We start from the raw sequence: 55,739 nt of genomic DNA on the forward strand, positions 1-55,739 counted from the left end.
GCCGTACTAAGGTAAGGGTACAACATTTTGGGCGAGGCATTGAGGGAATACTCTCGGACAAACTTTATTTTACTCATAGACAGGAAAGCAAAAGTACTGATAAGGGTATAGGTAAGATGGGGGCGGCTTATGTTTCTCAAGTAAAGGAAAATATTTTATAGAAAAAAACTTGTGTGGTTATAATTCTTTCTCCTACATTTGCACCCGTAAAAGGCGGGGTAGCTCAGTTGGTTAGAGCACAGGATTCATAACCCTGAGGTCAGGGGTTCAACTCCCCTCCCCGCTACAAAGCTCCACCTGGCGGTGGAGCTTTTTTTATTTATATCCTGACCCCTAAGCGGTTAGCCTTTTTCTGAAGAATTATCTACCTCGTTAAGACCTTGCCTAGCCCCTGGTTTGGGGCAGTTTTTGGAAAAACGGCTTTAAAACGGAATCCTGTTTCCTTCGGGAGGTTTCCCTCCTTCCGCTTGCCTTTGTTCTCTCTCTAAAAAGGCCACGGGAAATAAAATAACTGAAATTCGAACTGGTTAAACGGGATGAAAAGCCCACAAAGCAAAACAGCACTTGCTTATTAAAAGCGAAAGTGCTGTCTTCATTTGATGTAATTGACGGGAAACTAGTCCGGTGACTCATAGGAAATCCCGGTTACCTGCACCTCTTCCTCAGTGGGTCCAAATTTCAAAGAAAGGTTTTGTCCCAGCGTGGCTCCCTGCAAGGCTTTGGCAATGGGGGCAACAAACGCGATCCGGCCTTCGGGCAGAGAGGCTTCATCTACCCCTACCAGCGTAAAGGTTCTGATAAGGCCAGGTTTGGGGCCTTTGATCGTTTTGATGGTAACCGTGGCCCCAAACCGTACCTGGTCCTGGGGTTGGTTGGCGGGGTCAATAAGTTTGGCGCTGTTCAACCGTTCCAATAAGGCACTTATTTGAGCTTTGAGGATAGTCAGTTGGCGGGTGCGGTTGGCAGCGTCTTCCCGGTCCAACTCGGCTTTGGACCGTTCTGTTTCCATAGCCGCCAGTTCATTCCTGAGTTGCTCCAGCCCACGGGGAGTGACATAGTTGGGCGTGCTCGCAGGCAAGGCGGCCCTGGGCGGAATAATGGGCGCTTCGCCCGCGTCATCTTCTTTCACAAAGGCACGACTCATGCCGCTATTAACGTACTGCTTAATGGCTGGGTTATGGCAATGTTCTGTTGACTTTTAATCACTCCGATAAAGAATTGAAATAGAGCCAAAAGCATCAGGTGTGTTTTAAGCCTACTTTTACTAAAACAGGCTCAAAACACGCTGTTCCCTAAGAATTTTGGGCCGATACTTTGCCAGTGAAATGGCGCTACAAAGCAGGGTAAGATTCTGCTTTCCGTTTTAGTTTTCTTTCTTTTTCGGGGTCCATTTCATCAACCTGGGTAAGGGCACTGACCAAGACACCCACAGCTCCCATGGCCAAAAAAGTGTTCCTGGCTTTAGCATTATCTGCAAACCCGAAAACCCAGGGAGCGGCAAGGGAAAAGAGGCCTATTCCCAAATCAAGGGCAACGTGCGCCTTGAAGGGCATGACCGGGACTGCCCCCCATTCGGCTTTCGTGATGAGCCCCGAAATTAGGGTGCCGGCACTAATAATCCGGCAGAGGGTGGTAGCGGTCTGTTCCTGTTCAAATCCTATAGTTTCTGGCGCAGTGGCCACTGCCGGTACAAAAGAAGCATCAGCTATACCGTGGTAAAGCCTGGGAATTGGTTGCCACATATGATTATCTGGTATGGTGGTACATGAGAATATCCGCCTGGGCGGTAAGCCTTAAGAACTTACGGTCTGGCAATTGGTTAGTTTTGGAATTTCCCTTTAACAGATTGCGCCGCCTTTTTCATTTCTTGACAAGAATGACATCTTTTATTTAAAGGCTTTCTATTATAGGACTTCTATCTTTTAGGTATCTCTTGCGCACAATTGGGCTCTTGAAAATCTTTAATTACATTATTTAAACAATCTATATTCCTCTGATAGGAAACTTGTCTTTTACTGGGAACTCTTTCTTGTTCTAATCTCTTGGGCAATCACTTAGAACCCTCATCTTTGGCTTGCTTATCACTATATGAAGAAACTATTACCTGTTTTATCCCCCCTGTTCTTATTTTTTGTTTTTTTCCAGGTTAGCCCGGGGTATGGCCAAACCGGAAGCTGGGGCCCGGGAAATGCTGATCTCACATTTCCCCGCACCTTACTGAAAGCGTCCCAGGTACCGGCGGTGCAGCAGGCTGTTTCAGTTGGGGAAAAGTTTCAGCTTTATGCCGGCTTATATAGCGGTGTAGTTGCTACGGAACCCACAGATAACACCACTTCCAATGGCCGAAGATCCCGGGCCACTTTTGCCAAAAACGCTGCTTTTGTTGTGTTGCTAAACCGCAAACCGCAGGATGGCACCATTGGGCTTTTAACGGAAGCCGAACGCACTGCCCTGTTCACCAAAACCAAGGGCCTTCTGGAAAACATCAACACCGCCGTCGAACCTTTTTCCAGCTATACGGAATGGCAATGGCGGTCAAAAGAGTTGATAGATTATATGGTGGCCTATGACCTGTTAAAGGGCGCAGGCTATTCAAATGAGGCCTTGGCCCTAACTAGAATCAAGCTGCAGGAGTTTGCCGGGAACCTCCACAAACAAACCATAACTCCTTATTTTGGGTTTGTTTTTTTCAACCAGATCAAGAATAACCATACCCTCATGACAACGGCGGCCCTGGGCTTGTCGGCGGTGGTGTTAAATGATGTGGGCAGCACAGATGCTAACCTGCAGCCTACCAAATGGATTAACACCGGCCTCTTCCACCTGGACAATGTGTTGTGGCGAGATGCCAACCGGCAATCAGATACCCTGGCCGTGGCCGGCTACGCCGAAGGTCCCTACTATTTCAAATACGCTTTCCTGAACTGCCTGCCTTTTATCAGGGCCATGGGCAATTTCCTACCCGACGGGCGGTTACCTTATACCTATAACACTACTACCAGAAGTATTCGGAATCCCTTTTATGATCCGGCCTATGACAAGCTGTATGACTGGATAACCGCCATACAGATGCCAGACGGCCGCATGCCTGCCCTGGAGGACTCCTATATAGACATGGCCATGCCGGAGTTGGCCCTTACGGGAAAAAGTAAATACCTCAACCCCATGGCGTTTACTAATCTCGGCCCCACCCAGTTAAACTCTCTCCATAAGCAGCTGACAGATATTACTGTAGATATGCGGGCGGCTTACCTGGCGGCCAACCTACCCTACGCCTCTCCTACTAACCCAAAATTGCTCGCCTCACCTGCCAGTGGGAACCTGGTTTTCCGGTCTGGGAATGACACGCTGGCCAGTTATCTGCACCTGTACGGCAAGAATGGCCAGGTGCAACGGGTTTCCGGGGGCCATAACCATGGTGATGCCAGTTCGTTTATCTTACATGCCCAAGGGCAATTACTGGCTTTGGACCCTGGATACCTAAGCAACACCAACCGGGGCAGCGTGGGCGAAGGCCCGCACCATAACCTTATTCTGGTAGATGGCGCGGGGCCGGCCATGGGAACCTCCGGTGCCACGAATGACGCCGAAGGCTTTATCCAAAACTCCGTTTCTACCGGGCGTCTGAGCTACGGAGAGGTCCGGACGGCCTATCATGGCGCCACTATCACCCGCAAAACCCTTTTTGTGCGAGACACTTACTTTTTGATGGCAGATGCCATCAGCTCTTCCAGCCCCCATACCTACACCTGGCAACTGCACGGCTACGGCCAGGAAGGCGGCAACGCGACTACCGGTACCTTCCAGGACAGCCTAGCCTGGCATTCTGCTACCTGGCAGAAAAACGGCGTAAACTTAAAGGCGCACGTAACCGCCACCAATGGGGCTACCGGCTATGCCAAAGCCAATAACGGGCATGAAGTCACCTATAATACCCTGGAGAACCATACCACCCTGCAGGTACAGAAGGCTGGCGAACCAAAGGCACAGTTCCTTTCTCTGCTTCATCCCTACCGCACTTCGGCCGCTAAAGTAAAAACCATCAGTACCGCCCAAACGGCCGCGTTGACGACGGCAGGTCATACGTACCAGGACCTGGCATTCGCTCTAGGAGATACGGTGGCAACCACCTTAAGTAGCCTGCCACAGGTTCTCACCTCAGATGCCCTGTTCACCTTTTATTCCCTGGACCTAACAGGGGAAATGGCGCAAGCGTTTCTGGAAACCGGGAAGACCCTTACCTATGGCGATTCCTTTCAGCTAACTTCCAGCCAACGCGCAACCCTGGCCTGGCAAAAATTGAATGACCTGGAAGTAGAAGGTTATGCCAGTAAAAGCACCATAATCAACGCATCCTTAAACCAGGCGCCCCTTTCGGTGACCGGAGAAAAGGTGGAAGGATTCACATATAACCCATTGACGAAGAAGGTTCAAATAACCCTTCTCGGAGCCTCTTCTTTCAAGGTGAATTTTGGGCCAGATGTTTTGCCGGTAGAGCTTATGCAATTCACAGGAAAGCGCCAGCAGCACACCATTTTGTTAAGCTGGTCAACTGCCTCAGAAAAAGATAACAAAGGCTTTGAGGTACAGCGTAAAACCGAAGAAATGCAAGGGTTTGAGCCGATTGGATTCGTAGCGGGGAAAGGCACTTCCCAGGTGGTGAATGCCTATTCATTTAAAGATGCTACCGCTTCCTCCTCTACCGTGTATTACCGCCTGAAGCAGCTAGACGAAAACCACGCCTTTGTTTATTCCAAAGTTATTGCGGTAGCAGGCACTAAAGTGGCAGCCCCTGAATTTAGGGTATTTCCGGTACCCGCTGATGAGGAGGTGCACCTTTTCTATAGCCCTAATGCCAAAGAGGCAAAGGTAAAAATAGCGCGGGCAGATGGAAAGGTTCTCCAAGAGTTTTCCTTCCAGCGGGAAATCAAGATTTCCACGGCTCACCTTATCCCTGGATTATATTTCCTGCATCTCCAGGATAAAGAAGGCAAGCCTCTAACCTCCCCCCGGAAATTGATTATCAGACACTAAGGTCCATTTGTTCAAAAATCTTAATTCAACAAAAAAGCCTTATTCTATTTTGGGCCTGTTTTATAAAAAACGGGCTTAAAACAGAATAAGGCTTTTTGGCTCCTTAGAAAGGAAACAGTCTTTATTTCTGCTTGAAGCCCTGGATGAAGTTGCGGGTAAAGTCAGACAACACTAGCGTGCCGCTGATGCCGGCGCGTTGCACCAGGAGCGTCTCCCAGTGCCCGGTGCCCTGCCAGAAGACCTGCTTTAAAGCGGTAAGCGCTTCGGGGCTGTAAGAGGCCAGTTTGGCGGCGAAGGCCAGTACCGCCGCATCCATTTCTTGGGTACTCTCATAGAGGTGCGCATATAACCCTTTCTCTTTCGCCCAGGCCGCCGACCGGAACTCACCGGCGTCCAGGGCCAGCTCTGAAAACGCGGCAAGCCCAATCTTGCGCTCCACTGCCGGCCCAACCACAAAGGGCCCGATGCCCACGGCAATCTCGCTAAGTTTTACCGAGGCCTGCTGCGTGGCGAAGCAATAGTCAGTGGCCGCGGCCACGCCTACCCCGCCGCCAATGGCCTTGCCCTGCACCCGGCCAATAATGATCTTGGGACTGGTGCGGCAGGCGTTGATCACCTTGGCAAAACCAGAGAAAAACTCCAGGCCCTGCTCCTTGTTTTGGATAGCGATCAATTCATCAAAAGAAGCACCGGCGCAGAAGGTCCTTTCCCCCTCGCTCCTGAGGATAATTACTTTGACGTTTTCGTCTTGCCCGGCTTGCGTAATGGTTTGGGCCAGCTTATTTAACAACGCGCTGGGCAAGGAGTTATGTGAGGGGTGGAAGAAAGAAATAACGCCTATGCCGGCGTCTTGGATAGTTAATTCTACAGTACCTTTTTCAGTCATTTGGGAACGGTGCTTTTGGCTTTGAAGATGGAGCGAAAAGAAAGCGCTAGCAGGTTTCCCACCAGCCCTTTCAATCGCTTGTTTTCATAAGTTGAGGTAGATGAAGGCAGAAACTGTTTTAAGACCGTTTTTCAGAAAACAGGCTCAAAACGGCTTCTGCCTTCCTTCCTATTTTTAGGCCTGGTCCAGCTTTTTGACCATGGTCATAATGGTGGCAATGGCCACCGTCTCGCCGGTTTCATCGGTGACGTCCACCAGCCATTTCACAATCCCTTTGGCCACGTCTTCGGCGCTGCGTTTTTCCTGGCCTACTTTCTCCTTCACGGTGAGTTTCACGCCAATGGTCATACCGGGGTACACGGGTTTGGTGAAGCGGCAGTTCTCCAGGCCGTAGTTCAAGAGCACCGGCCCTTTCTTGGGGTCCACGAACATACCGGCCGCCTTGGACAGTATGTAGTAACCATGGGCTACCCTCCCGGTAAATAAAGTCCCTTCCAACGAGGTGGCGTCTACGTGGGCGTAGAAATGGTCCCCAGACACGTTAGCAAAGTTGGTGATGTCTGCCTCCGTGACGGTGTGGCGGTGCGTGACCCAGGTTTCGGAGATCTCCAGCTCCTCAAAATGCTTCCGGAAAGGATGCACGTCTTTTTCAATTTGCTTGGCTCCCTGCTGGTACACGCCCGTGATGGCTGTGATCATGGTAGGCGATCCCTGGATGGCGGTGCGCTGCATAAAGTGCTTCACGCCCCGCACGCCACCCATCTCCTCGCCGCCGCCGGCCCTTCCGGGTCCGCCGTGGGTCAGCATGGGCATGGGCGAGCCGTGGCCGGTACTTTCTTTGGCGCAGGCGTTGTCCAGTACTAGTATGCGGCCGTGGTGGGTGGCGGCGCCTATGGCAAACTCCTGGGCAATAGCCGGGTCTGCCGTAGCAATAGAAGCCACCAAAGAGCCTTTGCCCAGCTTGGTGAGTTCAATGGCCTCGCCTAGGTCCTTGTAGGGCATCAAAGTAGCCACCGGCCCGAAGGCCTCTACCTCATGGGTGTGGGTGAATTTAAACGGCTGGGCGTTCAGCATGACAATGGGCGAGATAAAGGCGCCCTTGTTCTGGTCTGCGCCAATGAGGTTCACCTTGTCCAGGTCGCCGTACACAATGGGCGTCTCGCGGGCCAGGTCGCGTACCTGGTCCTGCAGCTTTTTGAGTTGCTCCCTTCCTACCAAAGCGCCCATGCGCACGCCCTCGGCCTGCGGGTCCCCGATGGCGGTTTTAGACAGCTCTTTGCCCAAGGCAATCTGCACGTCCTCCACAAGTTTCTCCGGTACAATGGCCCGCCGGATGGCGGTACATTTCTGCCCGGCCTTGGCGGTGATCTCTTTCCTGATTTCTTTAATGAACAAGTCAAACTCCGGAGTACCCGGCACAGCGTCCTCGCCCAGCACCGAGCTGTTCAGAGAGTCTGCCTCCATGGTGAAAGGAACAGCTTCCTGGATAATGCGAGGATGCGCTTTGAGCAAGCGGCCGGTATAGGCAGACCCGGTAAAGGTGACCACGTCCTGGTAGGTGAGATGGTCCAGAATGCCTTCGCCGGAGCCGGTCACCAGTTGCAAGGCGCCTTCCGGCAAGAGCTTGGAGGCGATGATTTCCCGCACCACGGCCTCGGTGAGGAACGCGGTGATGGGCGCGGGTTTCACGATGGCCGGCATTCCGGCCAGCAGGTTCACGGCAATCTTTTCCAGCATGCCCCATACCGGGAAGTTGTAGGCATTGATGTGCACGGCCACTCCTTCTTTGGGCACCAGAATATGATGCCCCATAAACGTGCCGCCCCTAGACAAACCTACCGGCTCATCTTCCACAAAATACGGCTTGTCCGGAAATTGCTTCCGCAGGGAGGCATAGGCGAACAGGTTACCTATACCGCCCTCAATGTCTACCCAGCTGTCGGCGCGGGTAGCGCCGGTGCGGTAGCTGAGTTTGTAGAAATCCTCTTTTCGCTCGGTGAGGTGCAGGGCCAGGGCCTTTAACATGCGTCCCCGCTCCTGGAAGGTCATCTTGCGCAGGGCCTTATTGCCTTTAGCGCGGCCGTATTCCAGCATGGCCGCAAAGTCCAGGCCGCCGCTGTATGCCGTATAGATTTGCTCGCCGGTGACGGCATCTAAAATCTCGCTTTCTTTTCCAAAACCGGGGGTCCATTGGCCCATGGCGTAATTCTGCAATACTGCGGTCATATTTTTGGTTGTTATTTGCTGGTGGTTAATTGTTTTAACGCTGCAAAGAAGGGAAACACTTGAATTCGTTTTGGGCCTGTTTTTTGAAAAACAGGCCCAAAACGGAAATTAGCTTTCCACCCTTTTTCGTTCGTTCCAGGTTTGGTAGCCTGCCTCTTGCTTTTTGCGGTTTTCGGGTATTTCCCGCAAGGGTTCGCAGGGCTTTAAAATGGTGTGGCAGTCGGCAGGGAGTTGCATGTAGATCTGGGTGCCTTCGGTTTTCCAGGCTAGCATCTCATCACTCACCTGTTTCACGATTTTGTGCGGATTGCCCACCACCACGCTGCGGGGCGGGATTTTTTCATCTGCTTTCAGAAAACAGAGCGCCCCTACCACGCTTTCGTCACCAACCTCCACCCGGTCCATGACCACGGCGTTCATGCCTACCATCACGTTACGGCCAATGGTGGCACCATGGATAATGGCACCGTGGCCGATGTGCGCCATTTCCTTCAGGTGCACCGTGGTACCGGGGAACATATGGATGGTGCAGTTTTCCTGCACGTTGCAGTTGTCTTCAATGACAATCTCGCCCCAGTCGCCCCTGATAGCGGCGCCGGGACCTACATACACGTTTTTGCCGATGATCACGTTGCCCGTGACCGTGGCTTGCGGATGCACGAAAGAGCTCTCATGCACCACCGGAATATAACCGTTGAATTCGTAGATCATGCCCGCTCAATTATGGCCGCGTAGCCTTGCCCCACGCCCACGCACATGGTCACCAGCGCATACCGCTTTTTTTGGCGGTGCAGCTCCAGGGCCGCCGCGTTCAGGATTCTGGCGCCGCTCATGCCCAGGGGGTGACCCAGGGCAATGGCGCCGCCGTTCGGGTTCACGCGCGGATCCTGGTCGTCCACTTTAAGGCCGCGCAGGCAGGCCAGCACCTGGGAGGCGAAAGCTTCGTTGATCTCAATCAAATCCATGTCGTTCATGGTGAGCCCGGCGCCCTTTAGAGCCATCTCCGTGGCGGGAACCGGCCCGAAACCCATGAACTTGGGCTCTACCCCAGCCGCGCCCATGGACACGAAGCGGGCCTTGGGGGTAAGGTTGTATGTCTTCAAAGCTTCTTCAGAAGCGAATAGCAGGGCGGCGGCCCCGTCATTCAGGCCCGAGGCATTGCCCGCCGTCACGGTACCTTCTTTGTGGAAAGCTGGTTTCAGTTTGGCCAGCACCTCCAGGGTGGTAGTAGGCTTCATGAATTCATCCTGGGCAAACACCTTGGGATCGCCTTTTTTCTGCGGAATAGAGACCGGCACGATTTCCTCAGCGAAGAGGCCGGCCTCCTGGGCCTTGGCCGCCTTTTGCTGGGACCAAACCGCAAACGCATCCTGGTCCTCGCGGGTGATGCCTTCTCGGCGGGCCAGGTTCTCGGCGGTCTCGCCCATGCCGTCTACCCCAAACGCCTCCTTGATGCGGGGGTTCACAAAACGCCAGCCGAAGCTGGAGTCATACATCTGCGCGTCGCGGCCGAAGGGCGTGCTGGTTTTGGAGATCACCCAGGGCCCGCGAGTCATGTTCTCCAGTCCGCCGGCCACAAACAGCTCTCCGTGGCCGCACTGGATGGCGCGGGCCGCGGCTACCGCCGCCGATAAGCCGGAGGCGCAGAGCCGGTTCACCGTCTCGCCGGGAATGGCAAACGGCAAGCCTGCCAGCAGCAAAGACATACGGGCCACGTTGCGGTTATCCTCGCCGGCCTGGTTGGCGCAACCCATGATCACATCGGCAATGGCCATGGGGTCAGCGCTGGGGTTGCGTTTCATCAGTTCCTGGATGACCAAAGCGCCCAGGTCATCGGGCCTCACCGGAGCCAGGGAACCCCCGAAATTCCCGATGGGGGTCCGGATGCCGTCTACTAAATATGCTTCCTTCATGGTGGTGTTTTTCTTTTGGTTGATGCGTTTTGAGACTGTTTTCTGAAAAACGGGCCCAAAACGCAAATGGTACTTATTGGAAGAACTGCCGCTTTTCCCGCACCATGCGGCGCAAGAAAGGGCTGGCGCGGTAACGGTCTTCGTGGTACTCGTGGTATAGGTAGTCTAAGGTAGCCAGCACGTTTTCCAGACCCAGTTCATCGGCCCAGGCCAGCAGGCCTTTGGGGTAATTCACGCCATTGGTCATGGCGAGCTCCAGGTCTTCTTTGGAGGCAACGTTTAAATAGAGGGAGTCTATGGCCTCATTGATGAGCAGGGCCAGGATGCGGTGCAGCACCTGGTTTCCCAGGGCCTCATCCTTGGTTGGTTTCGGCTGCGGGGCACCCTCGCGGTAATCATAGAACCCCCGTCCCGATTTCTTGCCGAAATACCCGGCCTCAAACAGGCGTTTCTGGGTGAAGGAAGGTTTGTAGCGCGGGTCAAAGAAGAAGGCAGCGAAGACGGACTCCGTGACGCGGTAGTTCACGTCATGGCCAATAAAGTCCATGAGCGTGAAAGGCCCCATCTTAAAGCCGCCCAAAGTAGTCATTGCCCAGTCAATGGTGGCCACGTCCGCTATCCCTTCTTCCAATACGCGCAGGGCCTCACCGTAAAACGGACGGGCCACGCGGTTCACGATAAAGCCGGGCGTGTCTTTGGCGATCACCGGCTTTTTGCCCCAGGATTCTACCAGTTGCTTCACCTCCTGGGCCAGCCCTGGGCGGGTCTGTACCGCCGGGATGATCTCCACCAGCGGCATGAGCGGGGCCGGGTTGAAGAAGTGGATGCCAATAAAGCGCTCAGGCTTTTCACAGGCGGCCGCAATGGAGGCAATGGATAGCGAAGACGTGTTGGAGGCCAGGATACAATCCTCAGGCACAATCATTTCCACCTCCCTGAACAAGTTTTGCTTTACCTCCAGGTCTTCCACCACGGCTTCCAAGACCAGGTCACAGCTGCCAAAGTCCTGGTAGGCCTCGGTGAAATTAATGCGGGCCTGGATCTCGGCGGCGTCTACCTCAGAGAGCTTCCCTTTTTTGGAGAGCTTGGCCAGGGTGTCTTTGATCTGCTGGGTGGCGCGCTCCAGGGCCTTGGCGTTTTTGTCCAGCAGGTGCACCTTGTGGCCCGCCGTGGCAATGACCTGGGCAATACCCGTGCCCATGGCCCCGCTTCCTATAATCCCTACTATCATTGGCCGGTAAAATTAGGTTGCCGTTTCTGGATAAATGCCTCTACCCCTTCTTTGAAATCCAGGGTCTGGCCCGCCTGCTGCTGGTACGCCGCCTCGTGCTTGAGCTGTTCCTCTAAGGTGTGCTGAAAGGTCTTGTTCAAAAGCTGTTTGGTAAAGGCCAGGCCTTTGGTGGGCATCTGCGCCAGTTTCTGCACCAGGGCCTGCGCCTCGGCGGCAAAGGTTTCCTCGGGGAAGGCTTTGTAGATCATGCCCATCACTACAGCCTCGCGGGCGCTTACCTTGTCACCGGTCATCATCAGCGCCGAGGCGCGTTGCAGGCCTACCAGACGCGGCAGGAAAAAGGTGCCGGCGCTGTCCGGGATCAACCCGATCTTGCTGAAAGCCTGAATAAACGAGGCCGATTCCTTGGCGACCACCAGGTCACAGGCCAGAGCCAGGTTGGCGCCGGCCCCGGCAGCTACCCCGTTCACGGCGGCTACCACCGGCTTATTAAGTTGCCTGAGCAGCAGGATGATGGGGTTATAGTGCTCTACCACAATCTCAGAAATCTCCAGGCTCCCGGGGCCCGAGGCTTCGGCCAGGTCCTGTCCGGCGCAGAAGGCCTTGCCCTCTCCCGTCAGGAGCACCGCCCGCACGGCTTCGTTGTTGGCGCATTCGCGCAGGTGGTACTGCAAGGCCAGGGCCATCTCCCGGTTGAAGCTGTTATAGACGCTGGGACGGTTCAGGGTGAGGGTGGCCACTCCGTTCTCCAGGGAATAGTTGAGGTAAGGGCTTTCGTTCATAGCTTTATTTAAGGCACTTGAAATAGTCAAAGGGTTCCAGGCAGTCCTGGCACTGGTAATGGGCCTTGCAGGCGGTAGAACCGAACTGGCTGATCAATTTGGTGTTCTCAGATTTACAGAGTGGGCACCGCACCTGGGTGTCCCGGCCAAAGAGCGCATGGATGTCGCCGTTGGGCTCCACGGGCGGCGCTATGCCGTAGGCCTCCAGCTTCTGTTTTCCTTCGGGGGTGAGCCAGTCGGTGGTCCAGGCGGGGCTGAGCTGCAGGTCTACCGTAACGTCTTTATACCCTTCAGAAAGAAGCTTGAGTTTAATGTCGGCGGCAATGGTATTCATGGCCGGGCACCCCGAATACGTAGGAGTGATGGTGACCACCACTTTGCCATTTTCCTGCACCTGCACCTTGCGCAACACCCCCAGGTCCAGAATGCTGAGCACCGGTATCTCGGGGTCCGTGACCTCTTCCAGCAGGCTCCATATTTTCTCTTCAGGGGTCACAATAACAGACACAAGATGTATGACACAAGATATTAGACTTTCTCAGGAAAGGTTTGTCTGTTTTGGGCCAGTTTTCTTAAAAACGGGCCTAAAACGGCTAGGCCCTTACCATTCCAAACCGGGGTAGGCCCGTTGCAGGTATTGCAGCTCGGTCAAGATGTAGCCCAGGTGCTCAGAGTGCCTTCCGGCTTTGCCGCCTTGCTGCATGAACACGTTTTGGGGTACCTCCAGGGTAGCTTCCGCAAAGACTTTGGCCACGTGGGCGTCCCACTGCTCCTTTAAGGGAGCATAGTCCGGGATAATGCCTTGTTGGGCCAGTTGCTTTTCGGTCTCGGTCATGGTGAAGAGCTCTCCCGCGTACCGCCAGAGGTTGTCCATGGCTTTCTGGATGCGGCTTTTGCTTTCAGAAGTGCCGTCGCCGAGGCGGATGACCCACTCAGAGCTCCATTTGAGGTGGTAGCTGGCTTCTTTGAACGACTTGGCGGCAATACCGGCCAGGCCTTTGTCTGAACTGTCTTGCAGCTGCTGCAGCAACTGGAAATGGAAGCCGTCAAAAAGGAACTGGCGCAGCACGGTATGGGCGAAATCGCCGTTGGGTTGCTCCACTAGCAGTGGGTTCCGGTACTCCACAGCCTCGCGCAGGTAAGCCATGTCATCCTCGGTGCGGCCCTTGCCTTCCAGCTCGGCGGCGTACTGGAAGAGGCTGCGGGTCTCTCCAATGAGGTCCAGGGCGATGTTGGCCATGGCCAGGTCCTGCTCCAGGATGGGGCCGTGGCCGCACCACTCAGAAAGGCGGTGGCCCAGGATCAGGCTGGTGTCTGCCAGCTGCAGCGTGTATTCAAAAAGCAGCGCCCGCTGTTCCGGAGAATACTCCTGTAGGCCCGGGGTGGGTTTATTCTGTAAATCCATGGGCGTTACATGTTTTTGATTTCGGGGGGCACTTCATAGAACGTGGGGTGCCGGTAGACTTTGTCATTGGCCGGGTCAAAGAACGCGGCGGACTCGTCTGGGTTGGAGGCGTGCACGTTCTTGGATTCCACTACCCAGATGCTCACCCCTTCCATGCGGCGGGTGTACACGTCGCGGGCATTCTGGATCGCCATTTCGGCATCGGCGGCGTGCAGGCTACCCACGTGTTTATGGTCAAGGCCTTGCTTGCTTCTGATAAAGACTTCCCAGAGCGGCCATTCTTTTTGCTGACTCATTGAATGATTGATAGATAGATTGAGTGGTTGAATGAATGAGAAAATGGGTGGGGTTACGACACTTGCTTTTCGGCTTCGCGGCGGGCGCGTTTCTCGGCATGGACCAGGGCGGCTTCACGCACCCAGGCGCCTTCCTCGTGGGCCTTTACGCGGGCGCTCAGGCGGTCTTTGTTGCAGGGACCGTTGCCTTTCACCACGTTCCAGAACTCTTCCCAGTCCACGTCGCCGAAATCGTAGCCGTTCTTGGCCTCGTTCCATTTCAGGTCCTTGTCGGGCACGGAGAGTCCCAGGAACTCGGCCTGCGGCACCATCATGTCCACGAAGCGCTGGCGCAGCTCATCATTGGTGAACCGCTTGATCTTCCAGCGCATGGACTGCTCAGTGTTAGGGGATTCCTCGTCTTTGGGCCCGAACATCATGAGCGTGGGCCACCACCACCGGTTAAAGGCTTCCTGGGCCATTTGCTTCTGGGCCGGCGCGCCGTTGCAGAGCGTCATCATGATCTCAAAGCCCTGGCGCTGGTGGAAGCTTTCTTCCTTGCACACCCGTACCATGGCCCGCGCATACGGCCCGTAGGAGGTCCTGATAAGCGGCACCTGGTTCATGATGGCCGCGCCGTCCACCAGCCAGCCAATGGCCCCGATATCGGCCCAGGACAAGGTGGGATAGTTGAAGATGCTGGAATATTTAGCCTTGCCAGAGTGCAGGTCATTGATCATCTGGTCGCGCGAGGTGCCCAGGGTTTCGGCGGCACTATACAAATACAGGCCGTGCCCGGCCTCATCCTGCACCTTGGAGAGCAGGATGGCCTTGCGCTTGAGCGAGGGGGCTCGGGTGATCCAGTTGCCTTCGGGCAGCATGCCTACAATCTCTGAGTGGGCGTGCTGCGAGATCTGGCGCACCAGCGTCTTGCGGTACTGGTCGGGCATCCAGTCTTTGGGCTCAATGCGTATTTCGTTTGCGATCTTCTCCTCAAACAGTTCTTCCAGTGATTTATCTATGATCGTTTCCATACCTTCTTAACAGTTGAATACTCTCTTACGTTTAAAATTGCCATCCTGGCATGCGCTTCCGTTTTAAGCCTGTTTTCGGGAAAACAGGCTTAAAACGGAATTTGAATCTGGTTACTGGTCAAAGTCCACCACTACGCGCTCGGTCAATGGGCGGGCCTGGCAGGTGAGAATGTAGCCGGCGGCCACCTCTTCGGGTTCCAGGGAATAATTAACGTCCATCTCCACCTGGCCTTCCAGCACCTTGGCGCGGCAGGTACTGCACACGCCGCCTTTGCAGGAATAGGGCACGTCGGCGCCGGTCTCGGCGGCGGCATCCAGGATGGTGTTGCCGTAGTAAGACATCTCCAGGTTGAGGTAATTACCGTCCAGGCGCACCTGCACCTTGCTGATCTTGTCCTCGGCCCCGGCCGGGCGCTCCCTGCGCTCCGCAGCTTTCTGGCCTGCCTCCCCGGTGGTGAAAAGCTCAAAGTGGATTTTCTCTTTGGCCACCCCGGCTTCCTCCAGGGCTTCCTTCGCCCCGAAGATCATTTCCTCGGGCCCGCAGATAAAGCACTCGTCTATTTCCTGGGCTTTGATAATTTTCTGCAGGAACAGCTCGGTTTTCTGCTTGTCAATGCGGCCAAACAAAAGGTCGGTGTCACCGTGCTCGCGGCTCAAGATATGGTAGAGGCTGAAACGGTCAAGGTATTTGTTCTTAAGGCCTTCCAGCTCTTCCTTGAACATGATGGAGTTGCGCCCACGGTTTCCGTAGAGCAGCAGCACTTGGCTTTTGGGCTCAGACAGCAGGATGGTTTTGATGATGGAGAGAATGGGGGTGATGCCGCTGCCGGCTGCCACCATCACGTAGCTTTTCTGCTGCTCTGGGTTCAGTTGGGTAAAGAAGCTGCCCATGGGCGGCATCACCTCCAGTTCCTCGCCGGGTTGCAGCGCCTCATTGGCAAAAGAGGAGAAACGGCCTTCGGGCACTTTCTTGATGGCCACTTTCCAAGTGTTCTCCAGCGGGCTGGAGCAGATGGAATACGAGCGCCTGAGCTCTTCGCCGTTGTGGTAGCGCCGGAACGTGAGGTACTGGCCCTGGGTATACCGGAAGGTGTCTTTGAGCGCCTCGGGCACATCCAGGGTCACGGTCACGCTGTCATGCGTCTCGCGGTCAATGTTCTTGATTCTGACTTTATGAAATCTGCTCATGGTTTTACTTCCTCTTCTCAAAACGGAGGCGTTTGCCTTCTGTCTTATTTTAGCTGCCTTGTTGCCCGGTGCCCTCCCTATTTTCCAGGCCCTGGAACAGGATAGTCAGGATAGAGCTTTCCAGTTCTTCTATGGAGATGCCCCGGTCCTGCCGCCACCAGAGTTCCACCCAGCGCACCGCCGAGAGGAGCGTGAACAGGGCCACGGAGGTATTCACCTCCCGCAGTTCGCCGGCCTGTTTCCCGACTTCAATAAAGGCGGCCAGCTTGTTTTCGTATTGCTTTCTTAGGCCTTTGAACTCCTGCAGCGCCTCCGGCGAGAGGTACTTCCAGTCATTGTTGGCCACTGATACCTCGGCGCCTTTGGTGGTCATGAGATGGATATGCAGCTTCACCAAAGCCTTCAGCTTTTGGGTGAAGGTGAGCGGGGCATTCTCAATCTCGGCTAATTGGGTCACGTACGTGTGGGCAATGTCAAAACAGATGGTTTTCAGGATCTCGTCTTTGGAACTGATATAGTGGTACATGGTGGCCGCGTCCATGCCCACCTGCTCGGCCAGGTCTCGCATGGAGGTGCCACCCACGCCCTTCTGCTTGAAAAGCAGGGCCGCTTCCTTTATTATTTCGGCGCGCCGTAGGTCCTTTTTCTTCTTCATTCCGTTTTAACCTTTTCACCCTCCCCCGCCTAGAGCAGCAGAAAATCGGCGTTTTCGGTTACCAGGCAATAGAAAATACTTCGCCTGATACACCAAGTTTACTGGATTATAACTTAAAAGTCAAATGTTTGTTTGATTTATTTTAGCCCTTGGTTAAATCTCCCTCCCGCAACGGAAGGACTCTGGCCCAGGTTCGTATGGTTTAATCCCTCTGGGGAAACCTGGCTAGCACGGCCTCTCCTTTCCTGTGGCTAGCCAGGGGCCGTAGAAACTTATCCCTGCAAAAGGCTTACCTTTACGGAAGGCCGACCTTCGGCCTGTTTTTATTTGTTAAAGCTTATAGTACCATGGACGCATTGCCCAAGATCCTCAAGAACCTGAACATCCCCCAGTTAAACGAAGTGCAGGAAGCCGCGCTCAAAGCCGCCGGGCAGAATGACTTTGTGCTGCTGGCCCCTACCGGATCTGGCAAGACCCTGGGCTTTCTGCTGCCGCTGCTCCAGCGGCTTTCGGCCGGCGAGGCGGGGGTGCAGGCTCTGGTTTTGGTGCCTACCCGCGAACTAGCGCTCCAGATTGAGCAGGTATTACGGCAAATGGGCACGGGCTTTAAGGTGAACTGCTGCTACGGCGGCCACTCCACCTACCAGGAGAAAAAGAACCTGGCGCACGCCCCCGCGGTCTTGATTGGTACGCCGGGGAGGGTGCTCTACCACCTGGAAAATGAGAACCTGGATCCCAGTTCTATTAAAACGCTGGTGCTGGATGAGTTTGACAAATCATTGGAGATGGGCTTTCAGGAAGAGATGGCCGCTATTCTAAAGCAATTCCCCCGGGTGGAGCGTCGCTTTCTCACCTCGGCCACCAACCTAAAGGAAATTCCCGCCTTCACGGGCCTCCAGAAGCCTACCGTGCTGGATTTCCTGCAGGAGGAAAGCATGGTGCCTGACCTGCAATTGAAAGTGGTGCAGATAGAAGCCGGCGATAAACTCAACACCTTGTTTAAGCTGCTTTGCGCCATTGGGCCTAAAACCACCCTGGTTTTCTGTAACCAGCGGGAGGCGGTGGAGAAGGTAAGCGAGTACTTAAAGGAGAAAGGGATGGCTTCCAGTATTTTTCATGGCGGCCTGGAGCAGCCGGACCGGGAACGGGCCATTATGAAATTCAGGAACGGCACCAATTACCTGCTCATCAGCACCGATCTGGCCGCGCGGGGCCTGGACATTCCGGAAATTGAGGCCGTGGTGCATTTTCAGTTGCCAGACGCCGCCACCTTTACCCATCGCAACGGCCGTACCGCCCGCATGAAAGCCCAGGGCTCCAGCTATCTTCTCCTACACCCCGACGAGAAACCCGCCTACCTGCCCTCTTTGCCTAGACCGGAGAAACTGCCGGCGAAGGCGCAGCTTCCCGCGCCTTCGCCCTGGGAAACACTTTACCTGAGCGCGGGCAAGAAAGACAAAGTAAGCAAAGGCGACATTGCCGGCTTATTGATGCAAAAAGGCGGGTTAGAGAAAACGGAGGTGGGATTGATTGAGATTCAGGACTCTGCCTCGTTTGCAGCCGTGCACCGCACCAAGATAAAGAAGGCGGTGGAGCTATTGAAGCAGGAAAAGCTGAAAGGCAAGAAAGTGAAGGTAGAGCAGGCGAACTAACTGACCTTTACAACCAAAGCGAAGCTGGAGGTGGATTTCCTTTTGGCTAATTTGATTCTACTATTTCAGGTGAAACAGCAGTGCTATGAAAGGAAATGATTTTGGCCTGGTTTTGAAAAAACAGGCTTAAAACGGTTTTGGCTCAAAAGCACGCCTTTTAGATTGGGCTTTTTGACGGTACTTGGTAGAGGAAAACACAAGAATAGAAGGGGGTAAAAAGAAAGCGGGCGCCTCCTTTTCCCCATCAATATAACTTAAAAAGACGCTCTGGGTTACTCCGTCGCTTCCTTGTTCTCTCCTCTGCTGGCTGGTGGCCTTCTGCGGCTTTCTGGCGTACCAACCTTGTTTTCTTCTTCAGGCGGGGTGGAAGAGATATTCCCAAATTTGTCTACATAAGCCATCATGTTTTCTAGTCCGCCCCCGGTGGAGTTCTCATGACGTTCCTGCTTACGCTCTTCTTTGTCTTTTTTCTTTTTAAGTCTCTTTTGCTCTAGTTGCTTCTTCATGAAGCTGTTCTGTGATCTTGCCATTGCGTTAGGTAAAGTGAAACATAAAGCTGCCATCAGGTAATTCCTGCATTAGGAAGTAATGGTGGGCAGTTTTTGATACCGGGATAAGGACCCAAGTATCTTACTAAATACGGATATTCTAAAATGATAGCCAGAAACAACCGGTAATTAGGTTTAGAATGCAGGGTGCCCAGCAGGGTGCCACGCAGGAACTAAGGAGATCTTGAAAGAAAAGGAAATGAAGCGTTGTAGGTAACTACTTATAAACGCTCTTGATTTCTAAGGTGATTTTCAAGAATTATCAGGAATCTTACATCCAGCTGAAAAAGCAGAAAGAAGAAGAGAAGAGATAATGGTTGCTTCCATTACAAAGGTAGGAAATTACCGGCCCTTTTCCTAACTGTGCTGCCGCATTGGCGCATTCTTTAGGCATCACCTTTTGTTCATAGCTCCCTCCTTCTACCCTTATTTAGACTAATGTGCGTTGGCATTTTAAAAGACGTTTAAGGATAGTAGCTTTTAGGTTTCTTAAGAAGAGGAAGGCTCCTACTAATCAATTTCTAGACAATGAAATCATGCTGTCCCATAAACCAGAAGTAACTTATTTGGAGACGGCATGTTAAGGGAACTGCCAGCCTTATATGTGCCTAATTTGGTTTTTTTGTCAAAAATGAGGTGTTTTTTAAAAGATTATTTTCAAAGAATCTGTTACCTCCTCCTACCTTTTCCTGAGAATTTTCATAAAAACAAGGGACAAGTTCTAGCTATTCCTGCTTCGGGAAAACGATTTAAAACTTCGAGTTCTTCTAGGATATTCTTTGCTGACCTCGCTTTTTTCCTATTTAAGAAAGCCTTTGTACAAGTTACTTAACATATTAATTCTTCCTTAACCTCTCCTTCAGGATTGCGGTATACGCCAAAAGTCCCCCTCTCTCTTTACCACAGTACCGCTTTCATTGCTTCTGCTTCCAAGGTTTAGTTCTAACATAGCTAGATGAAACCAAGGAATAGTTTCTAGGAAGAACCCGGCGCTGCTTGGGTCCCTCCTTTTCATTACCCGTCCTATTTCCAACCTAACAAACACGTATGTTAAACATCTATTCCAACAACCTGAAGAAAGTACTTAGTATTTTCGCCTTTTTAGTGGCATTTGCCGGCCAGGCATTGGCGCAGGCCACCGTTGACACCCAATTGTTGCAGGTTTTAAAATCTGCAACCGTCCCCACTGAAGTGGTGGTTACCTTTTATGGCAATGGAGCCCCCAGCTCTACGAACCTACAACTTCTGCAAAGCCTGGGGCTTACCAAGGGCCTTACTTTTAAAAACCTGCCCATTGCAGGGGTTCTGGCTACTTCAGCGCAGGTAGAGGCCCTGGCCAAAAGCCCCTATGTACGGTCAGTGTACCTTAACAAAAAGCTTAGCTTCTATAATAACAATGAAACGCACCTAACAGGAGTAAAACGCCTGAGAACCGACAAAAACATAACCTCCCGTAATAACGGCATGCCGGTTTCCGGTAAAGGCGTTGGGGTTATGATCAATGACAGCGGCGTGGACGGTACCCATGAAGACATAAAATTGGGTGTGCATTTGGTGCAAAACGTACTGGGCAGCACTAACCTGAACGCGCAGTCTTCGCTCCTACCTACCACTTACTTGGAGAACGTACCCAACACCGATACTAATTCTGGTCACGGAACGCATTGTGCCGGAACGGTGGGCGGCAATGGGGCTCGGTCGAACGGTCTTTATGCTGGGGCAGCTCCGGGGGCTACCTTAATTGGGTACGGCTCGGGTGGTGCCCTTTTCGTGCTGGATGCCCTTGGCGGTTATGATTATGCCCTAACCCACCAGTTTACCTATGGTATTAGAGTGATTAGCAATTCCTGGGGTACCAGTGGTGATTTTGACCCGGCTAACCCGGTAAACGTGGCATCCAAAAAAGCCTATGACCATGGTATTGTGTCTGTGTTTGCGGCCGGTAATGACGGGCCAAGCTCAGATACCCATAACCCTTACGCCATTGCGCCATGGGTAATCTCTGTGGGCGCAGGTGACAAATACGGAAAACTGGCTGATTTCTCCTCCAGAGGTGTGAAGGGAGAAGGCGGCACGTTTACGCTGGGAGACGAAACCTGGACTTTTGAAAACCGCCCTACTTTGGTAGCCCCCGGCGTGGATGTTATTTCTACCAGAGCTATTGCCCCCGTTTCCTCTTTATCTGCGGAGATGGACGCCGCCGAACTGGACCCCGCCCACGTGCCTTTCTATACCCACATGAGCGGAACCTCTATGGCTACGCCGCACATGTCTGGGGTAGTGGCCTTGATGCTGGAAGCCAATCCTTCTCTTAGCCCTGCCCAGGTAAAAGCCATCCTCCAGAAAACAGCCACCAACATGCCTGGCCGTGAATCCTGGGAAGTAGGGGCTGGTTATGTGAATGCCTATGCCGCCATTGATCATATATACCGCAACACTTCTTTTGGCGCATTCCTAAACTACACCAGAAGATTTAACAGCAGCGTGAACACCGCCACTGAGCAAAGCGCGTTCACCATCAACTTTAATCCCTTAACCACTGCCACCAACCAGATCACGTTCCAGGTGGCCTCCGGAACCAATAGCCTGGAAGCAAAATTCAACGCTGCAGGTTTGCTGGGCCAGACCGGAAACCCGGTGAATTTGATTCTGCTTTCGCCTTCTGGAGCAGAGTATCGCTCCGGAATTCCGGTAGCCTTTGCTCTGTATTACGACAGGGGATTGGCGGTAGCCAACCCAGAGCCTGGAACCTGGACCTTAAAAGCCGAAGGCCTGAACGGCATCGCGCTTCCTGAAACCATTGCCGGCACTTTTGTGCAGTCACACGTAACCGGAACCACGGGCCTGGGTGACATTGCCGGGCATCCCGCTGAAGCTTCTATTAAAATGGCGGTAGCTGCCCGATTGGTAGATGCGTTGCCTACCGGATTTAAACCAAATGATGCCCTGAAAAGAATACAACTGGCAGATTACTTCATGATGGGCCAGGGAATCAGGCAGTTGATGCCAACCTCCGGCATTGCTACCGTGACAGACCTATTCGGTGACCAATTACTGTTAGCGGAATCGGTTTTAGCCAAAGGAGCTGCCCTAAGGGACCGGGAACACACCTTCAAGGGCGTGATGATGCCCAGCACTACCGGTAAATTCAACCCCAACGGAAATGTGAACAGAGCTAACCTTGCGTATTCTTTGGTACAGGCCTTGGGCTTACAGAAATTTGCCGAAGAACGGACTGGTAAGCCCGTTAATGTGACGGCAGACGGGAAAAACTATGCCATTGAGGATGCTTCTTCTATTCCGGCCGGTTTGGAAGGCTATGTGAGCGTGGCCCTGGAACTCAACCTGATCAATGCCTATTTTTCCCTGAGCCAAGGCACTTTTGACCTGTTCCCCACCCTGCACGCCACCTTTAAACCGCTGCAGGATGTGACGCGGGCTGAGTTTGCCGTGATCATTACAAGAACGCACACCAGCTGGAATGCTGCCACCCAACCGGTAACCGCCAGCGCCGCGGCGATAGGCTTACCGGTAGCTGCCAAGAACTTCACCTACCCTAACCCTTTCTCTGGGACCACCACCATATCGTACACCCTGGAAAGCGCTGGGTTTGTAACTGTGGAAGTGTTTACCTTGAAAGGTGGTAAAGTGTCTACCCTGGTAGCGGAGCAAAAGGAAGCCGGCACCTATTCGGTTCTTTTTAAGGCCAGCAACCTACCAACCGGTACTTACATCTATAAAATTAGCACTGCCGGAAAAGAAATCACCCAGAAAATGGTGTTGACCCGGTAAGCTTTCTTTTTTCCTTTCCCCCAAAGGCCCCTCCCACCAGAGGGGCCTTTTTTATGCCCTGCCTTCCCCTTTTCCCTACCCAAAAAAGTCTAATTCCAGCGATTCTTCCAAGGCAGATATTGCAGCGAAAAGCCTCTAAAATGAGAGATAGACGACCTAACTAAGTACGCATTATGGGATTTCATTCATTGCTCAAACAACCAGAAAAGGCCCGCCTGGAGCTTTAAACGGCCATTTTCATCCGTCTGAAAAATAATTTTAGTATTTGCAGGTGGAATTGAACGAAAAATTTCTTTTCTTGGTAGTATCTGTATAATTAAAAACAATATGAACAACGGTAAAGTAAAATTCTTTAACTCCGAAAAAGGCTTCGGATTTATCAAAGATGACAATTCAAACCAAGAGTACTTTGTACACGTTTCTGGTCTGGTTGACGAAATCAGAGAGAACGACGAAGTGACCTTTGAGCTGAAAGAAGGCAAAAAAGGACTAAACGCTGTGAACGTGAAACTCGCTTAGTCTTTCGCTATAAAAGACATTGAGAACAGGAAAAGCCTTACCAATCGGTAAGGCTTTTTTTATTTCCCATTCTGGTTACATACCCTTGGCAGGACCTTTGCCTCTTCATAAAAAAACCTTCCTTTAACTAAGCCACATACCTTAGAATTTTTCCTATTGAGAGCAGCTTGACCTTCCCTTCTGTTTAGAGGCCGTTTTTCAAAATAAAGCCTCTAAACAGCGGAAAGGAAAATACCAGAAACATTTCTAACATAAGGTAAGGTGGTTGGTTTCCTTTAAACAAAGAGACCCAGGGTTTGCGTTAGAGGAAGGTAAAACTTGTATTCACCTTAAATTAAAATACTGTGGCTCAACCGCGCGACAAAGAAGGCTTACTTCACTTGTATAATAAAGTATTACCCCCGCTTGCTGAAAAGATTTTCCAGCATCTGCAGGAGGTTGTTCCTTTGTTTGATGACTTTAAACTAGAAAAGGTTATAGACACCTGGACAAAAGACAAGCACGCCTCTACAGACAAGGAGATAAGCCTTGAGAATGGCAATGTGCAGCAGATGGGTTTAAAGGTACAGCTAACGGGTTTCCAGAAGGCCGGGGCCCAAACCTTTGATGTCAACAAAGACCTGGTCTTCTTTTTGGAGTACTCCTCTTATATAGTAGGCCCAGACAAAAATACTGCCTGGCTGGAAAGGTTCTACCTGCAACCCTGGACCCCACAAGAAATGGAGGACCTAGCCGAAAAATGGACAGATGAAGTAATAGAGGACATTACTAAAAAGCTTCAGGAAATAAGCTGATACCTTCAATCTGTGACCGGCGACAGATCACTAAGCATTCTCTAACTTTCAACTAAAGTAAAAAGCAGGGCAAAATTAAAAGTGCCTTTAACCTCTTTAAAGCCACTTAAGCCAGATATTTTGGGTTTAAAAATTGTTTTATTGAACGATTCCTGTACCTTGTTGGTAGTAATGTTATAATGAACAACAATATGAATCAAGGAACAGTAAAATTCTTCAATGATGACAAAGGCTTCGGCTTCATCAAAGACAGCAACACCAATCAAGAGTACTTCGTGCACGTATCTGGCTTGGTAGACGAAATCAGAGAGAACGACGAGGTGGTCTATGAACTTCAGGAAGGAAGAAAAGGACTAAACGCCATCAACGTAAAGCTGGCCTAGTCCTTCGCCATAAACGTCATCACCAAAAAGTCCCTCCCCGCAAAGGAGGGGCTTTTTTTATGCCCTACCACCAACCCCTGTTTTAGGGCCGTTTTTAGGAAAACAGGCCCAAAACAGAGATCAAGAGGTTATCCTTCTTAAATCTAAGAAAGTGGATGCAGTACTACATGAAAAGGGAAGTAGAGTGCCAGAGGTGTTATTCAGGCAGTTCCAGTATAAATTCCTTCCCGGGGGCTACTGTTAGTGAGTAGTTCTTAATCCAGGGATTATACAGCCGCAAGGTCTTGTAGTTAGTGCCTTGCTCCAGGGCGAAGGTAGCCAGGTTAGGAATAGTGGTACGCACGGTAAAGGTGCGGGACGCCAGGTCTTTATACCCGTGTCCGTCTGGCAGGTCAAACCCGTATTTACTGGGGTTTCCAAGTACTTCTTTCAAGGCCAGAATCCGGAAGATATAGCGGGAGGTCTCGTCGTTGAGGTACAGGTCATAGAAGGAACTGACGCCCTGTTTCTCCAGGGCCCGGTCCAGACCGTTCACGCCCCGGTTATACGAAGCAGCGGCCGTGGTCCAGGACCCGAAGCGCTTGCGGGCGTTTTTCAGGTAGCGGCATGCTGCCTTGGTGGATTTCTCTACGTGGAAACGCTCGTCTACTTCGCTATTGACCAATAAACCATAGCCCCTGGCGGTATCTGGCATCAACTGCCAAAACCCAGAGGCTCCCGCAGAAGAGGTTACCTGGCTGAAAAGGCTCTCGGCCAAGGCCAGATAGACAAAATCTGCGGGAACATCATTTTCGCGCAGTAACTGCTCAATCTGGGGTAAGTACCGGTGCATACGTTTAAGTCCCAATAAGGTACTGGTATGCAGATAGGCGTTGGTGATAAGTTCGCGGTCCAGGCGTTCTGCTACGTCTGGCACCTCCAGAGGAACAGGCTCGCCGGCAAACGTCATAGAGGCAGGTAAGTCTGGGGCACGGTAGATACGCGCACCCGTAAAGGAAGCCTCGCCCTCTTCTGCGGCACCTTGCTGTACTGCCCGCTGACTGCAAAGGTGCAGCGTAAGGGCCAGCATAACACCTAATCCTACGGTTTTCCAAACTTGCTGTGACACGGTGTTCCCTTTGTTTCTTGTATTCCTACTTATACTTATTCCTGCCCGTCCAATGTTTCTTCAGAGACAAAAATCAACCTCCTTCTTGCAAAAAAGATAACGGCCTTGCTGGGCTAACGAGTTAAAACAAGGTTTGTGTATAAACAGTGCCTTTAAAATGAGGGGAGTATAGTAGACTAGATGTAAATGGGCATAATGAGGAAAAAGAAAAGAGAGCGTTTTCCCATCCCATAAGGCTAAAAACTGTTTTGGGCCTGTTTTATGAAAAACAGGCCCAAAACAGTTTTTAGCTCTCTTAAAGTAACTTCTATTTCCTGTAAGATAAACGGTTGGCAAAGGCCTAAACTTAAAAAGCATAGGCACCCTACAGCCAGAAGATTAAACGGCCACTCTTTGTAAAATCGCCTTACAGGGCGCTTTGGAGGTAACTTTGAGCATGTGCTGGGTATGCAGCGGTACGGCAAAAAAATCGCCGGGCTGTAGTTGATACAGGTTTTCGCCGGCAATCATGTCACAGGTGCCTTCCACAATCAGGAAACGCTCTAATTCATCATGGTGCACCTCATAGTCAGACATGTCTTTGATCCAGGCAATGGCGGTGGTGATCTGGGGGGTGTGCCCAATCAACTTTACAAAGATATTATCTTCCTCCTCTTCGGGCAGGACAAGGTCTGGGCGCGTAAGCCAGGTGGCGTATTCGTCTATGGTGGAGTTCTCCGTTAACAAAGGAGGCTCAACGGCGGGCTCTCCCTTGGCCAGGCGTTGCAGGTAATCAATAGTGGCTAGCACCAGGGGTTTAACGGTATCACGGGGCGGAATGGCATGTTCCTGGGCATAGGCCTCTACTGCCCTACTGATGAGGTCAATCTCGGCTTTTATTTCGGGGTGAGCCGCAGCCATCTGTTCTACCTCTTTGGTTTCCTGGGGGTTGGTGATGCCCATGACGTACAGTTCCAGAATCCCAGACTCTATGAAATGATGGATTGAATTCATGCTGCTCTTTCTGCTCCTATGTGTTTAAATGCCATTTTAAGTGTCGCCTTCAAGTCTGTTTCTGATATCTCCAGCAGCGCCGCGGCCTCTGCGCAGCTTTTCCCCTTGAGGTAGATCAAATCCAGGATGGCTTTTTCCTGAGGTTCCAGGTGGCAGAAAACCTGCTTGACCCGTTTCTCATCCTGCAGCGTACGCTTCATGGCTTCTTCTGCGTTGGCGTATTTTATCTTCTCTGACCCTTCTGCCAGATGCTGGTATTTTCCGGTCTTTATGGCTTCAATTGAAATTCCACGGGCTATGGCTAAGGCCCAGGTCAAAAACCTGGAGGCCGAAGGATCATACACGGTAATGCGGGAGCAAATAGCGGTAAAGGTTTCCTTCAACACTTCTTCGGCTATCTCTGGGTGATGGACAATTCTGGTGATGACCCCTAGCAGAATAGCCGCGTATTGGTCATACACGGCAGATAAAGCCGTGAGATTCCCGGTTTTCAACCCCCTTACCAGCAGGTCCTCGCTGTCGCCCCCAAATTTGTTTTCAAACATAGTAGTTCCATTTTCAGGCTCTCAGTCCCAGCAAAAAGGTACCTGATGGCCATTATTACCTAAATATATGGTTTTTATAGGAAATTCCCGCGGCAGGCCCCTTTCAGGATGTCTCAAAGGGAAATGGATACACGGAGGAAGCATTCCAGAAGTTTTTGGAGTTCACGGCGGCAGAGAATATTCCTTCCTATTTTTAAGAATGCTATTACGTAATAAAGCCGATACACCTTTTCAATCTGCCTGCTATGTTGCCACCCAATGATGATGATTTAGAGTTCAGCTTGCCAGACCATCTACCTATTTACCACAAAGGCCGGGAGATTTTTTCTTTGACTGCACAGATTGTGGCCCTGGTAGAGGAAGACGAGGACATACATGGCCCCCTAAAGGAATTGATGCTGGAAGACGCCGCCCTGCTAACCGTAAAAGTGGCCGGGGCCGAAGCCGCTGACCTGTATGACCTCAGGATGGAGAACGCGGCCATTATCCGGAAGGCTGCCCGGAATCTGCTGCTCCATTGCACCAGCCTGGAAGTCTTCGGGTTTAAGGAAGTCCATTACTTTAAACTGTTGCGGCAGGCCATTGAGGAGTTCAGGTTGCTGTTTATTGAATGGGTTCAAAGCTTTGACCCCTGGAATTATGTAGTGGACCAATGGGGGCTTTTCAACCCGCCGGGTATCTTTCCGAGCCATGAACCGGAGGAATAAAGCCCTGGCCTGATGCTTACCAAAATTGATTTTCCGTTTCACGCCTATTTTTATGAAAACAGGCTTAAAACAGGATAACTACCTAATAGTAAGAGTTATTACGATCCGCTTTTTCACCTATCAATTGAGGAGTAAAAGCCTTGAAAATTCCTCGGGGATAGGTAAGATACGCCTCCTTAAAATAGTGGACAGAAACAGGTAACCAAGATGGATCCCTATTTATTTGGCGGACGGCTAATTGTAAGGTAGCTTTAACCTTCAGGTAAAATCTATTACCTATATGGGAAGGAAATCACTTACTCAATAACAGAATGGAAATCCTGCTTTTTGGAATCACGCGGGACATTGTAGGACGGCAGTCCCTACGGGTAGAAGATAATCCTGCCCTAAAGACCGTCGCCGATTTGAAACGGCACCTATTTGCGCAGTACCCTGGGTTGGAAGGCTTAAAATCTTTGGCCATTGCCGTTGACAGCGAATACGCCCAAGACGACCAACTCCTGGCTGCCTGTCACGAAGTAGCCCTTATACCCCCGGTAAGCGGCGGTTAATTGCCAAAGCCTATGTTACTGAAATTGGAAGAAACCGTTGATTTGGCTGAAGCCTACCATTACTTGCAGGACCCTGAGGCAGGCGGACTGGATTTGTTTGTGGGCACCGTCCGGAACCAGACCCAGGGCAAGGAGGTGGTAAAACTAGTGTTTGAAGCCTATAAACCCATGGCCTTGAAAGAGATGCAGAAAATCGCCGATGCTGCCCAACAACAATGGCCTATCACCCGGCTGGTGATGCTGCACGCCCTAGGCGAAAAAGCAGTGGGAGAACCGGTGGTGATCATGGGGGTAGCCTCGGCGCACCGGGAGGCCGCCTTTGCCGCCTGCCGGTTCCTGATAGATGAACTGAAGAAAACCGTACCCATCTGGAAGAAAGAATATTACCAAGACAACAGCGTGTGGGTCAATGCCCATCCCTAAGCCCAGCCATGGAAACACCTATTCTACTTGATTCCCATGGCCGGCAGCTAACCTATCTGCGCCTTTCGGTGACCGATAGGTGCAATTTTAGGTGTTATTATTGTATGCCACAGGAAGGAATGGATTTTGCCGCGCGCCAGGACCTGCTTTCCTGGGAAGAACTCTTCCAAATGGCCCAACTCTTCTGCAGTCTGGGCATCAATAAAATACGCATCACCGGGGGCGAGCCTTTTGTGCGGGCGGGCATCATGCCCTTTCTCCGGAAATTGAGTTCCCTACCCGGCCTGGAAGAAATCACGGTTACCAGCAACGGCACTTTGTCTTTTCCCCAAATAGCAGAGCTACAGCAGATAGGCATCAACAAAATAAACCTCAGCCTTGACTCCCTGGACGCTTCCCGCTTTCACCAAATCACCCGCCGCAACAGTTTTGACGCTGTCTATGCCTGTATCTTTCAATTGTTGGACGCAGGGTTTACGGTGAAACTGAATTGCGTGGTGGCCGAAGGCGAAAACATACAGGACCTCATTCCTTTTGTGGAATTCACCAAAGAAAACGCACTGGCCGTCCGTTTCCTGGAAGAAATGCCTTTTAACGGGGGTACGTCCGCACCGGTTCCGCTTTGGTCCCACCACAAAATCTATCAGCACCTGGCAGAGCACTACCCTGTTATAGAAAAACTGGAAAGTGACCCCTCCTCCACCTCGGTGAATTACCAGGTACCAGGATTTAAGGGCTGCTTCGGGATTATCCCCTCCTTCAGCAGAACGTTTTGCGGTACCTGTAACCGCATCCGGTTGGGGGCAACCGGCGAATTGCGGACCTGCTTATACGGCCCACCTGCCACTAATTTGCGGGATTTAATGCGTTTGGGTCACTCCCCATTGCAACTTCAGCAGGAAATACTGGACGTGGTCCGGCACCGTAAAAAAGACGGGTTTGCCGCCCAAGCCAGCTTACTACAAACCGGGGTTCACGCCTCTATGTCGGTTTTAGGGGGATAACGGCTAAAAACAATCACCCCCTTTTTGAGCCTGTTTTTAGGAAAAGGTGCTCAAAACAGAATTGACAAAACGCTTTTTAATAATAGATTAGCTACCCCTTTTTCGTTTTGGAGCTGTTTTTCAAAAACCAAGCTTAAAACGGAATTATACTCTACTTTCAAACAATGAGAATTTTATCCCATGTAGATGACCAGGGATTACCCGGCATGGTAGATGTTTCGGGCAAGGAAGCTACTACCAGAACAGCTGTGGCAGAGGCAACCGTGGTATTCCCCGAAGACGTTTTTAAAACCCTTCTGACGCAGGATTTCCTGACGAAGAAAGGATCAGTATTGCAGACTGCCATTATTGCCGGGGTGATGGCCGCCAAGAAAACCGCCGATATCATTCCTTTGTGCCATCCCCTGGCCCTTACCTCTTGCAAAGTTACCATTGAACCCGCTGGAGAATCTTCCTTACAAGTGGTTTGCCAGGTGCGCTGCGAAGGAAAAACCGGGGTAGAGATGGAAGCGTTGACGGGCGCCTCGGCGGCGGCGCTTTGCATTTATGACATGTGCAAAGCCCTAAACCACGACCTTAAAATTACCAACATTCATTTGCGGGAGAAAACCGGCGGAAAATCTGACTTCCATGCAAAGCAGTGCTAACTTGTTTGGTTTGGTCCTGAGCGGTGGCCAAAGCACCCGCATGGGGCAAGACAAAGGATTGTTGCATTACTACGGCCAAACCCAACGCTTGCATGCCTACCGCTTGTTGCAAAAGGTATGTTCCCGCGTCTTCCTGAGCCTTAGGCCTGGCCAGGAATCAGCCTTGGAAGCAAATATAGAATTCCTTCTTGACAACCAACCTTTCCGGGGACCTATCAACGGGATTTTAAGCGCCTTGCAGCAGCACCCCAATACCGCTTTCCTGGTAATGGCCTGTGATTTACCCTTAGTGATTGAAAGTACCGTTTTAAAGCTGGTTAGGGAACGAGACACCTCTTATCTAGCCACCGCTTATGCAGCGGAATGCTCCTCTTTGCCTGAACCCTTGTTGGCCATCTGGGAGCCAACCGCCTACTTGCCGGCCCTTGCGTTTGCCCAGGAGGGGAAATTCTGCCCCCGTAAATTCCTGCTGCAAAATCCCACCACATTGATCTACCCGGCCCAGCCTGACGAACTGTTTAACGCCAATCACCCAGGGGAATTCAGGTACGCCAAAAACCAACTTCGCCATGGAAACCAGGTATAGCCGTCAAATCCAGTTGCCCGGGTTTGGCCCGGAGGCGCAAAAGAAACTGCAGGAGAGCCGCGTGCTGGTGGTGGGCGCTGGAGGCCTGGGCGTTCCGGTGCTGCAGTATCTGGCCGGAATGGGCGTTGGCGTGCTAGGGCTGGTGGACGGGGATACTATCAGCCTGAGTAATTTACACCGGCAGGTTTTGTACGCTGAGTCTGAGGTAGGACACTTAAAAGTAGAGGTCGCGGCCCGAAAGCTTCGTCAACTCAATTCTTCAATCCAGATCTTACCTTACCCCGAGGCCCTTTCCCCGGCTAATGCCCTAGACATTATTCAGTCCTATGACTTGGTCATTGATGCCACAGACTCCTTTGAGGCCCGTTACCTGATCAATGATGCCTGCGTGATCCTGCACAAGCCTTTTGTGTATGGTGCCCTCCACCAGTTTGAAGGTCAGGTAAGCGTATTCAACTTGAACGGAGGCCCTACCTACCGTTGCCTTTACCCTACGCCGCCGTCCGGGCAAGAAATACCAGATTGCAATACCGGTGGCGTGCTTGGGGTGGTACCTGGCTTGATAGGCGCTCAGCAGGCTCTGGAGGCGGTCAAAGTAATCACGAGTACCGGGTCTTCACTTTCGGGGTATCTTTTGTTACTTGATTTCCTTAACCAAAGCCAGTATAGAGTTAAGCTTAAGGCCACCCCAGCAAATCTACATATCACTTCATTGCAACCCTCCTATTCCCTTGTTTCCAGCCCTCATTTTTCTGAGGTGCTTCCCCAGGAGCTATGGGCCTGGTTTGAAAACGGGCAGGATTTTCACTTAATAGATGTCCGGGAACACGAAGCCTTTAAGGCGGGCCACCTATCAGGTGCGCGACAGATGGCCCCTTCTGCATTAGAAAGTTTTTCTAGGTCCTTCAATCCTGATAAGCCCATTCTATTTTATTGCCAGAAAGGTATCCGCAGCCAAAAAGCAGCGGCGGCTCTTCTGGCCAGCCACCAAAGCTTAAAGGTCTACAGCCTGGCCGGTGGATTGGACTTGTGGCAACAAGTGCTCGGACAGAAAGGAATAACAACATGTTAGCGACATCGTACCCCACCCTTTTACTGGTCGTTAGCTTTTTTTTAGTGGCTACCCTGTATTCTTCGGTGGGTTTTGGTGGGGGCTCCAGTTACCTGGCTCTTTTGGCTTTGTTTCTCCCCAACTTCCTTGAAATTAAATCAATGGCCTTGCTGTGCAACCTGATGGTGGTTTCTGGGGGTAGCTACCTGTTCTACAAAGAAGGCCTCCTTAATTTTAAAAAGTTCTTTCCCATAGTCGTTTTAAGCATTCCGGCGGCTTTCTGGGGTGCTACCCTTACCCTCTCGCAGGCCTTATTTTTTATCAGTTTGGGCCTGGTGCTTTGCCTTTCAGGGGCTCTGTTGCTTTTCCAGTATTTTAAACCACCCGTGAATTCTACCCAGCCCCGAAAAACCTCAACAATCGTAGATATGGGATTGGGTGCCGCCACTGGTTTTGTTTCGGGATTGGTGGGAATTGGGGGCGGAATCTTGTTATCTCCTACCCTGCATCTGCTTAAGTGGGCCCAGCCCCGAACCATTGCCGCGCTGGCCTCTTTTTTCATTTTGGTCAATTCTGTGTCGGGTTTGCTAGGGCAAGTAGTGAGTGGCACCTTTCAGGTAGATGGCTGGTTATTGGGGCCTCTGCTTTTGGCAGTGTGGGTAGGCGGCCAGTTGGGAACCCGCTGGAATTTGAAACTCCTGCCGCCTCGCGCTATTAAAGGCCTGACGGGTATCTTTGTTCTGGTCATCGGCCTGAAACTGGTTCTTGATTTTAGTTAAGCCAAACCCTATGCTTTCTTTTGAAGAAGCCTTACAACGTGTGCTGCAACATCCTTTCCCGTTACAGGTTGAGACTGTTCCCCTGTTACAATCAGTAGGCCGAGTTTTGGCCCAGGAAGTATTGGCCGACCGTGACTTCCCGCCTTTTGACAGGGTCACCATGGATGGGATTGCTTTGCAAGCGGCAGAGGCTCAATCGGGAAGGAAGGTTTTCCCAGTGGAGGGTCTAGCCCCGGCGGGTTCCTCACCCCTTATGTTGAAGAGCAGCGACCATTGCCTGGAAGTCATGACCGGCGCGGTGCTTCCATTGGGCACGGATGCCGTGGTTCCGTTTGAGCAATGTCGCCTGGAAAATGGTGTGGCCACTATTTTAACGGAAACCGTTGTGCTTCGGCAAAACATCCATGCCAGGGGGATTGATTGTAGCGCGGGAGAAGTACTTTTAACTAAAGGGACCACCCTCACTCCCGCCCATGTGGGCGCCATTGCAACAGTGGGGTTAAGCCAGGTAGCTGTGTATAAACTGCCTATGGTGGCCATTTGTTCTACCGGCGATGAATTGGTAGACATTGACCAAACGCCTTTGCCGCACCAGATCAGGCGCTCAAATGCCTATATGTTGGCCGCCGCTTTGGGCCAGGAGAATATTCAGGCAAATCTTTTTCATTTGCCTGACCAACCGGAGGCCATTGCCAGGGAGTTAGCGCAAATTATAGCCACCCATGACGTCTTAATTTGCTCAGGTGCGGTTTCCAAAGGAAAATATGATTTCCTACCGCAAGTGCTGGCGGAGATGGGGCTCCAAAAAGTATTCCATGCCGTAGCCCAGAAGCCTGGCAAACCCCTACTATTTGGGACGTTACCCGGTAACAAAACGGTCTTTGGCCTGCCCGGAAACCCGGTATCCACGCTCGCTTGCTACCTACTATTTTTCAAGCCTTGGCTGCAAGCTTCCCTGCAACAATCACCAGCCCAACTTACAGCCCAACTACAAGAGGATGTTACATTCAAACCTGAGCTTACCTATCATCTGCCCGTAAACCTTTCTTACCAAGCCGGTAAGGTATTGGCTACCCCAGTTCACACCTCTGGTTCCGGGGATCTGACCAGTTTACTGAAATCCACAGCCCTGCTTACCTTGCCCGCTAATAAGGCATTTTTTGCCGCTGGCGAAGCGTATCCGGTCACCCTCTTTTAAAGAATCTACAAAAGGGAAACTATCGTAAGCTAGAATCACACCACCAGGTTAAACACTATGGAAAAACCAATCTGGAACCCAGAGCGCTACCGCGAGTTGAATGCTTATTTCAGGGTAAAAATACCCCAATTACTGGAAGCCGACCCTCATTTGCAGAAGCAGGTAGCACAGGGCAAAAGCCTGGAGCTAACCGAAATTGTGGAATGTATGACCCTCAATGACCAGGTGGCCTGGCAGGAATTCCTAGAATTAGACCAGATTAAAATGCACCAGGACCTTCAGAACCACTTGGAAGGGAAAGGCACGCCTCTGGATTCAAAGACCGGCTTTTACCGTACCCCAAAAGAAGACTCTGAGGAGGAACCTCCCTTGTGGTAAAAGCTTACAAGAAAATATAGAATAGCTTCTTTACCAGAATGCATTGAAAAGCCCTTCTGTTTTAAGCCCGTTTTCTCAAAAACAGGCTTAAAACAGAAGGGCTTTTCAAATTCTAACCCGGGCAGAAATTGCCGTGAATATGTAGCCAACTAGCGCAGGGAATCAAAACTGTATTGGGCATTGCTCCAGAACTCATCCAGGGCAATGATGCGGGGTTTGAAAAAGGATATGAGCGCGGGCCAGTCTTCGCGGTTAAAGATATTGACAGGGCTTATTTCCTTGTAAATACGGCTAATGGTTTCCCCAAATTCATTTGTAGAGTGGAGTTCCCATTCCCAAGTCTCCCCCAGAGTTTCGTGCAGGAAGAGCTTGAGCTCCTGAAACTGCTCAAAAAACAACTCTTGGATTTCCGGGTCTGGATGCGTCATTTCGATGCTGATGGAGGCGGTCTTTTTTTCGGCACGCATCCTGAAATAGACATGCTTGAGCCCCGTCTTGTAATTAGACCAATTGATTTTTAAACCGTCCGCCGACGGATGGGGAGCGATGTACTGCCCAAAGGTTGTCCAGAAGGCTTGTCTAAGCTGCGAGGCTTGTTCCCGGGTATACATAGAGTTCGTTTTTTTGGCTAGGCCTGGCTGTTGAAGTGCAAATTTCGGGAATTTACTAGGCAGTTGCTTCTTTCTGCTTTCAGCTGGGTTGTCACGTGGTTTTGAACATTTTTGCCTAGCCTGCTACTTAAACCGGGCGAATGCCGGAATAAATACGGTATTTTCAAAAATATACGGAAATACCTATTTATGAGTATTCCGGAAGACCAGAAAAGATAATTACTTTGTCAGCAGATGGAAGTTGTTATAACTTCTATTACAGGGTTTTTATGTTTGTTTGAAAAGGGGGCATCGGGGGACGCCCCCTTTTTACTTTTTAACCCTTCTGCTTTTACTTCCGCATCCTCTAAAAGGCCCTACCAGGCCGCGTGCACAGAAGGCCTAAGATATTGGTCATAAATATTTTTCACTCCTTCCATTTGGGCTTGGCTTAAGGCCGGTAGATTGGCCGCTTGTATATTGGAGCGCACCTGTTCTGGCCTGGAGGCACCCGGAATAACCGTGCTCACCTCTGGGAACATAAGTACCCACCTAAGCGCCCACGCCGCCAAAGAAGGTTCACCCGGGAACAGTTTCTTCAGTTCTTCCACCGCCGCTAGTCCCTGCTCATAGTCTACGCCTGAGAAAGTCTCCCCTTTGTCAAAAGCTTCGCCGTTGCGGTTGAAGGACCGGTGGTCTTCTGGGTGAAAAGTAGAGTTGCCAGACAGTTTTCCGGTCAACAGGCCGCTGGCCAAAGGTACGCGGGCAATCAGGCCTATTTCGTTTTCCTGGGCCACCTTAAATAATTGCTCTGCGGGTTTAAGCCGGAACATATTAAAAATTACCTGTACGGTAGTCACGTTGGGGTATTTCATGGCCATCAGGGCCTCATCTACCAACTCTACACTCACCCCCAGGTTTCTTATTTTTCCTTGTTCTTTCAGTTTCTCAAAAGCTTCAAAGATCTCGGGCCGGGAATACACCTCTGTAGGTGGGCAATGGAGTTGCACCAAATCAAGGGTTTCCAGTTTCATGTTTTGGAGGCTTTCCTCCACGTAGCCCACCAGCCGCTCTGGGGTATAGCCTTCGGCGGTATGGGGCTGAATCTGCCGGCCGCATTTTGTGGCCAGGAACACTTCTTCAGAGCGGGTCTTCACTACGCGGGCTACGGCGGCCTCGCTTTGCCCATCGCTGTACACATCGGCGGTGTCAATGAAATTCACGCCGGCATCTATAGCCGCATGAATAATTTCTTCGGCTTTTTTTTCATTGAAGGGCTCGCCCCAGCCCCCGCCAACCTGCCAGGTGCCCAAGGATATTTCAGAGACGTTAAATCCGGTTTTGCCCAGTTTTCTATAGTTCATGTTTGTAGCGTATTGAAGGAGAATCCTTTTTGCGTTTACCTTAAAAGGAAGGAAAAGGATAAAACAAATTTAGCGGTGTTGTTCATATACTATCCTGGGCACTGCCTGTTGCAGCAAAGATATCTGGTCTTTGGTTAAGTCAAGCGCCTCCGTGGCCGCCAGGGCCTGGTTGAGTTGCGCCTCGGTGCGGAGGCCCAGGACTGCCGTGGCCACGGCTGGAGCCTGTAGCACGTACCGCACGGTCACCCCGGTAGAACTAGGATTGCCTCCGGCTACTTCTTTAACGGCTTCCGCAGCGCGGCTTACCTCTTCCATTGAATGACCCAAGTACGGTTTTGGGGCTTTGCCTAATAGCAGGCCCTGGGCCAAAGCTCCGCGAGCCAGGACACTAATATTTTGCTGGGCCAGCAACTCCAGAACCTGTTCTTCAGGTCGGCGGTCCTGCAGGCTGTACTGCATCATGACACTTACCAAGTGAGAGCGCTTTACGTATTCCCGTATCACGTTAGGCCTGATGGAGGAAATGCCGTAGTGCCTGATCTTGCCTTGCTCTTTCAAAAGCTCGAAAGCCTCAATGATTTCCTCTATGGGATCTTCCAGGGTGCCTCCGTGTAGCTGATAAAGATCCAGGTAGGAGGTTTGCAGGCGCTGAAGGCTTTTCTCCACCGCTTTCAGAATATAGGCTTTTGAAGGTGTCCAATCCCACCCGCTACCATCGGGGCGCCATTGATTGCCTACCTTGGTGGCCAGGATCACCTGGTCGCGTTTTCCTTTGAAAGCCTTGCCCAGCACTTCCTCGTTTCTGCCCTGTTCATACAGATCGGCGGTGTCAAAGAAATTGATGCCGCCCGCCTGCGCTCGGTGCAATAACCTGGTTTGCTCCTTTTCCTCCCCTTGCAGTGACATGCAGCCAAAACTTACCTCACTCACCGCCAAATCAGATTTCCCAAGGGGCTTATAATTCATATTCTTATTTGCTGACTGTTGCTCGTTCCTATTGGCCAAATATACGGGTAAACCCATTGAGCGGTAAGACAATAAAATCCTGGGCCTTTATCTAATCCTTTCTTTCGCAGTGAAGTAGCTTAGGTAATCTAGTCAGGCTTAGTTGTTCTTTATGCTGTTTTAAGGCTGATTTCTGAAAAACGGGCTTAAAACAGAAACTTGCTTTAAAAGCATAAAGCATAGAAAAGGATTTGTGTTACACGATAGCGCTAGTGGGCTGCCCTTTAGATTTAAATTTGAAATAGAGCAGCAGAAAATACACCAGGTCCAGAATAAATATACCGCAGTAAAGTAAGAGCAATAAGTATGAATTGGGAAAATACAGGTAGAAGAGAAAAGAAGGGAAAAGCGTACCTACCATTTTGCATACCGCAATAGATAGGCTCTGCCCTGCGGTGCTGTTCCGCTTCAGAAACATCCGGATGAAAAGCACAGACATCATCAGGTTTTGGGCGAAAGCAGCGTAGATACCAATGTAGTCATTGAACTCGCGGGCCATTAACAGAATGGTGAGCGCACAAAAAACCAGGGTGAAGCCAAACGTGGCATAGAAAAGAGGTCGCGGCAGGTGCTTGGGAAATTCGTGTTGTCCGTACCACAAATACTGCCCCAAAATGCCGATATCAAAGAGTAGCCAGAGATAATCTATGTACAGTTGGGGCTTGGGGTGCGGAAACACGAAGGCAAAAATAAACTCCCAGGCCAGGTTGGCGCACAAGGCCACCATGGGCATGCCATAAAGTTTGTCTAAATATCCGCGGCGCAGGATAAGGATATACGTGATGGTCCAGAAGATGCCGCTGCCTATTTGCAGGAACGCTCCCAGGGTTGGATCAATATGGACTGGATTCTGTAACATGCTTCTTCCAAACAGGCCAATGGTTGCATTGTTTAGTGGACAGGCCCGCTTTTGGTTGCCCCTTCTTCGCGTTGTAATCAGCCTATTTCTAAATGTAGAAAGCCGGGGAATTAAGAATTCTGTTTTAAGGTCGTTTTTCTAAAAACAGGCTTAAAACGGTTCTGCCCTTTTTTAAGGATTTGTACGTAAATGAAATTAGTGACCGCATACCTCTTTTCGGCGGGTATTTCCCTAGTGCTAATTGATTTACCACCAAAACCTTACCACTATGCCTTCTACCTGGCCTACGCTTTCTTATGAAAAGGGACATGAAACCTATGAAACCCTGCACCTATGGGCCCAGATAGCGGGGAAAATCAAACTTTCCAAAATGCCCTGGATTAACCATTCCTGGCACGTCACGCTCAGGGTGACGCCTTACGGTTTCACAACTGAAGCCCTCCCAGAAAAAGACTTTACGTTCCAGCTGGACTTTGATTTCATTCAGCATCAGTTCCTGGTGAAAACAAGCGGAGGGGAAACCCGGTCCTTTGCCCTGGAAGGGTTATCAGTGGCAGGCTTTTACCGGAAAGTAAAGTCATTGCTCCAAGACCTGAAGATTAATTGCCAGATCAATACCATGCCCAATGAGTTGGAAAACCCTATCCCGTTTGAGCAGGATGAAACCCATCATACCTACCAACCCCAGCAGGCCGCAACGGTCCACCAAGCCTTTCTGAAGGCTCAGGAAATACTAACAGATTTCAGGGCGGGGTTCAGCGGAAAATGTAGTCCGGTCCATCTGTTTTGGGGAAGCTTTGATTTGGCCGTTTCCAGGTTTTCGGGGAGAAGAGCCCCCTTGCACCCGGGTGGCGTACCCCACCTACCTGACAAGGTAGCCCAGGAAGCCTATTCGCATGAAGTGTACAGTTGTGGTTTCTGGCCGGGTAACGCTTCTTTCCCACAGGCGGCTTTTTACAGCTACATTTACCCAGAGCCAGAAGGGTTTGCGGCTGCGGCCATAAAACCAGAAGGCGCCTATTATGAACAAAACCTAAAAGAATTTATTTTACCCTACCAGCTAGTACAGGAGGCATCTGACCCCAAAGCCGTGTTACTTGATTTTCTGAATAACACCTATGAAGCCGCCGCACAGCTGGCCCACTGGAACCGCGAGGAACTGGAGTTTACCTTTGACCCCAATTGAGGATGGACTTGCCTCGCGACTTTCCTTTCAAGCCAAACTAGTCTCCTTGCAATTCCAACCAGCCCAAAACAATCTTTGCCGGGGGAAGTTATTTCTACAGAGTGGCTCCTGCCTTGAAGAAGAAGACATGAAGAGGCGTGCTCTTTTGGTTACTATAGAAACATGAAGATTTTACTAACCGGCACTACCGGGTATATAGGGCAAAGTTTACTTCCGGCTTTACTTAAAGAAGGGCATGAGGTGATCTGCTGCGTGCGCGATAAAAACCGGTTTGACCTAAGCAAGTTCCCCCAGGCGAACATGCAGGTAATAGAAGTAGATTTTCTGGACCAAAGCACGCTAGACGCTATTCCCAATGATATTGAGGCTGCCTATTACCTCATCCATTCCATGGCGGCGCAAAACCTGGATTTCCAGCAATTGGAAGAAACCACCGTCCTACATTTTAAAGAAAGGATTCAGCAAACCTCCGCACGGCAGGTCATCTATTTGAGTGGCATTGTCAATGACCAGCACCTTTCCAAGCACCTGAAGTCCCGCAAGAAGGTGGAGGAAATCCTAAGTTCAGGCTCATTTCACCTGACCACGCTACGGGCGGGCATCATACTGGGCTCGGGCAGCGCCTCCTTTGAGATCATGCGCGACCTGGTGGAGAAACTACCGGTAATGATTGCGCCTAAGTGGCTCAATACTAAGTCGCAGCCCATTGCCATTAGAAATGTGATTGAGTATTTGGTGGGTGTTTTGGGTCGCGAAGAGGTGTATGATCAAAGTTATGACATTGGAGGCCCAGATATCATGACCTACAAAGAAATGCTGCTGGGTTTTGCCCGCGTCCGGAACCTGAAGCGGAAGATTATCACGGTGCCGGTCATGACCCCTAAGCTCTCCTCCTATTGGCTTTATTTTGTCACCTCTGTCTCCTACCCGCTGGCTTCCAACCTGGTAAAAAGTATGCGCGTGGAGGTAATCTGCAAAAAGAATAATCTGCAGCAATTGCTCAATATTACGTTATTACCCTTTGCCACCGCCATTACCCTGGCTTTTGACAAAATCCAGAACGAAGGGGTGATTGCCAGTTGGAAAGATGCCCTCTCTACCCGGGTGCTGCATGGCGGAATTCCTAAACTACTGGCGGTGCCCACCTTTGGGTGCTTCACAGACAAACGACTGGCCCCGGTAAAAGACGTAGACAAAGCGCTTCTAAAAATCTGGTCTATTGGCGGGGACACCGGCTGGTATTACGCAGACTGGCTTTGGGAAATACGGGGTTTCCTGGACAAACTGGTGGGAGGCGTGGGCTTGCGAAGAGGCAGGAAAAACAGCACCAAAATTCACGCCGGCGAGTCTCTTGACTTCTGGCGGGTGCTCTATGCCAATAAAGAAGAAAAGGTGCTGCTACTGTACGCAGAGATGAAACTTCCCGGCGAAGCCTGGCTGGAATTTAAGATTAAAGACGCTACCCTTTTCCAAACCGCCACCTTTCGTCCCTTGGGAGTATGGGGCCGGTTGTATTGGTATGCGGTACTTCCTTTTCATGGGTTTATCTTTAAGAACATGCTGAAAGAGTTGGCCTCTTAACCTACTGTCTTATAGTATATTATCCTGAGATAGGCTTGAAATGAAACGCTGCATCTTCTCGTAATGGGAGCCTAGCCAGTACACGCGCTGGCAGGTTTCGCATTGGTAAAACTGATCATAGAAATGTCTAGTTTTGGGCGGCAGCAGAGAAAGCACCTGCTCCTTAGGTACTTCTGCGATAACCCCGTTGCAGACCATGCATCTGGTAAAAGGGATTACCTGATCAAAACAACCATACCTCGTCAAAACTTCCCGTACCTGTTCTTGCCAATTCTGTGACCGGAGCCAGTAACCCCAGATGACGCTTTTCTGTTTGAGCAATCCCACATCACGGGTCAAGATAACCCGATTTTCCAGCATGCCTTTTCGGGCAATCTCCTGGTCATTGGCTTCTGGGTCTAAGTGGGCGTCAAAACCCAGGAGCCTGAGGTACCGCGCCAGCTTGCCCAAGTGCACATCTAGCACAAACCTCAGGGGTCTGGGAGCCGCCAGTTGTAAAGGTGGCAGGGTCTTTCCTTCTGTTTCGGGTTGAACCGGGAATACCTCTATTTGAGCAGCACCCACCACTAGAAATGAAAAAGACACTTGGGCACCGTTGATCAAAACCTGGCCCACCTCCGGGTGCGGAACCCCTTGAGCTTCTATTAAGTCTTTCACGGAAGGCGTTCTGCTTTCTAAAAAAGATATCCCTGGGCCACGTTTCGCCTTTGGCAAAAAATCACCTAGGCCACCGTAAAATAGAAGGGTTATCTGTTTCTCCATGGAAGGGGTTTGGGCCACACTCAATAAAGCCTCAAAGTTTTTACTTCCTTCTGTGGGCCCAGGGTTCCAAAAACTTTAATAAACACAAAACCCATTTGCCAGCTACTAGCCTTCTCTCCTAAAACAGCCGGCCTAAAGAAAATTCTAAGCTTCTCGCACAGTCAATCCAATTTTTGGAAAGGTTCTTTCTGCTTATCCTTTCTACTAAGAAATTTTACTTTCCTGAAAGATACCAGCTCCAGTAAAAGCGTAGACTACCATACTGCCAAGGATTGCGTACACTTGTGGATACCTAATTACCGAATTTTTTCAGGAAATATATGAGCGAGAAATCAAGCATTGCCTCTACCTTTTTGCTAGGCGGAGAATTTAACATTAACCGCATGGGGTACGGTGCCATGCGCATCACCGGCGAGGGCATTTGGGGACCTCCCAAAGACAAGGAGGAATCTCTGCGGGTGTTGAAACGGGCCCTGGAACTTGGCATCAATTTTATAGACACGGCAGATTCTTACGGCCCCAATGTCTCAGAAGAACTGATTGCCGAGGCCTTGTACCCTTACCCCAAAGACCTGGTTATTGGCACCAAAGGCGGGCTCCTTCGCACGGGTCCCAACCAGTGGCCCATCAATTCCTCACCTGAGCATTTAAAGGAAGCTTTGAAGGGCAGCCTGGAGCGCCTAAAGCTAGATTCAATAGATTTGTACCAGTTACACCGCGTAGACCCCGAAGTGCCTTTCGCCAAAACCCTGGAGTTTTTGCAAGGCGCCCAGGAAGAGGGTTTGATTAAGCACGTGGGCCTTTCAGAGGTGACGGTAGAGCAGATTCAACAGGCGCAGGAATACGTGAAAATAGTGTCGGTGCAGAACATGTACAGCGTTGACAACCGCAAATGGGAGGCGGAACTTACCTTCTGTGAAGAAAATGACATGGCCTTTATTCCGTGGTATCCCCTGGCCGGCGGAAACCAGCAGGCCCTGGAAAAACTGAAATCCATTGGCGACAAACACCAAGCCACGGTGCAGCAAGTAGCCCTGGCCTGGCTATTGCACCGCTCACCCAACATTCTGCTTATACCGGGTACCTCCAAGGTAAAACACCTGGAAGAGAACTACCGGGCCTTGTCCATTTCTTTGTCTGAGGAAGACTTCACGACCCTAGATAAATTAGGTTCTGCCGGAATCTCTGGGTAACCAAAGTCTTTTGTGGGCATTAAAAAAGGGAGGCGCTTTTTGAAAGCGCCTCCCTTTTTTATAGTCAGATTCTATGGGTTAGAGCCTCTGTTTTAAGGCTGTTTTTTGAAAAACGGGCTCAAAACTCGCCTTGGGATTCAGGAAGGTTTCCAGTGCCGTTCCAGGAATCCGGCCCGGCCAGAACCTACGTGGTACCGGTTATAATGCGAAGGGTTCTTTTTGTAATAGTCCTGGTGGTATTCCTCGGCGCGGTAAAAAGGCATGGCGGGCAAGATGGGCGTCACAATGGGTTCATCAAAAGGTCCCTTTTGCTGCATTTCTTCTTTTGAGGTTTCGGCTTGCTCTTTTTGTTTTTCTGAATGATAGAAGATGGCCGTTTTATAGGAAGAGCCCCGGTCGCCAAACTGACCGCCGGCATCAGTTGGGTCAATGGACTGCCAGAAAATATCCAGGATCTGGGGGTAGGAAATAACTGATGGGTCAAACGTTACCTGCACGGCCTCATAATGGCCGGTGGTTTCTGAGCACACCTGTTCATAGGTTGGGTTAGGGACATGGCCGCCGGTGTACCCAGAAACGACCTCTAGTACACCTTCATATTTATGGAATGGTTTTACCATGCACCAAAAGCAACCGCCCGCAAAGGTGGCTACTTCATAGGTTTTCATTTCTTTGGGGATCTCATCTGTCATGGCAGAGGGTTGTTTTCAATAAGTTCGGTATTGTTAGAGTTTAACTCAATTTACATGCTTTTGTTTCCGAGGTGAGTAAACGACTACTCCTTGGTTTGGGGTGGTTTTGTCAAAAACAGGCTCAAAACGGACCAGGCTTTTCCTGATCAGGAATGGGCCCTCCTCTTATGTACGGTGGCAGGTAAGTTGTGGCGTTTTTCTGAGATACTTCTAAAACGCCGTTTGTTTAGTCCTTGACCTTTGCCTGTTAAGAGCAAAAAAAACCTTTGGCTTAAGAGGCCAAAGGTTTTTTTAAGTCTATTGGGAAACAGAAGCGGGGTTCCCTTTTTTAATGGCGGCATAAATGGCATCCTGGATGCGGGGCCTTATATTAAGCGACAACAGCTTATTGGATACTTTGGGGTACACCCGGTTGCTCAGGAAAATGTACACCAAATTCTGAGCTGGGTCTACCCATACGCAGGTGCCGGTGTAACCGGTATGGCCGTAGGTAGCCGGCGAAGCCAGTTTAGAAGGGTATCCTTTGGAGCTGTCCGGATCCCAGCGGTCAAAACCTAGTCCCCGGCGGCTCACCCCAGATTGTTTGGCCGTAAACAAATCTACGGTGGAGGGTTTGAAATACTCTTTTCCTCCATACGTGCCGCGGTTCAGCATCATTTGGTATAGAATAGCCATGTCATTAGCGGTAGAGAATAATCCGGCATGACCAGAGACTCCACCCAGGCGGGCCGCCCCCCCGTCATGCACATACCCCTGCAACAGTGTCTTCCGGAAATAGGTATCATCTTCCGTGGGTACAATGCGGTCTTTCTGGAAGCGCTGTAACGGTAAAAATCCTGCCGTTTGCATACCCAACGGGCGGTAAAGGTGTTCCATCACAAAGGCATCTAACGGCTCTTCAGACTGGCGCTCCACTACTTCCTTAATCAGGTACATGGTAATGTCTGAATACACGTATTTGCCGGGCGTAGCCATTTTGGCGTTGAGCATGCGCGGCCACATCACCTCCTTATAATAATCTTTGCGCAGGAAAAAGCTGTCGGCGGCCTGTACGGTGTAGTAATCTGAAGGTGTTCTCTGTGCGTCTTTGGCAGACACCGGCAAATTAACGCCGGCCGGTAAACCCGATTGGTGCAGCAGAATATCCTTTAGGGTTAGATTGGCTTTGCTGGTGTTTCTGGCAGATGGAATATAGGAGCCCAGCGTTCCGGTCAAGTTCACCTTTTTCTGGTCATACAGTTGCATCACGGCCATGGTGGTGGCAGATACCTTGGTCACTGAGGCTAGGTCAAAAATATCGGTGATCTGGGTAGGGCGGCTGTTGTCATACGTATGCGACCCGTAGGCTTTGTTGAAGATCACTTTCCCGTCTTTCACCACCATTACCACGGCGCCGGGAGTAGCCTGCTGTTGGATGGCCTCAGCTACAATGGCGTCTATGGGTTGTTCCAGGTCTTGGGCATTAATGCCAACCTCTTCTGGAATGCTGTATTTCAGGCGGGTAGCGCTGGTAGTAAACCCGGCTCCTTTCTGGTAATTAGCAGAATAGGTCTTGTCCAATTTCCCAGTCACGGGCACCCCTCCAAAAATAGCCTGGGCGGCAAACTGAGCGGTTACGGGGCTTTCCTTTTCGGCCCAAATGATAGGGGCTGTAAAACCTTCAGCTTGTGCCAAACCCGTTCTTGCACCATACACAGACAACACCAATTGCTTGGTTTGCTGCAGTTGCTCCAAAAACGCCCTTTTTACCTGGTCTTGCAGGGCAGACTCAGGCAGTTGCACCAAAATGGTATGGTAAAACTTTAACTCGTCCTGCAGGCGGTTGAATAGAGAATCATTGTCAAAACCTGCCGCCGAAAAAGAGGTGACAGCGGCGTACTTATTGAGCAGGCTATCAAACTGGACAGCGTAGGTGGTGCCCAGGTTAACGGAGGCTATTTTCTGTGATAAATCCTGAAGAGGTAAAAAGCCTTTTTTGTTGTTGAGCAGTACGGTGGTCTTGGCTGCCTCTTGGTGCTGCTGCAGCCAGGTAAGGTTTTTCTTGCGGGTACTTTCTTCCACGGGGCGCCCGGCAAACGCTATCAAAACAATCAGGGCCAGCGTAAAATACTGAAGGAAAGTTAATTTAGGGGAAAAACGGCGCATAGGTCAGCAAAATATGATGGGGCAATACTATTGATATGGAAGGAGATGCAAAACACATGCCCCTTTCACAGGTTAAAGAAAATTTGCCCAGGTTTTTGGTGATGAATGGGTAAGCCTCTTTCTGCCTTTAAGATACTGGAAAAATTAGGTTGGCCGGAAGCGCATGCTCAGGTTTATTTCTGGATGGGTTGCCCCGCGAGCAATAGGCCAGCAACTGCAGGAGGTTACCCCAAGCCAGCTTCTTTGCCCAGGACCACCAGGTCTGCCACATTTGAGGTGCCCAGACTGGCCTGGATGTTTCTACGGTGGGTATTGACTGTATGTACGCTCAGGAAAAGCTGATCAGCTATGGCTTGGGAACTCAGGCCCTTGCAAACCAGGTTCAGGATTTCCCTTTCACGCTTGCTTAGGCGGTTAATGAGCAACTGGTTTTTCTGGGCCAGGTTCTCGCGCAGAGCCTCAATCAATTGCTTTTCTGTGTTTACGCGGGGGCTCATGTCTACATCCACGCAGAGGATAGACTTTATCTGCCCTTCCTCATTGTGGCAAAATGCTTTGGCCCAGCCCATGAACCACTTATAGGCTTCCTGGTCTTTGTGTTTGGCCCTGAACATCCCCCCGTATTCGGCGCCCGTATATTCCTGGTAATGTGTAACACTGTCCTTAGGAATATTCAGGTCCTCGGGGTGCACTATGCGGCGCATGTATTCCATGGTGCCCATAGCTTTTATCTCGGCCAGGGAATAGCCCAGTGACTGCTCGTTGGTTTTATTACACCACAACACTCCCTCCTCAAAATCTGACAGATAGATATTGGCAGGAACCTCCTGGACCACCCTTTCCAGAAAATCATATTTTTTCTGTAAGGCCTCCAACTTCTTCAAAAGCTCTTCTTTTCCTAAGTCCTTGTTTGGCATTCCCTCTATTAAAAGTAAAATATAGGCAGGTTAATGGATTTAATGACAATTGCCCGTTAAAGATAGGCAAGAGTATCTTCACTTTCCACCCCTGACAAGGCAAATGTGCTTACTTCTTTTACTTCGCCGGGCGCCATTTGTCCTAAATGAAGGTCCCCTATCCGTACCCTGATTAGCCGAAGCGTAGGAAAGCCCACCGCGGCGGTCATTTTTCTTACCTGGCGGTTTTTGCCTTCGGTGAGGGTAATGGAAACCCAGCTGGTAGGGCCGTGCCGGTCATCGCGCACGCGCCTTGACCGCTCCGGAAAGCCGGGCGCCTGGTCTAACCGAAATGCTTTGCAGGGAAGGGTAAGATAAGGTAGTTTCTCGTGCGCTATCTCAATCCCGCCGGCCTGCAGCCGGGCCAGGGCCTCTGGGGTTATCAAGCCGTCTACCTGCGCGTAATATTCTTTTTCCACCTTTCGGCCGCGCACGTACTCGCTCATTTTACCGTTTGTGGTGAGTAATAGTAAACCTTCACTGTCCTGGTCCAGGCGGCCAATGGCCATGGTACCCACCGGAAACTCATATAGGGTGCCCAACAGGTGTTTGTTCTTGGGGTTGCCTATAAACTGACTTAGATAGCCAAACGGTTTGTGCAGAATAAAATGACGGTGCTGGCGCTCAGGCTCCATGAAGGGGTTTTACTGTTTTGGCCCTAATTTCCGGAAAATGGCTTTAAAACGGAAACCCCAGGGTAGAAAGAGACCTCTTTCTCAGAATAATTACTGTAGAAGAAAGGGAAATGAGGACTAAAAGAATGGCTTTTCTGTTTCCTGCCCGTTTTTATAAAAACTGGGCCAAACCAGAAAAGCCAGGCGGCTGATTTACAGAAAGGCTAGCAAACTAGTCCACTTTCTACCATTGCAGCGACTGCATGTACGAGGCACCCACCGGAACTTCTCTGCCCTGGATGCTTACCTGGTGCCGCTCTATTTTCTCTATCTTGTCTTTGGCCACCAGGTAGGACCTATGCACGCGGGTAAACTTGTCCGGCGGAAGCAGTTCCTCCACCTCTCCCATGGTCATGCGGGTGAGTAGCTTTCTATCCTGTAAAACAAAGGTTATGTAGTTGCCGGCCGCTTCCAGAAACAAGATCTCTTCAAAGTGTACCTTTATCTGTTCATAGCCGGTTTTGATAAAAACGAAGTCTTTTGCGGGTGCTCCCTTCGCCCTTAACTGCAGGAGTTCCAGGGCCTTGTTGCAGGCTTTCACAAAGCGGGCTAGGGAAAATGGCTTGAGGAGATAATCTATGGCGTCTAATTCAAAACTGGTAACGGCATGCTCAGAATAGGCCGTGGTGAAAATGACCATTGGCTTTTGCGGCAGGCTGGCCACCAACTCAAGACCCGTGATGTCTGGCATCTTTATATCCAGGAAAAGCAGGTCTACGGGGTTGCGCTGCAGGTAATCCAGGGCCTGAAAGGCGTCTGTAAAACACGCCTCCAGCTTCAGGTAGGGCACCTTCCCGGACAGGGCCTTTACCACTTCCAGGGCCATGGGTTCATCGTCTAGGGCAATTGCTCGCATGCGGTCCGCTATTCTTTCTCTTCTCCTTGGTTTTCTTTACAACTGCAGCGTTAAATGCACAAAGTATTCTTCCTGTGTTTCCCTGATTATCAATTCATGTTTACCGGGGTATAACAGGGCCAAGCGCTGCTTAACGTTTACCAACCCAATACCTGACTGGTCCTTCTCCGGGTCATGGTTGGTTTTGGAATGGGCGCTGTTGTAGACATCAAAATACAACTTATTTTGTTCACAGTGCAGGCTTATTTTGATCCAGGACCGGTTCTTTAAACTTATGCCATGCTTGAAGGCATTCTCCACGAACGGAATAAGCAACATGGGGGCAATGAACTTGTCCTCTATCACGTCTTCTATGGTAGTCTGGATCTGGATGTCTGGCGAGGTAGAGATACGGAGCATCTGCAGGTCTATGTAGTTGCGCATATATTCCACCTCGCGGGAGAGCAGAATTTTCTGTTGCAGGTTTTCATGTAGCATAAAGCGCATCATGTCGCCCAGCATTTGTATGCCCTGTGCGGTGCGGTCGCTGTTTTCCTGTAGGGCAGTGCCATACAGGGTGTTCAAGGCATTAAACAAAAAGTGCGGGTTGATCTGGGACCTCAGGAAATCCAGGTTGGCGTTAGAGGTGCCCAGTTCCTGCTGAAGCACCGCTACTTCCTCCTTGCCCAGCATATACCGCTTATAGAGTGCCCACGTAAGAGGCAGCGTGACAAACAACTGGAATATAGAGTTGATTAGGCTATAGCCAAAGGCAGACTCATCATTGAGAAAGACAGCAGCAACAAAGGCCACTGGCATAAAGGCCAGCGCCCACAGAAGCAGGCTTTTGGCTGCGTATGACAGGAATGGCCTTTTGCCCGGTAAGGATTTTGGGATCAGGAAGTAGAAAGAGTAGCAGTAGTACAAAATGGCCAGCGGAAAGGAAATGCCCCAGGCTACAATTACTTCTCCGTCTGCCCCGGCCAGAAACAACAGAAACATGCTTACCAGATACACCACAAAAGCAGACTGTACATCACGGGTTAAGAACCTGAACCTGGTTTGTATAAGTGCTGAGTGGGTAAGCAGGAAGGTGCTTACATACTTGATGAGGGTGTAAAAGCCGAAGAGCGCGAATAGAGAAAAGGCGTGATGAAAGCTTTCCAGAAAGATGACTTCATACGCGTCTTCCTCGGTTCTGTACTGGCCAAAGCGGTAGGCCTGCAGGTAGGTGTTGGTAATGCTGAAAAGGAACCCTAAAAACAGGAAGGCCAATAGCAGCAATAATATGTTTTTAGCTACCTTCTCTTTGGCTACCAACTTTGGGACGACGATGAAGTTCAAAGCCAGCACCGTCAAAAATGTACCTATGAACTGACAGAGTTGCGGCGTAAAGAAATTGCGGTAATAAAAGAAGCGTATTCCTTCCTCCTGGAAGTCCTCCATATACGGTACTTCTGGCCCGGTAATGAGAAAAAGCACCGCAAAGGCAAAAATGGTAATGGTCGCCCAGAATTCTATTTTGCTTTGGAAAGTAGGCGTTGGAAGAAGACTTTTCATCAGACATGTTTATTTGTAGGCAATGATACCGGAATGCCTTTTGGAGTTAAAATAAATGTGATGAAAGGGGTTTAAAAAGGGATGAAATTATGGTTGTGTATTCCGTTGCTTCTGTCGGTTGTGTTTCACCAACGACTGGGACTGCCTTTTAATTGAAATAGCTTGTGCACGCATATCCGCCTGTTGCTGGCGTGGTGCCTTCTGTCGCCTTAAGCCCTTATGCTTGGTTGTTTCATGGTTTCTCTCCGAGCGCTCCCGGCCGCGGGGCCCCGTCTTTCCCCCTCGCACTGCCCTTGCGGCCGGGTTGTAGTCTGTCCTTAGCTAGAGTCTTTCTATGGCCACAAGCGAGGCGCTCGAAGTAAAGACTGGAACTGAGGGAATGTGTGGTAGACGCAGAATAGAGTTAGAGATTGTTGGCGTTTTAGGCACGTTTTCCCAAAAACAGGCTCAAAACGGAATTTCGCTTACTAATAGTAGCACCTCCTACTAAGCGCAGACTCTCCCCTTGAGGATTGCCCAAACGAGAGTTTGAGGCAGCGAGCGAAGCTCTTAAGAGGGGTGTTTACACCAGCAGACATTTCCCTGGTTCAAGTTTCCAACTTGGACCCACCATTCGGGAAGTTTATAACTTCCGTGAGGCCTGGCCTCACCCCACGCATTCCGTCCCCCTTTGAAGGGGGGTTGGGGGATGACGCACGCATTTCCGGCTCAGGTATTAACGCTGCTATTTCAAGCCCGTTTTCACTAAAACTGCCCTAAAACAGCCTTACAAACTTGAGCCCCCTCTTACTTACCTCCCAATGGAAACTCCTCCAGCACAGAATAAACTGGGTGCGGAGAGCCTAGGGTAGATTTCCAGAGGGCCAGGGTGTGCACTGGGTATAAGACTTCGGTGGCAGGGGCAATGATGGGTAAATGACGGGGCACGGTTCCCTCCTTCCTGAAGCGGGCAACCGTCACGTGCGGAATGGACTTCTCTTGCTTGAGCGGGTTGGGCGAAAGTACCTGGGTCAGTTCCTGGCTGAGGTGCGTGAATGCGGCATTTGGCCGGAAGCGTGCCCAGATCAAGCGGGGCAATCGGGCGTTGGGGCCGGGTTCCAACTGCTCCAGTTCCAAGGTGAAAGACGTGTGCTTTTGGGCCACCTGCCGCATAATTTCTCCAATGCCCGGCTCTTGTTGGACCGGTACATTTCCAATAAAATAAAGGGTGAGGTGCAGGTTTTGCAATGGGATCTGCCTGATGGCGGCATCTGTGTATTCCTGACGGGCTTCATCCAGATAAACCTTCAGGGCTTCGGGTAGCGGGGCGGCCACAAATAATCGGACATTCTCTAGCATAGGGAGTAAGGCTTACCCTTCTTACGGAAAAAATAAGAACTGTGTGATAGTATCAACCTGGTACTAGTAAATAATACAAGAGCGCTTTTATCCAGACGCCTCCCCTTTTGATTTCGCTTTCCTTTTACTCTTATCAATAGTCGTCTTGCTGTTTGGGCCTTTGCCTTCTATGGTTAATTTATGAACATGCTTGTTTCCCTAAGCAGAACATTCTATTATTATAGGTTCATAACCCTATATAAGCATTTTATAGGTTAAACAACTTATAATTGACTTATATAGAATTATGAACTTATGACCTAACATCTATCCCATGATAGCAGTTTTAACAGGTGATATCATAGATTCCACCTTGCTAAGTGATTCAGAACGGGCCAGGTTGAACCAAGCCATGAACGAGGGCTTAACAACTTTGGTAGGCAAAGAACATTATGAGATTTTTAGAGGCGATAGTTTCCAGATTTTGTTGGATAACCCCTCAGTGGCCCTAAAAACCGCCATTCAGGTACGGTGCCTGCTCCGGAAAAGCTTGATCTCAGATCAATTGCACCAGACCTCCACCGGTAAGAAAGCGTCAAAGGCAAACCCGCTCCAGTATTCCTATAAAAGAGAGGTGGTTGACGCGCGTATTTCTATTGGCTTAGGAAAGACAGGCTATAAAGGACCCAACATCAAAACCTCAGACGGTGAGGCATTTCAACTATCAGGGAGGGCGCTGGATAACCTGAAGAGCAAAGGACCGCGGTTAGTAGTGGTCACGCCCCATGAAGAGTTCAACGCATACATGGAGGTCATTTGCTCCTTGCTGGATGTATTCCTTAATAACTGGTCTGTGCAGCAAGCCGAAGTGATTTATGAACTGCTGGAAGGCAAGAAGCAACAGGAAATAGCAGATATGCTTCACATTACCCAGGCTTCCGTAAGCCAACGCATCACGTCTGCCCATTGGCAGGAAGTAGAGAAAGCAGTGGCCTTGTTTCAGGAAAAAACCAAAAACCTAGCGTAATGGCCGGCTTTACCCAACCAGAAATCCTATTATTGCTTAAGTTGGTGCTGGCGCATTGCCTGTCAGATTTTGCGCTGCAGCCTACCTCCTGGGTAGAAGACCGGGCCCGCCGGAAGTATAAATCCTCAAAACTGTACTACCACATTGGTCTTACCGGCGCGGTGACAGCCTTATTAACCCAGAATTGGCAATTAACCGTCTGGGTTATGGTCACGCACCTGCTCATAGACCTCTGGAAAGCCTATCAAAGACGCACCACCCTCTATTTCCTCCTAGACCAGGCACTTCACTTTTTGATGCTGGGCATAGGTTGGCTCTTCATGGTGGATGGGCGTCTGGCACCTGCGGTGGTACTCATGGACTTCCGTTTCATGGTCTACCTAACCGGGTTCTACATTGCTACCTTCCCCCTGAGCATTGTCATAAAAGTACTTACCGCCAAATGGGGAGCCGAAAATCACAGACCGCCCCACCTACCCAGAAACCCAGAAGAAGGTGCAGGCCTTCCTACCCCTCAGTCCGCTGGGCCGGAAGATAGCCGCTGGAATGAGTTGAAAGAGGCTGGCCGCTGGATTGGCATTATTGAACGGGTACTCATCATTACTTTTGTTCTCCTCAACCAGTATGAAGCCATTGGATTTCTGATTGCCGCCAAAACCATTATCCGGTTTAAAGAGACCGACCAACGCAAATCTGAGTACTTCCTGTTCGGGACATTGCTGAGCATCAGCCTTTCCATTTTTATGGCCTTAGGCATGAAGATGGTCCTAGGCCTGAAGTAACCAGGGAAAACGAAAAGGCCTCGCCGCGCTTCTGAAGGATTTTATCAAGAAGCGCGGCGAGGCCTTTTAAAAAGAAGCCGTTAACGCGGATAGTTATTAAAAGTCCTGCCCCAGCGAGATCTCGCTCACGTTTTTAAGTTCATTGAGGTCTTTGTATAACTCCTTTACGCTGACAGATTCCGGGAAATATACATACAACAGAATTTTGGAGTTCTGTTTGTTGGTGGATTGCACCACGTTGATGTTTTTGGTGACAATCTCATATTTCTCCAGAATAGCAAACACCTTACTGGTCTCCAGCTTCGCCGATTTGAAATTGATTTTCAAGGTTTTAAGGGCTCCTCCTTTAAAGATTTTCTTACCCACTTTATCAAGGGTAGACAACACAAAAAGCAAAAGCAGGGTCACAAAAATGGCGGCTTCATACATGCCCGTGCCAATGGCCAGGCCCACCGCGGCCACAGCCCAAATAGTAGCAGCCGTAGTTAACCCGTGGGTATTCACGCCCAACTTATAAATAGCCCCAGCCCCCAGAAAACCAATCCCTGAAACTACCTGCGCCGCAATTCTGCCAGGGTCTGCATTTCTATAATGAGAGAAAGTCTGCGGAATGTAAATAGAGATGAGCATAAGCAGGCAAGACCCCACACAGATAATAATAAGTGTTCTTAAGCCAGCCGTATGTCGGTTGCGCTCCCTTTCCCACCCTAACAGTCCGCCCAGCAGAATACTGAGCAAAATACGCGCGACAATGGCAGGAAGGGAAAGCTCTGTAGTATATAAAAATGAAAAATCCATAACAAGGCCAATGAATGAAGATAGGCATGAGGATTCCATCCCCAAACTTTAAAGATAGCCTTAATAAGATAATTGCCCAAAAAGAAAGCTTCGCCCCAGGTCACCCAGTTGTAGTAGGCACATCTTATACTAAACCCTATAAAGCCGCGTTCCCTAGGCAGAAGTTACCTTGAACGCCAAGGCACAATCTTCTTTAACCGCGGAAAGCGTTTTCCGCTTCAATTTTCCCTCACCTAACCCTCTTCCTCCCATGAAATGCCCCTCTTGCCAAGAAACCCTGTTAATGAGCGATAAAAACGGAATTGAAATAGATTACTGCCCTAAATGCCGGGGAATTTGGCTGGACCGCGGGGAACTGGAGAAAATCATTGACCGCTCCGGAGACCACTACTCCAAAAAAGAGAACTATGACTCAGATTACAAACGGTATGGATACGGCGAACATGGCAAAGACCAACACCACCCGTACAAAAAGAAGAAATCATTCCTGAGCGAACTGTTTGATTAACCCAACCCCAACCAAAAATCCCTGGCCTACTCTGTAAGCCAGGGATTTTTGGTTTAATACTGACCCAACAGAAACAACATCAATAACCAGGAAAAGGCTTAAGGAAGGGAATTCCCATCCTTTCTTCTATTGGTAATACCTGCGCAAAAACTACCAGGAAACCTATAAATTGAAAGTGGCTGTTTTAAGCCTGCTTTTTCAAAAACAGGCTTAAAACAGCCACTCCAGGGTGGTGACCCTACCAGCACTTGTTTCTTATTTGATAGCAATGGGCACTTCCAGATTCTCCCAAAGCAGGGAGAGCCCTTTAGGCGTTATTTCATACACCAGGCTTTCATACATCTTGGCAGATTTCTTAGGTGTTACTGTCACCGTAAGCACGTTATTGGCGGGATCAAAGTTGGCGCCCTGGCGGGTTACTCCCCACTGGCCAGTCTGCGAATTAAAGATGATTTGCCAATCCTTTTCACTAGGCACGGCAAACAGGCTGTATTTACCGGCTTTCAAGGTCTTGCCCTGTACCTTAATGTCTTTGTCGGTGGTGAAGGTGGTGGCTTCATTGGCCCCCATACGCCAGGCCTTGTTATAAGGCACCAACTCTCCCCAAATGGTACGGCCTCTTACAGACGGGCTGCTGTAGGCAACGGTGATGGTGGCCGCCCCTACTTTGCCCGAAGCCGTAGCAGCCGGACTCGCTTTTGGTTTAGCTGCATCCTGCGCAAACACTGAAGCAGTCATGGCGAACAAGAACAAGAACGTGAATAGGAAATTTTTCTTTGGTGAGTTCATAGTGAAGATGGTTAGGTGATACTCCTAAAGTACAGTTTTTTATAGTTTAATGAAAGATTAAAGCAAGAAAGCTTTTTGTTGAGCCTAGTTACGGTTATACAACCACGTCCACTCTTTCAACTGTTCTTCCGTCTTTTTGTTTATCTGCCCGGGCAATAAACGCCAGCCCCAGTTCCCTTCGGCTTGACCAGGCGTATTCATGCGACCTTGTTCATCTATGCCCAACACATCTTGCAAGGGCAGTATAGCCGTCTTCGCCACGGAAGCATAGGCCAGGCGGGCCATAACCCACCAAATATCGTCTTCGCCCAGCTCACGGCCAACGTAGTGCTCAATCTGCTGGTGGTGTTCCTTTCCTTCCTGCCGGTACCAGCCCAGCGTGGTATTATTGTCATGGGTGCCGGTGTAGGCAATGAAGTTACGGGCGTAGTTGTGGGGCATGTAGGCGTTTTGCGGCATCTCATCGCCCCAGGCAAATTGCAGGATCTTCATGCCCGGCAGGTTAAAATCATCGCGCAACTTCAAGACCTGATCATTGATCTCGCCCAGGTCCTCAGCAATAAAAGGAAGGCTGCCCAGCTCTTTTTCTACAAAGGCAAAGAACTCCGCCCCGGGGCCCGTTCTCCATTCGCCTTTCTTGGCGGTGGTTTCCCCGGCAGGTACCTCCCAGTAATCAGCGAAAGCCCGGAAGTGGTCTAACCTAACCAGGTCATAGAGCTCTATGTTCTTGCGCAGCCGCCCAATCCACCAACTGTAATCCTGGGCTTTGAGCGCCTCCCAGTTAAAAACCGGCATGCCCCAAAGCTGACCGTCTTCAGAGAAATCATCG

Annotated in this window: 56 protein-coding genes and 1 tRNA gene (2 of these 57 cut by a window edge); 23 read left to right on the forward strand and 34 right to left on the reverse strand. The window is 50.6% G+C overall.

Annotated elements, in window-relative coordinates; translation table 11 throughout:
* Positions 1-77 carry the start of an START-like domain-containing protein gene (locus ACYVJQ_RS09805; RefSeq protein WP_460892895.1) on the reverse strand. The gene continues 319 nt to the left of window position 1, outside the view, so 77 of the gene's 396 nt are visible here — the first part of the coding sequence; the start codon lies at positions 75-77; its stop codon lies beyond the left edge, outside the window.
* 135 nt (positions 78-212) lie between these two features.
* Between ACYVJQ_RS09805 and ACYVJQ_RS09810 the strand changes: the two genes are divergently transcribed.
* Positions 213-286 (forward strand) — tRNA-Met (locus ACYVJQ_RS09810).
* A gap of 330 nt (positions 287-616) precedes the next feature.
* Here ACYVJQ_RS09810 and ACYVJQ_RS09815 read toward each other — a convergent pair.
* Positions 617-1,144: a GreA/GreB family elongation factor gene (locus tag ACYVJQ_RS09815; protein WP_460892896.1), complete on the reverse strand. Its 528-nt coding sequence runs from the start codon at positions 1,142-1,144 to the stop codon at positions 617-619.
* 187 nt (positions 1,145-1,331) lie between these two features.
* On the reverse strand, positions 1,332-1,742 hold the full coding sequence (locus ACYVJQ_RS09820; protein WP_460892897.1) for an SPW repeat domain-containing protein: 411 nt from the start codon (positions 1,740-1,742) through the stop codon (positions 1,332-1,334).
* 643 nt (positions 1,743-2,385) lie between these two features.
* Here ACYVJQ_RS09820 and ACYVJQ_RS09825 point away from each other — a divergent pair.
* Positions 2,386-5,034 (forward strand): heparinase II/III domain-containing protein, encoded by a 2,649-nt coding sequence (locus ACYVJQ_RS09825; RefSeq protein WP_460892898.1) that lies wholly within the window; start codon positions 2,386-2,388, stop codon positions 5,032-5,034.
* A 121-nt stretch (positions 5,035-5,155) separates the two neighbouring features.
* Here the strand turns inward: ACYVJQ_RS09825 and ACYVJQ_RS09830 are convergent, their stop codons facing one another.
* The 12 genes from ACYVJQ_RS09830 to ACYVJQ_RS09885 all read right to left on the reverse strand — a co-directional run bounded on the left by ACYVJQ_RS09830 (position 5,156) and on the right by ACYVJQ_RS09885 (position 16,629).
* Positions 5,156-5,920, reverse strand: a complete 765-nt coding sequence (locus ACYVJQ_RS09830) for an enoyl-CoA hydratase/isomerase family protein (RefSeq protein WP_460892899.1) — start codon at positions 5,918-5,920, stop codon at positions 5,156-5,158.
* Positions 5,921-6,094: 174 nt separating this feature from the next.
* A complete protein-coding gene (paaZ, locus tag ACYVJQ_RS09835; RefSeq protein ID WP_460892900.1) occupies positions 6,095-8,146 on the reverse strand; it encodes a phenylacetic acid degradation bifunctional protein PaaZ in 2,052 nt (683 codons plus the stop codon).
* 108 nt (positions 8,147-8,254) lie between these two features.
* Positions 8,255-8,857 carry an acyltransferase gene (locus ACYVJQ_RS09840; protein WP_460892901.1) on the reverse strand — a complete coding sequence of 201 codons (603 nt, stop codon included), beginning with the start codon at positions 8,855-8,857 and terminating at the stop codon, positions 8,255-8,257.
* The gene (pcaF, locus tag ACYVJQ_RS09845) at positions 8,854-10,059 is read right to left on the reverse strand and encodes a 3-oxoadipyl-CoA thiolase (RefSeq protein ID WP_460892902.1); all 1,206 of its coding nucleotides are present in this window, start codon (positions 10,057-10,059) and stop codon (positions 8,854-8,856) included. Before pcaF ends, ACYVJQ_RS09840 begins: the two co-directional genes overlap by 4 nt.
* Before the next feature lie 73 nt (positions 10,060-10,132).
* Complete coding sequence (locus ACYVJQ_RS09850) at positions 10,133-11,290, reverse strand: 3-hydroxyacyl-CoA dehydrogenase NAD-binding domain-containing protein (RefSeq protein ID WP_460892903.1); 1,158 nt, start codon at positions 11,288-11,290, stop codon at positions 10,133-10,135.
* On the reverse strand, positions 11,287-12,072 hold the full coding sequence (locus ACYVJQ_RS09855) for an enoyl-CoA hydratase-related protein (RefSeq protein WP_460892904.1): 786 nt from the start codon (positions 12,070-12,072) through the stop codon (positions 11,287-11,289). The genes ACYVJQ_RS09850 and ACYVJQ_RS09855 overlap by 4 nt, the downstream gene beginning before the upstream one ends.
* 4 nt (positions 12,073-12,076) lie before the next feature.
* Positions 12,077-12,580 (reverse strand): 1,2-phenylacetyl-CoA epoxidase subunit PaaD, encoded by a 504-nt coding sequence (gene paaD, locus ACYVJQ_RS09860; RefSeq protein WP_460892905.1) that lies wholly within the window; start codon positions 12,578-12,580, stop codon positions 12,077-12,079.
* 93 nt (positions 12,581-12,673) lie between these two features.
* Complete coding sequence (paaC, locus tag ACYVJQ_RS09865) at positions 12,674-13,477, reverse strand: 1,2-phenylacetyl-CoA epoxidase subunit PaaC (protein ID WP_460892906.1); 804 nt, start codon at positions 13,475-13,477, stop codon at positions 12,674-12,676.
* Between the two features lie 5 nt (positions 13,478-13,482).
* On the reverse strand, positions 13,483-13,773 hold the full coding sequence (paaB, locus tag ACYVJQ_RS09870) for a 1,2-phenylacetyl-CoA epoxidase subunit PaaB (protein WP_460892907.1): 291 nt from the start codon (positions 13,771-13,773) through the stop codon (positions 13,483-13,485).
* 53 nt (positions 13,774-13,826) lie between these two features.
* Positions 13,827-14,786 carry a 1,2-phenylacetyl-CoA epoxidase subunit PaaA gene (gene paaA, locus ACYVJQ_RS09875; protein WP_460892908.1) on the reverse strand — a complete coding sequence of 320 codons (960 nt, stop codon included), beginning with the start codon at positions 14,784-14,786 and terminating at the stop codon, positions 13,827-13,829.
* Between the two features lie 111 nt (positions 14,787-14,897).
* The gene (gene paaE / locus ACYVJQ_RS09880; RefSeq protein ID WP_460892909.1) at positions 14,898-15,974 is read right to left on the reverse strand and encodes a 1,2-phenylacetyl-CoA epoxidase subunit PaaE; all 1,077 of its coding nucleotides are present in this window, start codon (positions 15,972-15,974) and stop codon (positions 14,898-14,900) included.
* A 49-nt stretch (positions 15,975-16,023) separates the two neighbouring features.
* Positions 16,024-16,629, reverse strand: a complete 606-nt coding sequence (locus ACYVJQ_RS09885) for a TetR/AcrR family transcriptional regulator (protein WP_460892910.1) — start codon at positions 16,627-16,629, stop codon at positions 16,024-16,026.
* A gap of 347 nt (positions 16,630-16,976) precedes the next feature.
* On the opposite strand from ACYVJQ_RS09885, the gene ACYVJQ_RS09890 reads away from it, so the two are divergent.
* Positions 16,977-18,281, forward strand: coding sequence for a DEAD/DEAH box helicase (locus ACYVJQ_RS09890; protein ID WP_460892911.1), 1,305 nt, complete (start codon positions 16,977-16,979; stop codon positions 18,279-18,281).
* 272 nt (positions 18,282-18,553) lie between these two features.
* Here ACYVJQ_RS09890 and ACYVJQ_RS09895 read toward each other — a convergent pair whose 3' ends face one another.
* Entirely contained in the window at positions 18,554-18,811 is a 258-nt protein-coding gene (locus ACYVJQ_RS09895; protein ID WP_460892912.1) for a cold-shock protein, read from the reverse strand.
* Positions 18,812-19,876: 1,065 nt separating this feature from the next.
* Here ACYVJQ_RS09895 and ACYVJQ_RS09900 point away from each other — a divergent pair.
* From ACYVJQ_RS09900 to ACYVJQ_RS09915, 4 genes are all read left to right on the forward strand, one after another.
* The gene (locus ACYVJQ_RS09900; protein WP_460892913.1) at positions 19,877-22,621 is read left to right on the forward strand and encodes a S8/S53 family peptidase; all 2,745 of its coding nucleotides are present in this window, start codon (positions 19,877-19,879) and stop codon (positions 22,619-22,621) included.
* Between the two features lie 327 nt (positions 22,622-22,948).
* Positions 22,949-23,140, forward strand: a complete 192-nt coding sequence (locus ACYVJQ_RS09905; protein WP_048920503.1) for a cold-shock protein — start codon at positions 22,949-22,951, stop codon at positions 23,138-23,140.
* 344 nt (positions 23,141-23,484) lie between these two features.
* Positions 23,485-23,934, forward strand: coding sequence for a hypothetical protein (locus ACYVJQ_RS09910; RefSeq protein ID WP_460892914.1), 450 nt, complete (start codon positions 23,485-23,487; stop codon positions 23,932-23,934).
* 191 nt (positions 23,935-24,125) lie between these two features.
* Entirely contained in the window at positions 24,126-24,317 is a 192-nt protein-coding gene (locus ACYVJQ_RS09915; RefSeq protein WP_460892399.1) for a cold-shock protein, read from the forward strand.
* A 196-nt stretch (positions 24,318-24,513) separates the two neighbouring features.
* Here the strand turns inward: ACYVJQ_RS09915 and ACYVJQ_RS09920 are convergent, their stop codons facing one another.
* From ACYVJQ_RS09920 to ACYVJQ_RS09930, 3 genes are all read right to left on the reverse strand, one after another.
* Positions 24,514-25,425 (reverse strand): lytic transglycosylase domain-containing protein, encoded by a 912-nt coding sequence (locus ACYVJQ_RS09920; protein WP_460892915.1) that lies wholly within the window; start codon positions 25,423-25,425, stop codon positions 24,514-24,516.
* Between the two features lie 378 nt (positions 25,426-25,803).
* Positions 25,804-26,418, reverse strand: coding sequence for a cupin domain-containing protein (locus ACYVJQ_RS09925; RefSeq protein ID WP_460892916.1), 615 nt, complete (start codon positions 26,416-26,418; stop codon positions 25,804-25,806).
* A complete protein-coding gene (locus ACYVJQ_RS09930) occupies positions 26,415-26,963 on the reverse strand; it encodes an RNA polymerase sigma factor (RefSeq protein WP_460892917.1) in 549 nt (182 codons plus the stop codon). Before ACYVJQ_RS09930 ends, ACYVJQ_RS09925 begins: the two co-directional genes overlap by 4 nt.
* Before the next feature lie 245 nt (positions 26,964-27,208).
* On the opposite strand from ACYVJQ_RS09930, the gene ACYVJQ_RS09935 reads away from it, so the two are divergent.
* The 10 genes from ACYVJQ_RS09935 (at position 27,209) to ACYVJQ_RS09980 (ending at position 34,287) form a co-directional block, all read left to right on the forward strand.
* A complete protein-coding gene (locus tag ACYVJQ_RS09935; protein WP_460892918.1) occupies positions 27,209-27,670 on the forward strand; it encodes a hypothetical protein in 462 nt (153 codons plus the stop codon).
* Positions 27,671-27,981: 311 nt separating this feature from the next.
* Entirely contained in the window at positions 27,982-28,221 is a 240-nt protein-coding gene (locus tag ACYVJQ_RS09940) for a MoaD/ThiS family protein (protein WP_460892919.1), read from the forward strand.
* Positions 28,222-28,233: 12 nt separating this feature from the next.
* The gene (locus ACYVJQ_RS09945) at positions 28,234-28,644 is read left to right on the forward strand and encodes a molybdenum cofactor biosynthesis protein MoaE (protein WP_460892920.1); all 411 of its coding nucleotides are present in this window, start codon (positions 28,234-28,236) and stop codon (positions 28,642-28,644) included.
* Between the two features lie 8 nt (positions 28,645-28,652).
* On the forward strand, positions 28,653-29,648 hold the full coding sequence (moaA, locus tag ACYVJQ_RS09950) for a GTP 3',8-cyclase MoaA (RefSeq protein ID WP_460892921.1): 996 nt from the start codon (positions 28,653-28,655) through the stop codon (positions 29,646-29,648).
* Positions 29,649-29,812: 164 nt separating this feature from the next.
* The gene (moaC, locus tag ACYVJQ_RS09955) at positions 29,813-30,295 is read left to right on the forward strand and encodes a cyclic pyranopterin monophosphate synthase MoaC (RefSeq protein WP_460892922.1); all 483 of its coding nucleotides are present in this window, start codon (positions 29,813-29,815) and stop codon (positions 30,293-30,295) included.
* The gene (locus ACYVJQ_RS09960; protein ID WP_460892923.1) at positions 30,279-30,881 is read left to right on the forward strand and encodes an NTP transferase domain-containing protein; all 603 of its coding nucleotides are present in this window, start codon (positions 30,279-30,281) and stop codon (positions 30,879-30,881) included. The genes moaC and ACYVJQ_RS09960 overlap by 17 nt, the downstream gene beginning before the upstream one ends.
* Positions 30,865-31,953 carry a ThiF family adenylyltransferase gene (locus ACYVJQ_RS09965; protein WP_460892924.1) on the forward strand — a complete coding sequence of 363 codons (1,089 nt, stop codon included), beginning with the start codon at positions 30,865-30,867 and terminating at the stop codon, positions 31,951-31,953. The genes ACYVJQ_RS09960 and ACYVJQ_RS09965 overlap by 17 nt, the downstream gene beginning before the upstream one ends.
* The gene (locus tag ACYVJQ_RS09970) at positions 31,947-32,711 is read left to right on the forward strand and encodes a sulfite exporter TauE/SafE family protein (protein ID WP_460892925.1); all 765 of its coding nucleotides are present in this window, start codon (positions 31,947-31,949) and stop codon (positions 32,709-32,711) included. Before ACYVJQ_RS09965 ends, ACYVJQ_RS09970 begins: the two co-directional genes overlap by 7 nt.
* A gap of 10 nt (positions 32,712-32,721) precedes the next feature.
* Positions 32,722-33,909: a molybdopterin molybdotransferase MoeA gene (locus tag ACYVJQ_RS09975; RefSeq protein WP_460892926.1), complete on the forward strand. Its 1,188-nt coding sequence runs from the start codon at positions 32,722-32,724 to the stop codon at positions 33,907-33,909.
* Between the two features lie 57 nt (positions 33,910-33,966).
* On the forward strand, positions 33,967-34,287 hold the full coding sequence (locus ACYVJQ_RS09980; protein WP_460892927.1) for a hypothetical protein: 321 nt from the start codon (positions 33,967-33,969) through the stop codon (positions 34,285-34,287).
* A gap of 149 nt (positions 34,288-34,436) precedes the next feature.
* Here ACYVJQ_RS09980 and ACYVJQ_RS09985 read toward each other — a convergent pair whose 3' ends face one another.
* The 4 genes from ACYVJQ_RS09985 to ACYVJQ_RS10000 all read right to left on the reverse strand — a co-directional run bounded on the left by ACYVJQ_RS09985 (position 34,437) and on the right by ACYVJQ_RS10000 (position 38,105).
* A complete protein-coding gene (locus ACYVJQ_RS09985) occupies positions 34,437-34,898 on the reverse strand; it encodes a DUF4268 domain-containing protein (RefSeq protein WP_460892928.1) in 462 nt (153 codons plus the stop codon).
* 356 nt (positions 34,899-35,254) lie between these two features.
* Complete coding sequence (locus tag ACYVJQ_RS09990; RefSeq protein ID WP_460892929.1) at positions 35,255-36,241, reverse strand: aldo/keto reductase; 987 nt, start codon at positions 36,239-36,241, stop codon at positions 35,255-35,257.
* 69 nt (positions 36,242-36,310) lie between these two features.
* A complete protein-coding gene (locus ACYVJQ_RS09995) occupies positions 36,311-37,207 on the reverse strand; it encodes an aldo/keto reductase (protein ID WP_460892930.1) in 897 nt (298 codons plus the stop codon).
* A 235-nt stretch (positions 37,208-37,442) separates the two neighbouring features.
* The gene (locus ACYVJQ_RS10000) at positions 37,443-38,105 is read right to left on the reverse strand and encodes a transmembrane-type terpene cyclase (protein WP_460892931.1); all 663 of its coding nucleotides are present in this window, start codon (positions 38,103-38,105) and stop codon (positions 37,443-37,445) included.
* A 268-nt stretch (positions 38,106-38,373) separates the two neighbouring features.
* Here ACYVJQ_RS10000 and ACYVJQ_RS10005 point away from each other — a divergent pair, with 268 nt between their 5' ends.
* Positions 38,374-39,291: a DUF5996 family protein gene (locus ACYVJQ_RS10005; protein ID WP_460892932.1), complete on the forward strand. Its 918-nt coding sequence runs from the start codon at positions 38,374-38,376 to the stop codon at positions 39,289-39,291.
* Positions 39,292-39,453: 162 nt separating this feature from the next.
* Positions 39,454-40,872: an SDR family oxidoreductase gene (locus tag ACYVJQ_RS10010; protein ID WP_460892933.1), complete on the forward strand. Its 1,419-nt coding sequence runs from the start codon at positions 39,454-39,456 to the stop codon at positions 40,870-40,872.
* Positions 40,873-40,881: 9 nt separating this feature from the next.
* Here the strand turns inward: ACYVJQ_RS10010 and ACYVJQ_RS10015 are convergent, their stop codons facing one another.
* Positions 40,882-41,634, reverse strand: a complete 753-nt coding sequence (locus ACYVJQ_RS10015) for a Mut7-C RNAse domain-containing protein (RefSeq protein WP_460892934.1) — start codon at positions 41,632-41,634, stop codon at positions 40,882-40,884.
* Between the two features lie 320 nt (positions 41,635-41,954).
* On the opposite strand from ACYVJQ_RS10015, the gene ACYVJQ_RS10020 reads away from it, so the two are divergent.
* A complete protein-coding gene (locus ACYVJQ_RS10020; protein ID WP_460892935.1) occupies positions 41,955-42,827 on the forward strand; it encodes an aldo/keto reductase in 873 nt (290 codons plus the stop codon).
* A 137-nt stretch (positions 42,828-42,964) separates the two neighbouring features.
* On the opposite strand, the gene msrA is transcribed toward ACYVJQ_RS10020, so the two are convergent.
* The 7 genes from msrA to thpR form a co-directional block, all read right to left on the reverse strand.
* Positions 42,965-43,519: a peptide-methionine (S)-S-oxide reductase MsrA gene (msrA, locus tag ACYVJQ_RS10025; protein WP_460892936.1), complete on the reverse strand. Its 555-nt coding sequence runs from the start codon at positions 43,517-43,519 to the stop codon at positions 42,965-42,967.
* Between the two features lie 297 nt (positions 43,520-43,816).
* On the reverse strand, positions 43,817-45,664 hold the full coding sequence (locus ACYVJQ_RS10030; protein WP_460892937.1) for a serine hydrolase domain-containing protein: 1,848 nt from the start codon (positions 45,662-45,664) through the stop codon (positions 43,817-43,819).
* Between the two features lie 224 nt (positions 45,665-45,888).
* Positions 45,889-46,548 carry a LuxR C-terminal-related transcriptional regulator gene (locus ACYVJQ_RS10035; protein ID WP_460892938.1) on the reverse strand — a complete coding sequence of 220 codons (660 nt, stop codon included), beginning with the start codon at positions 46,546-46,548 and terminating at the stop codon, positions 45,889-45,891.
* A gap of 89 nt (positions 46,549-46,637) precedes the next feature.
* Positions 46,638-47,255, reverse strand: coding sequence for a pseudouridine synthase (locus ACYVJQ_RS10040; RefSeq protein ID WP_460892939.1), 618 nt, complete (start codon positions 47,253-47,255; stop codon positions 46,638-46,640).
* Positions 47,256-47,478: 223 nt separating this feature from the next.
* Entirely contained in the window at positions 47,479-48,150 is a 672-nt protein-coding gene (locus tag ACYVJQ_RS10045) for a LytR/AlgR family response regulator transcription factor (RefSeq protein ID WP_460892940.1), read from the reverse strand.
* A gap of 36 nt (positions 48,151-48,186) precedes the next feature.
* Positions 48,187-49,689, reverse strand: a complete 1,503-nt coding sequence (locus ACYVJQ_RS10050) for a sensor histidine kinase (protein WP_460892941.1) — start codon at positions 49,687-49,689, stop codon at positions 48,187-48,189.
* Between the two features lie 786 nt (positions 49,690-50,475).
* The gene (gene thpR, locus ACYVJQ_RS10055) at positions 50,476-51,027 is read right to left on the reverse strand and encodes an RNA 2',3'-cyclic phosphodiesterase (RefSeq protein ID WP_460892942.1); all 552 of its coding nucleotides are present in this window, start codon (positions 51,025-51,027) and stop codon (positions 50,476-50,478) included.
* A gap of 313 nt (positions 51,028-51,340) precedes the next feature.
* Between thpR and ACYVJQ_RS10060 the strand changes: the two genes are divergently transcribed.
* Entirely contained in the window at positions 51,341-52,033 is a 693-nt protein-coding gene (locus ACYVJQ_RS10060) for a sigma-70 RNA polymerase sigma factor region 4 domain-containing protein (protein WP_460892943.1), read from the forward strand.
* Positions 52,033-52,815 (forward strand): DUF3307 domain-containing protein, encoded by a 783-nt coding sequence (locus ACYVJQ_RS10065; RefSeq protein WP_460892944.1) that lies wholly within the window; start codon positions 52,033-52,035, stop codon positions 52,813-52,815. Before ACYVJQ_RS10060 ends, ACYVJQ_RS10065 begins: the two co-directional genes overlap by 1 nt.
* A gap of 96 nt (positions 52,816-52,911) precedes the next feature.
* Here the strand turns inward: ACYVJQ_RS10065 and ACYVJQ_RS10070 are convergent, their stop codons facing one another.
* A complete protein-coding gene (locus ACYVJQ_RS10070) occupies positions 52,912-53,613 on the reverse strand; it encodes an MgtC/SapB family protein (RefSeq protein WP_460892945.1) in 702 nt (233 codons plus the stop codon).
* A gap of 250 nt (positions 53,614-53,863) precedes the next feature.
* Here ACYVJQ_RS10070 and ACYVJQ_RS10075 point away from each other — a divergent pair, with 250 nt between their 5' ends.
* Positions 53,864-54,121, forward strand: coding sequence for a TFIIB-type zinc ribbon-containing protein (locus tag ACYVJQ_RS10075; RefSeq protein ID WP_460892946.1), 258 nt, complete (start codon positions 53,864-53,866; stop codon positions 54,119-54,121).
* A 255-nt stretch (positions 54,122-54,376) separates the two neighbouring features.
* On the opposite strand, the gene ACYVJQ_RS10080 is transcribed toward ACYVJQ_RS10075, so the two are convergent.
* The gene (locus ACYVJQ_RS10080) at positions 54,377-54,910 is read right to left on the reverse strand and encodes a DUF2911 domain-containing protein (RefSeq protein ID WP_460892947.1); all 534 of its coding nucleotides are present in this window, start codon (positions 54,908-54,910) and stop codon (positions 54,377-54,379) included.
* Positions 54,911-54,994: 84 nt separating this feature from the next.
* A protein-coding gene (gene treY / locus ACYVJQ_RS10085; protein WP_460892948.1) for a malto-oligosyltrehalose synthase crosses the window boundary here: on the reverse strand, positions 54,995-55,739 show its 3' portion. Its footprint extends 3,488 nt past the window's final position; only the last 745 of its 4,233 coding nucleotides appear in the window; the start codon falls outside the window, past its right edge — the gene reads right to left on this strand; its stop codon occupies positions 54,995-54,997.

The organism is Rufibacter soli, assembly GCF_054781795.1.

Excerpts from the sequence above, each read along its gene's own strand:
- ACYVJQ_RS09815 (WP_460892896.1), bottom strand. The coding sequence starts at position 1,144 with ATGAGTCGTGCCTTTGTGAAAGAAGATGACGCGGGCGAAGCGCCCATT.
- ACYVJQ_RS09820 (WP_460892897.1), bottom strand. The coding sequence starts at position 1,742 with ATGTGGCAACCAATTCCCAGGCTTTACCACGGTATAGCTGATGCTTCT.
- ACYVJQ_RS09830 (WP_460892899.1), bottom strand. The coding sequence starts at position 5,920 with ATGACTGAAAAAGGTACTGTAGAATTAACTATCCAAGACGCCGGCATA.
- paaZ (WP_460892900.1), bottom strand. The coding sequence starts at position 8,146 with ATGACCGCAGTATTGCAGAATTACGCCATGGGCCAATGGACCCCCGGT.
- ACYVJQ_RS09840 (WP_460892901.1), bottom strand. The coding sequence starts at position 8,857 with ATGATCTACGAATTCAACGGTTATATTCCGGTGGTGCATGAGAGCTCT.
- pcaF (WP_460892902.1), bottom strand. The coding sequence starts at position 10,059 with ATGAAGGAAGCATATTTAGTAGACGGCATCCGGACCCCCATCGGGAAT.
- ACYVJQ_RS09850 (WP_460892903.1), bottom strand. The coding sequence starts at position 11,290 with ATGATAGTAGGGATTATAGGAAGCGGGGCCATGGGCACGGGTATTGCC.
- ACYVJQ_RS09855 (WP_460892904.1), bottom strand. The coding sequence starts at position 12,072 with ATGAACGAAAGCCCTTACCTCAACTATTCCCTGGAGAACGGAGTGGCC.
- paaC (WP_460892906.1), bottom strand. The coding sequence starts at position 13,477 with ATGGATTTACAGAATAAACCCACCCCGGGCCTACAGGAGTATTCTCCG.
- paaB (WP_460892907.1), bottom strand. The coding sequence starts at position 13,773 with ATGAGTCAGCAAAAAGAATGGCCGCTCTGGGAAGTCTTTATCAGAAGC.
- paaA (WP_460892908.1), bottom strand. The coding sequence starts at position 14,786 with ATGGAAACGATCATAGATAAATCACTGGAAGAACTGTTTGAGGAGAAG.
- paaE (WP_460892909.1), bottom strand. The coding sequence starts at position 15,974 with ATGAGCAGATTTCATAAAGTCAGAATCAAGAACATTGACCGCGAGACG.
- ACYVJQ_RS09885 (WP_460892910.1), bottom strand. The coding sequence starts at position 16,629 with ATGAAGAAGAAAAAGGACCTACGGCGCGCCGAAATAATAAAGGAAGCG.
- ACYVJQ_RS09890 (WP_460892911.1), top strand. The coding sequence starts at position 16,977 with ATGGACGCATTGCCCAAGATCCTCAAGAACCTGAACATCCCCCAGTTA.
- ACYVJQ_RS09895 (WP_460892912.1), bottom strand. The coding sequence starts at position 18,811 with ATGGCAAGATCACAGAACAGCTTCATGAAGAAGCAACTAGAGCAAAAG.
- ACYVJQ_RS09900 (WP_460892913.1), top strand. The coding sequence starts at position 19,877 with ATGTTAAACATCTATTCCAACAACCTGAAGAAAGTACTTAGTATTTTC.
- ACYVJQ_RS09905 (WP_048920503.1), top strand. The coding sequence starts at position 22,949 with ATGAACAACGGTAAAGTAAAATTCTTTAACTCCGAAAAAGGCTTCGGA.
- ACYVJQ_RS09915 (WP_460892399.1), top strand. The coding sequence starts at position 24,126 with ATGAATCAAGGAACAGTAAAATTCTTCAATGATGACAAAGGCTTCGGC.
- ACYVJQ_RS09925 (WP_460892916.1), bottom strand. The coding sequence starts at position 26,418 with ATGAATTCAATCCATCATTTCATAGAGTCTGGGATTCTGGAACTGTAC.
- ACYVJQ_RS09930 (WP_460892917.1), bottom strand. The coding sequence starts at position 26,963 with ATGTTTGAAAACAAATTTGGGGGCGACAGCGAGGACCTGCTGGTAAGG.
- ACYVJQ_RS09935 (WP_460892918.1), top strand. The coding sequence starts at position 27,209 with ATGTTGCCACCCAATGATGATGATTTAGAGTTCAGCTTGCCAGACCAT.
- ACYVJQ_RS09940 (WP_460892919.1), top strand. The coding sequence starts at position 27,982 with ATGGAAATCCTGCTTTTTGGAATCACGCGGGACATTGTAGGACGGCAG.
- ACYVJQ_RS09945 (WP_460892920.1), top strand. The coding sequence starts at position 28,234 with ATGTTACTGAAATTGGAAGAAACCGTTGATTTGGCTGAAGCCTACCAT.
- moaA (WP_460892921.1), top strand. The coding sequence starts at position 28,653 with ATGGAAACACCTATTCTACTTGATTCCCATGGCCGGCAGCTAACCTAT.
- moaC (WP_460892922.1), top strand. The coding sequence starts at position 29,813 with ATGAGAATTTTATCCCATGTAGATGACCAGGGATTACCCGGCATGGTA.
- ACYVJQ_RS09960 (WP_460892923.1), top strand. The coding sequence starts at position 30,279 with ATGCAAAGCAGTGCTAACTTGTTTGGTTTGGTCCTGAGCGGTGGCCAA.
- ACYVJQ_RS09965 (WP_460892924.1), top strand. The coding sequence starts at position 30,865 with ATGGAAACCAGGTATAGCCGTCAAATCCAGTTGCCCGGGTTTGGCCCG.
- ACYVJQ_RS09970 (WP_460892925.1), top strand. The coding sequence starts at position 31,947 with ATGTTAGCGACATCGTACCCCACCCTTTTACTGGTCGTTAGCTTTTTT.
- ACYVJQ_RS09975 (WP_460892926.1), top strand. The coding sequence starts at position 32,722 with ATGCTTTCTTTTGAAGAAGCCTTACAACGTGTGCTGCAACATCCTTTC.
- ACYVJQ_RS09980 (WP_460892927.1), top strand. The coding sequence starts at position 33,967 with ATGGAAAAACCAATCTGGAACCCAGAGCGCTACCGCGAGTTGAATGCT.
- ACYVJQ_RS09985 (WP_460892928.1), bottom strand. The coding sequence starts at position 34,898 with ATGTATACCCGGGAACAAGCCTCGCAGCTTAGACAAGCCTTCTGGACA.
- ACYVJQ_RS09990 (WP_460892929.1), bottom strand. The coding sequence starts at position 36,241 with ATGAACTATAGAAAACTGGGCAAAACCGGATTTAACGTCTCTGAAATA.
- ACYVJQ_RS09995 (WP_460892930.1), bottom strand. The coding sequence starts at position 37,207 with ATGAATTATAAGCCCCTTGGGAAATCTGATTTGGCGGTGAGTGAGGTA.
- ACYVJQ_RS10000 (WP_460892931.1), bottom strand. The coding sequence starts at position 38,105 with ATGTTACAGAATCCAGTCCATATTGATCCAACCCTGGGAGCGTTCCTG.
- ACYVJQ_RS10005 (WP_460892932.1), top strand. The coding sequence starts at position 38,374 with ATGCCTTCTACCTGGCCTACGCTTTCTTATGAAAAGGGACATGAAACC.
- ACYVJQ_RS10010 (WP_460892933.1), top strand. The coding sequence starts at position 39,454 with ATGAAGATTTTACTAACCGGCACTACCGGGTATATAGGGCAAAGTTTA.
- ACYVJQ_RS10015 (WP_460892934.1), bottom strand. The coding sequence starts at position 41,634 with ATGGAGAAACAGATAACCCTTCTATTTTACGGTGGCCTAGGTGATTTT.
- ACYVJQ_RS10020 (WP_460892935.1), top strand. The coding sequence starts at position 41,955 with ATGAGCGAGAAATCAAGCATTGCCTCTACCTTTTTGCTAGGCGGAGAA.
- msrA (WP_460892936.1), bottom strand. The coding sequence starts at position 43,519 with ATGACAGATGAGATCCCCAAAGAAATGAAAACCTATGAAGTAGCCACC.
- ACYVJQ_RS10030 (WP_460892937.1), bottom strand. The coding sequence starts at position 45,664 with ATGCGCCGTTTTTCCCCTAAATTAACTTTCCTTCAGTATTTTACGCTG.
- ACYVJQ_RS10040 (WP_460892939.1), bottom strand. The coding sequence starts at position 47,255 with ATGGAGCCTGAGCGCCAGCACCGTCATTTTATTCTGCACAAACCGTTT.
- ACYVJQ_RS10045 (WP_460892940.1), bottom strand. The coding sequence starts at position 48,150 with ATGCGAGCAATTGCCCTAGACGATGAACCCATGGCCCTGGAAGTGGTA.
- ACYVJQ_RS10050 (WP_460892941.1), bottom strand. The coding sequence starts at position 49,689 with ATGAAAAGTCTTCTTCCAACGCCTACTTTCCAAAGCAAAATAGAATTC.
- thpR (WP_460892942.1), bottom strand. The coding sequence starts at position 51,027 with ATGCTAGAGAATGTCCGATTATTTGTGGCCGCCCCGCTACCCGAAGCC.
- ACYVJQ_RS10060 (WP_460892943.1), top strand. The coding sequence starts at position 51,341 with ATGATAGCAGTTTTAACAGGTGATATCATAGATTCCACCTTGCTAAGT.
- ACYVJQ_RS10065 (WP_460892944.1), top strand. The coding sequence starts at position 52,033 with ATGGCCGGCTTTACCCAACCAGAAATCCTATTATTGCTTAAGTTGGTG.
- ACYVJQ_RS10070 (WP_460892945.1), bottom strand. The coding sequence starts at position 53,613 with ATGGATTTTTCATTTTTATATACTACAGAGCTTTCCCTTCCTGCCATT.
- ACYVJQ_RS10075 (WP_460892946.1), top strand. The coding sequence starts at position 53,864 with ATGAAATGCCCCTCTTGCCAAGAAACCCTGTTAATGAGCGATAAAAAC.
- ACYVJQ_RS10080 (WP_460892947.1), bottom strand. The coding sequence starts at position 54,910 with ATGAACTCACCAAAGAAAAATTTCCTATTCACGTTCTTGTTCTTGTTC.